This is a genomic window from Roseibium sp., from assembly GCF_965232425.1.
GTDB lineage: Bacteria > Pseudomonadota > Alphaproteobacteria > Rhizobiales > Stappiaceae > Roseibium.
On the sequence record NZ_OZ246971.1, the window covers coordinates 1894824 to 1951326 of the forward strand.

At 60.2% G+C, this 56503-nt stretch carries 55 protein-coding genes (1 of these 55 running past the window's edge); 28 read left to right on the top strand and 27 right to left on the bottom strand.

From position 1 onward, the window contains the following. Nucleotides 1–152: 152 nt before the first annotated feature. The 6 genes from ACO08A_RS08540 to ACO08A_RS08565 form a co-directional block, all read right to left on the bottom strand. Entirely contained in the window at nucleotides 153–1181 is a 1029-nt protein-coding gene (locus ACO08A_RS08540) for a phosphotransferase family protein (protein ID WP_422040698.1), read from the bottom strand. Nucleotides 1182–1401: 220 nt separating this feature from the next. Next, entirely contained in the window at nucleotides 1402–2637 is a 1236-nt protein-coding gene (locus ACO08A_RS08545; protein ID WP_422040699.1) for an acyl-CoA dehydrogenase family protein, read from the bottom strand. A gap of 9 nt (nucleotides 2638–2646) precedes the next feature. Beyond that, nucleotides 2647–3630, bottom strand: coding sequence for an NAD(P)H-dependent flavin oxidoreductase (locus ACO08A_RS08550; protein ID WP_422040700.1), 984 nt, complete (start codon nucleotides 3628–3630; stop codon nucleotides 2647–2649). Next, nucleotides 3624–4127: a MaoC family dehydratase gene (locus ACO08A_RS08555; protein WP_422040701.1), complete on the bottom strand. Its 504-nt coding sequence runs from the start codon at nucleotides 4125–4127 to the stop codon at nucleotides 3624–3626. Before ACO08A_RS08555 ends, ACO08A_RS08550 begins: the two co-directional genes overlap by 7 nt. Then, nucleotides 4124–4945 carry an SDR family NAD(P)-dependent oxidoreductase gene (locus tag ACO08A_RS08560; protein WP_422040702.1) on the bottom strand — a complete coding sequence of 274 codons (822 nt, stop codon included), beginning with the start codon at nucleotides 4943–4945 and terminating at the stop codon, nucleotides 4124–4126. The genes ACO08A_RS08555 and ACO08A_RS08560 overlap by 4 nt, the downstream gene beginning before the upstream one ends. Beyond that, nucleotides 4942–6564: a long-chain fatty acid--CoA ligase gene (locus ACO08A_RS08565; RefSeq protein ID WP_422040703.1), complete on the bottom strand. Its 1623-nt coding sequence runs from the start codon at nucleotides 6562–6564 to the stop codon at nucleotides 4942–4944. Before ACO08A_RS08565 ends, ACO08A_RS08560 begins: the two co-directional genes overlap by 4 nt. Before the next feature lie 188 nt (nucleotides 6565–6752). On the opposite strand from ACO08A_RS08565, the gene ACO08A_RS08570 reads away from it, so the two are divergent. The 4 genes from ACO08A_RS08570 (at nucleotide 6753) to ACO08A_RS08585 (ending at nucleotide 10402) form a co-directional block, all read left to right on the top strand. Further along, nucleotides 6753–7700: a glycosyltransferase family 2 protein gene (locus ACO08A_RS08570; RefSeq protein ID WP_422040704.1), complete on the top strand. Its 948-nt coding sequence runs from the start codon at nucleotides 6753–6755 to the stop codon at nucleotides 7698–7700. Beyond that, nucleotides 7690–8757 carry a glycosyltransferase gene (locus ACO08A_RS08575; RefSeq protein ID WP_422040705.1) on the top strand — a complete coding sequence of 356 codons (1068 nt, stop codon included), beginning with the start codon at nucleotides 7690–7692 and terminating at the stop codon, nucleotides 8755–8757. The genes ACO08A_RS08570 and ACO08A_RS08575 overlap by 11 nt, the downstream gene beginning before the upstream one ends. 3 nt (nucleotides 8758–8760) lie before the next feature. After that, entirely contained in the window at nucleotides 8761–9582 is an 822-nt protein-coding gene (locus ACO08A_RS08580; RefSeq protein WP_422040706.1) for an FkbM family methyltransferase, read from the top strand. A 118-nt stretch (nucleotides 9583–9700) separates the two neighbouring features. Continuing rightward, entirely contained in the window at nucleotides 9701–10402 is a 702-nt protein-coding gene (locus ACO08A_RS08585) for a class I SAM-dependent methyltransferase (protein WP_422040707.1), read from the top strand. A 63-nt stretch (nucleotides 10403–10465) separates the two neighbouring features. Here ACO08A_RS08585 and ACO08A_RS08590 read toward each other — a convergent pair whose 3' ends face one another. Both ACO08A_RS08590 and ACO08A_RS08595 read right to left on the bottom strand, forming a co-directional pair. Beyond that, nucleotides 10466–11326 (bottom strand): alpha-1,2-fucosyltransferase, encoded by an 861-nt coding sequence (locus ACO08A_RS08590; RefSeq protein WP_422040708.1) that lies wholly within the window; start codon nucleotides 11324–11326, stop codon nucleotides 10466–10468. Beyond that, nucleotides 11323–12051, bottom strand: coding sequence for a glycosyltransferase family 25 protein (locus tag ACO08A_RS08595; protein ID WP_422040709.1), 729 nt, complete (start codon nucleotides 12049–12051; stop codon nucleotides 11323–11325). Before ACO08A_RS08595 ends, ACO08A_RS08590 begins: the two co-directional genes overlap by 4 nt. Nucleotides 12052–12521: 470 nt before the next feature. Here ACO08A_RS08595 and ACO08A_RS08600 point away from each other — a divergent pair, with 470 nt between their 5' ends. The 6 genes from ACO08A_RS08600 to ACO08A_RS08625 all read left to right on the top strand — a co-directional run bounded on the left by ACO08A_RS08600 (nucleotide 12522) and on the right by ACO08A_RS08625 (nucleotide 18624). Beyond that, entirely contained in the window at nucleotides 12522–13400 is an 879-nt protein-coding gene (locus ACO08A_RS08600) for a putative nucleotide-diphospho-sugar transferase (RefSeq protein ID WP_422040710.1), read from the top strand. A 324-nt stretch (nucleotides 13401–13724) separates the two neighbouring features. Further along, the gene (locus ACO08A_RS08605; RefSeq protein WP_422040711.1) at nucleotides 13725–14486 is read left to right on the top strand and encodes a sulfotransferase domain-containing protein; all 762 of its coding nucleotides are present in this window, start codon (nucleotides 13725–13727) and stop codon (nucleotides 14484–14486) included. A 46-nt stretch (nucleotides 14487–14532) separates the two neighbouring features. Then, nucleotides 14533–15552 (top strand): hypothetical protein, encoded by a 1020-nt coding sequence (locus ACO08A_RS08610; protein ID WP_422040712.1) that lies wholly within the window; start codon nucleotides 14533–14535, stop codon nucleotides 15550–15552. A gap of 249 nt (nucleotides 15553–15801) precedes the next feature. Next, entirely contained in the window at nucleotides 15802–16581 is a 780-nt protein-coding gene (locus ACO08A_RS08615) for a TylF/MycF/NovP-related O-methyltransferase (protein ID WP_422040713.1), read from the top strand. A 2-nt stretch (nucleotides 16582–16583) separates the two neighbouring features. Next, complete coding sequence (locus ACO08A_RS08620; protein ID WP_422040714.1) at nucleotides 16584–17402, top strand: phytanoyl-CoA dioxygenase family protein; 819 nt, start codon at nucleotides 16584–16586, stop codon at nucleotides 17400–17402. A 313-nt stretch (nucleotides 17403–17715) separates the two neighbouring features. After that, entirely contained in the window at nucleotides 17716–18624 is a 909-nt protein-coding gene (locus ACO08A_RS08625) for a sulfotransferase family 2 domain-containing protein (RefSeq protein ID WP_422040715.1), read from the top strand. A gap of 27 nt (nucleotides 18625–18651) precedes the next feature. Here the strand turns inward: ACO08A_RS08625 and ACO08A_RS08630 are convergent, their stop codons facing one another. Further along, complete coding sequence (locus tag ACO08A_RS08630) at nucleotides 18652–19929, bottom strand: glycosyltransferase family 2 protein (protein WP_422040716.1); 1278 nt, start codon at nucleotides 19927–19929, stop codon at nucleotides 18652–18654. 211 nt (nucleotides 19930–20140) lie between these two features. Between ACO08A_RS08630 and rfbF the strand changes: the two genes are divergently transcribed. From rfbF to ACO08A_RS08655, 5 genes are read left to right on the top strand one after another with little or no spacing between them, the layout of a single operon-like run. Beyond that, the gene (gene rfbF / locus ACO08A_RS08635; RefSeq protein ID WP_422040717.1) at nucleotides 20141–20905 is read left to right on the top strand and encodes a glucose-1-phosphate cytidylyltransferase; all 765 of its coding nucleotides are present in this window, start codon (nucleotides 20141–20143) and stop codon (nucleotides 20903–20905) included. Nucleotides 20906–20910: 5 nt separating this feature from the next. After that, nucleotides 20911–21960 (top strand): CDP-glucose 4,6-dehydratase, encoded by a 1050-nt coding sequence (gene rfbG / locus ACO08A_RS08640; RefSeq protein ID WP_422040718.1) that lies wholly within the window; start codon nucleotides 20911–20913, stop codon nucleotides 21958–21960. After that, nucleotides 21957–22502 (top strand): dTDP-4-dehydrorhamnose 3,5-epimerase, encoded by a 546-nt coding sequence (rfbC, locus tag ACO08A_RS08645; protein ID WP_422040719.1) that lies wholly within the window; start codon nucleotides 21957–21959, stop codon nucleotides 22500–22502. The genes rfbG and rfbC overlap by 4 nt, the downstream gene beginning before the upstream one ends. Continuing rightward, nucleotides 22499–23728 carry a methyltransferase domain-containing protein gene (locus ACO08A_RS08650; protein WP_422040720.1) on the top strand — a complete coding sequence of 410 codons (1230 nt, stop codon included), beginning with the start codon at nucleotides 22499–22501 and terminating at the stop codon, nucleotides 23726–23728. Before rfbC ends, ACO08A_RS08650 begins: the two co-directional genes overlap by 4 nt. Then, complete coding sequence (locus tag ACO08A_RS08655) at nucleotides 23725–24831, top strand: DegT/DnrJ/EryC1/StrS family aminotransferase (RefSeq protein WP_422040721.1); 1107 nt, start codon at nucleotides 23725–23727, stop codon at nucleotides 24829–24831. Before ACO08A_RS08650 ends, ACO08A_RS08655 begins: the two co-directional genes overlap by 4 nt. Here the strand turns inward: ACO08A_RS08655 and ACO08A_RS08660 are convergent. Further along, nucleotides 24812–25126, bottom strand: a complete 315-nt coding sequence (locus ACO08A_RS08660) for a CmcI family methyltransferase (protein WP_422041730.1) — start codon at nucleotides 25124–25126, stop codon at nucleotides 24812–24814. The two genes, ACO08A_RS08655 and ACO08A_RS08660, sit on opposite strands and share 20 nt — an antisense overlap. Here ACO08A_RS08660 and ACO08A_RS08665 point away from each other — a divergent pair. After that, nucleotides 25037–25276: a hypothetical protein gene (locus ACO08A_RS08665; RefSeq protein ID WP_422040722.1), complete on the top strand. Its 240-nt coding sequence runs from the start codon at nucleotides 25037–25039 to the stop codon at nucleotides 25274–25276. The two genes, ACO08A_RS08660 and ACO08A_RS08665, sit on opposite strands and share 90 nt — an antisense overlap. Here the strand turns inward: ACO08A_RS08665 and ACO08A_RS08670 are convergent. From ACO08A_RS08670 to ACO08A_RS08685, 4 genes are read right to left on the bottom strand one after another with little or no spacing between them, the layout of a single operon-like run. Then, nucleotides 25266–26045 (bottom strand): TylF/MycF/NovP-related O-methyltransferase, encoded by a 780-nt coding sequence (locus tag ACO08A_RS08670; protein ID WP_422040723.1) that lies wholly within the window; start codon nucleotides 26043–26045, stop codon nucleotides 25266–25268. The genes ACO08A_RS08665 and ACO08A_RS08670 overlap by 11 nt on opposite strands. 18 nt (nucleotides 26046–26063) lie before the next feature. Continuing rightward, nucleotides 26064–27146, bottom strand: coding sequence for a biotin/lipoyl-containing protein (locus ACO08A_RS08675; RefSeq protein WP_422040724.1), 1083 nt, complete (start codon nucleotides 27144–27146; stop codon nucleotides 26064–26066). Beyond that, nucleotides 27143–28147 carry an alpha-ketoacid dehydrogenase subunit beta gene (locus tag ACO08A_RS08680; protein ID WP_422040725.1) on the bottom strand — a complete coding sequence of 335 codons (1005 nt, stop codon included), beginning with the start codon at nucleotides 28145–28147 and terminating at the stop codon, nucleotides 27143–27145. The genes ACO08A_RS08675 and ACO08A_RS08680 overlap by 4 nt, the downstream gene beginning before the upstream one ends. Beyond that, nucleotides 28144–28995, bottom strand: a complete 852-nt coding sequence (locus ACO08A_RS08685) for a thiamine pyrophosphate-dependent dehydrogenase E1 component subunit alpha (RefSeq protein ID WP_422040726.1) — start codon at nucleotides 28993–28995, stop codon at nucleotides 28144–28146. Before ACO08A_RS08685 ends, ACO08A_RS08680 begins: the two co-directional genes overlap by 4 nt. 201 nt (nucleotides 28996–29196) lie before the next feature. Here ACO08A_RS08685 and ACO08A_RS08690 point away from each other — a divergent pair, with 201 nt between their 5' ends. Next, nucleotides 29197–29556 carry an FkbM family methyltransferase gene (locus ACO08A_RS08690; protein WP_422040727.1) on the top strand — a complete coding sequence of 120 codons (360 nt, stop codon included), beginning with the start codon at nucleotides 29197–29199 and terminating at the stop codon, nucleotides 29554–29556. Nucleotides 29557–29628: 72 nt separating this feature from the next. Here the strand turns inward: ACO08A_RS08690 and ACO08A_RS08695 are convergent, their stop codons facing one another. The 3 genes from ACO08A_RS08695 to gmd form a co-directional block, all read right to left on the bottom strand. Then, entirely contained in the window at nucleotides 29629–30615 is a 987-nt protein-coding gene (locus ACO08A_RS08695; protein WP_422040728.1) for a glycosyltransferase family 10 domain-containing protein, read from the bottom strand. Nucleotides 30616–30708: 93 nt separating this feature from the next. After that, nucleotides 30709–31698 carry a GDP-L-fucose synthase gene (gene fcl / locus ACO08A_RS08700; protein ID WP_422040729.1) on the bottom strand — a complete coding sequence of 330 codons (990 nt, stop codon included), beginning with the start codon at nucleotides 31696–31698 and terminating at the stop codon, nucleotides 30709–30711. Between the two features lie 12 nt (nucleotides 31699–31710). After that, nucleotides 31711–32793: a GDP-mannose 4,6-dehydratase gene (gmd, locus tag ACO08A_RS08705; RefSeq protein WP_422040730.1), complete on the bottom strand. Its 1083-nt coding sequence runs from the start codon at nucleotides 32791–32793 to the stop codon at nucleotides 31711–31713. 333 nt (nucleotides 32794–33126) lie between these two features. Between gmd and ACO08A_RS08710 the strand changes: the two genes are divergently transcribed. Continuing rightward, a complete protein-coding gene (locus ACO08A_RS08710) occupies nucleotides 33127–33876 on the top strand; it encodes a hypothetical protein (RefSeq protein ID WP_422040731.1) in 750 nt (249 codons plus the stop codon). A 30-nt stretch (nucleotides 33877–33906) separates the two neighbouring features. On the opposite strand, the gene ACO08A_RS08715 is transcribed toward ACO08A_RS08710, so the two are convergent. Genes ACO08A_RS08715 through ACO08A_RS08725 form a run of 3 tightly spaced genes read right to left on the bottom strand, consistent with a single transcriptional unit; the run spans nucleotide 33907 to nucleotide 36565 of the window. Next, nucleotides 33907–34641 (bottom strand): hypothetical protein, encoded by a 735-nt coding sequence (locus ACO08A_RS08715; RefSeq protein WP_422040732.1) that lies wholly within the window; start codon nucleotides 34639–34641, stop codon nucleotides 33907–33909. Between the two features lie 45 nt (nucleotides 34642–34686). Then, nucleotides 34687–35604 carry a lipid kinase YegS gene (gene yegS, locus ACO08A_RS08720; protein WP_422040733.1) on the bottom strand — a complete coding sequence of 306 codons (918 nt, stop codon included), beginning with the start codon at nucleotides 35602–35604 and terminating at the stop codon, nucleotides 34687–34689. 37 nt (nucleotides 35605–35641) lie between these two features. Beyond that, on the bottom strand, nucleotides 35642–36565 hold the full coding sequence (locus tag ACO08A_RS08725) for a LysR substrate-binding domain-containing protein (RefSeq protein ID WP_319385249.1): 924 nt from the start codon (nucleotides 36563–36565) through the stop codon (nucleotides 35642–35644). A 174-nt stretch (nucleotides 36566–36739) separates the two neighbouring features. Between ACO08A_RS08725 and ACO08A_RS08730 the strand changes: the two genes are divergently transcribed. Continuing rightward, the gene (locus ACO08A_RS08730; RefSeq protein WP_319385248.1) at nucleotides 36740–37957 is read left to right on the top strand and encodes an acyl-CoA dehydrogenase; all 1218 of its coding nucleotides are present in this window, start codon (nucleotides 36740–36742) and stop codon (nucleotides 37955–37957) included. A gap of 156 nt (nucleotides 37958–38113) precedes the next feature. On the opposite strand, the gene ACO08A_RS08735 is transcribed toward ACO08A_RS08730, so the two are convergent. Then, nucleotides 38114–39172 (bottom strand): N-formylglutamate amidohydrolase, encoded by a 1059-nt coding sequence (locus ACO08A_RS08735; protein ID WP_422040734.1) that lies wholly within the window; start codon nucleotides 39170–39172, stop codon nucleotides 38114–38116. A 388-nt stretch (nucleotides 39173–39560) separates the two neighbouring features. Here ACO08A_RS08735 and ACO08A_RS08740 point away from each other — a divergent pair, with 388 nt between their 5' ends. After that, nucleotides 39561–40739, top strand: coding sequence for a pyridoxal-phosphate-dependent aminotransferase family protein (locus ACO08A_RS08740; RefSeq protein WP_422040735.1), 1179 nt, complete (start codon nucleotides 39561–39563; stop codon nucleotides 40737–40739). Between the two features lie 246 nt (nucleotides 40740–40985). Here the strand turns inward: ACO08A_RS08740 and pap are convergent, their stop codons facing one another. After that, entirely contained in the window at nucleotides 40986–42452 is a 1467-nt protein-coding gene (pap, locus tag ACO08A_RS08745) for a polyphosphate:AMP phosphotransferase (protein ID WP_422040736.1), read from the bottom strand. Nucleotides 42453–42687: 235 nt separating this feature from the next. Between pap and ACO08A_RS08750 the strand changes: the two genes are divergently transcribed. From ACO08A_RS08750 to ACO08A_RS08770, 5 genes are all read left to right on the top strand, one after another. After that, nucleotides 42688–44727, top strand: coding sequence for a VTT domain-containing protein (locus ACO08A_RS08750; RefSeq protein WP_422040737.1), 2040 nt, complete (start codon nucleotides 42688–42690; stop codon nucleotides 44725–44727). A gap of 166 nt (nucleotides 44728–44893) precedes the next feature. Next, the gene (locus ACO08A_RS08755) at nucleotides 44894–45322 is read left to right on the top strand and encodes a YeeE/YedE family protein (RefSeq protein WP_422040738.1); all 429 of its coding nucleotides are present in this window, start codon (nucleotides 44894–44896) and stop codon (nucleotides 45320–45322) included. Between the two features lies 1 nt (nucleotide 45323). Then, nucleotides 45324–45764 carry a DUF6691 family protein gene (locus ACO08A_RS08760; protein ID WP_422040739.1) on the top strand — a complete coding sequence of 147 codons (441 nt, stop codon included), beginning with the start codon at nucleotides 45324–45326 and terminating at the stop codon, nucleotides 45762–45764. Nucleotides 45765–45800: 36 nt separating this feature from the next. Next, nucleotides 45801–46694, top strand: a complete 894-nt coding sequence (locus ACO08A_RS08765; RefSeq protein ID WP_422040740.1) for an MBL fold metallo-hydrolase — start codon at nucleotides 45801–45803, stop codon at nucleotides 46692–46694. A 151-nt stretch (nucleotides 46695–46845) separates the two neighbouring features. Beyond that, on the top strand, nucleotides 46846–48612 hold the full coding sequence (locus tag ACO08A_RS08770; RefSeq protein ID WP_422040741.1) for a SulP family inorganic anion transporter: 1767 nt from the start codon (nucleotides 46846–46848) through the stop codon (nucleotides 48610–48612). Between the two features lie 28 nt (nucleotides 48613–48640). Here the strand turns inward: ACO08A_RS08770 and ACO08A_RS08775 are convergent, their stop codons facing one another. Continuing rightward, nucleotides 48641–49126, bottom strand: coding sequence for a hypothetical protein (locus tag ACO08A_RS08775; protein WP_422040742.1), 486 nt, complete (start codon nucleotides 49124–49126; stop codon nucleotides 48641–48643). A gap of 131 nt (nucleotides 49127–49257) precedes the next feature. Here ACO08A_RS08775 and ACO08A_RS08780 point away from each other — a divergent pair, with 131 nt between their 5' ends. The 3 genes from ACO08A_RS08780 to ACO08A_RS08790 all read left to right on the top strand — a co-directional run bounded on the left by ACO08A_RS08780 (nucleotide 49258) and on the right by ACO08A_RS08790 (nucleotide 51576). Next, complete coding sequence (locus tag ACO08A_RS08780) at nucleotides 49258–49767, top strand: MmcB family DNA repair protein (protein WP_421980845.1); 510 nt, start codon at nucleotides 49258–49260, stop codon at nucleotides 49765–49767. A gap of 136 nt (nucleotides 49768–49903) precedes the next feature. Continuing rightward, entirely contained in the window at nucleotides 49904–51418 is a 1515-nt protein-coding gene (locus ACO08A_RS08785) for an FAD-binding domain-containing protein (RefSeq protein WP_422040743.1), read from the top strand. A gap of 2 nt (nucleotides 51419–51420) precedes the next feature. Next, entirely contained in the window at nucleotides 51421–51576 is a 156-nt protein-coding gene (locus tag ACO08A_RS08790) for a DUF2256 domain-containing protein (RefSeq protein WP_422041731.1), read from the top strand. Between the two features lie 488 nt (nucleotides 51577–52064). On the opposite strand, the gene xylA is transcribed toward ACO08A_RS08790, so the two are convergent. The 4 genes from xylA to ACO08A_RS08810 form a co-directional block, all read right to left on the bottom strand. Further along, nucleotides 52065–53384, bottom strand: a complete 1320-nt coding sequence (gene xylA, locus ACO08A_RS08795) for a xylose isomerase (RefSeq protein WP_422040744.1) — start codon at nucleotides 53382–53384, stop codon at nucleotides 52065–52067. A gap of 10 nt (nucleotides 53385–53394) precedes the next feature. Continuing rightward, a complete protein-coding gene (xylB, locus tag ACO08A_RS08800) occupies nucleotides 53395–54846 on the bottom strand; it encodes a xylulokinase (RefSeq protein WP_422040745.1) in 1452 nt (483 codons plus the stop codon). A 115-nt stretch (nucleotides 54847–54961) separates the two neighbouring features. Beyond that, nucleotides 54962–55729: an ATP-binding cassette domain-containing protein gene (locus ACO08A_RS08805; RefSeq protein WP_421984408.1), complete on the bottom strand. Its 768-nt coding sequence runs from the start codon at nucleotides 55727–55729 to the stop codon at nucleotides 54962–54964. 24 nt (nucleotides 55730–55753) lie between these two features. Then, a protein-coding gene (locus ACO08A_RS08810; RefSeq protein WP_421980841.1) for a sugar ABC transporter permease crosses the window boundary here: on the bottom strand, nucleotides 55754–56503 show its 3' portion. It continues 546 nt past the right edge of the window; only the last 750 of its 1296 coding nucleotides appear in the window; its start codon lies beyond the right edge, outside the window — the gene reads right to left on this strand; it ends in the stop codon at nucleotides 55754–55756.

The following is a 56503-nucleotide window of genomic DNA, read 5'->3' on the forward strand; positions in this document are numbered from 1 at the left end:
ATGCCCTGGCTTGACCATGGCATCCATGGTGATTGCTTTTCGGCATCTGAGGGGCTCCAAGGTGAAACGGAACGGCATGGATTGCCAGATCAAGACTGGCAATGACCCAGATGGATTTGTTGTCAGTTGTCAGCTGCCAGCGTCCATGCGCTTCACACCGATTTCGCCGCCTTCAAACCGCCTGCCGCGTATTCCGGCACGCTCGCGCCAAGTCTCAAGCCCAGTTCCGGATTGGACGCATTGCCGTCAAGAGCGCGTTTCTTGACGCCCTGGAGGATGGCGCCCATGCGGAAAAAGGCGAAGGCGAGGTAGAAGCCGAAAGCCGGAATTCCGGGCAGTCCGGCGCGGCCGCAATAGGCATCGATGAATGCCTGGTCCGCGGGAATACCGAGCGGTTCCCGGTCGACGCCGGCAAGACCCCTGCCTTCCGCCCCCGGGGGGCGCTGCCATTGCATGACGAGCGCGGCGAGATCGGCGAAGGGATGGCCGATTGTCGAGAGCTCCCAGTCCAGTACCGCCACGCAGTCCGGACCGTCTTCGGCAAACAGCATGTTGTCGATACGGTAGTCGCCGTGAACCAGCGTACGGCGGCCGTCGTCTTCCGGCACGTTGCCGTCGAGCCAGTCGATCAGTTCGTCCATCGCCGTGATTTGTCCGGTTTCGCTGGCCCGGTACTGTTTGGTCCACCGGTCGATCTGGCGCTTGTAGTAGTTGCCCTGTGGCCCGAAATCCGACAGGCGGCGCGCGTCCAGATCAATTGCGTGGATCGCCGCGAGAACCCGGTTCATCCGGTCGTAGATCCCGGTGCGCAGGCCCTTGTCGAGACCCGGCAATCGCGGGTCGTCGAAACTCCGGCCGCGCACCAGTTCCATGACATAGAAGGCGGACCCGATGATGCTGTCGTCTTCACACAAGACGTGCATCTTCGCGATGGGCACGTCCGATCCGGCCAGCGCTTTCTGGACCCGGAATTCCCGGTCGACCGCATGTGCCGATTTCAACAGGACGCCTGGCGGCTTGCGGCGCAGGACGTAGTCTCCGGAGGCGGCGCGCAAACGGAAGGTCGGGTTGGACTGGCCACGATTGAACTTTTCCGCCCGGACCGGACCGGCGAACCCGGCGAGGTTCCCCTCCAGCCAGCGGCCCAGGCGCTCCAGATCGAGGTCAGCGGCACCGGTCATTGCGGCGCTGACCTCGTATTGGCAACGGCTGAGAGCCGAGCACCAAAGCCGAAAATTGCACCACCCTCATCCTGATGAGCGCTCCGAAGGAGCGTGTCTCGAAGGATGGGCCGCTTGCTCATGCGTGTGCCGCCCATCCTTCGAGACAGCGCTGTGCGCTTCCTCAGGATGAAGTTGGCGCTGAAAGAGCTCCTTTTTTTCGCGGCATTCACGGTCATCTTCAGACCTTGTCGTTGGTGTATTTCCTGAGCTCCGTCCGGGCGACCTGTCGCCGGTGGACGGCGTCCGGGCCATCGGCAAAGCGGAGCGTCCTCAGATGCGTCCACATGGCGGCAAGCGGGAAATCCTGGCTGATGCCTGCCGCGCCGTGTACCTGCATGGCCTCGTCGACCACCTTCAGCGCCGTCAGCGGTGCCACCACCTTGATCTTGCTGATCCAGGGCTGGGCCGCGCGCGTTCCCTGCGTGTCCATCATCCAGGCCGCCTTGAGACACAGCAGACGCGCCATCTCGATTTCCATGCGGGCATCCGCGATGATGTCATAGTTGGCGCCGAGATCCGTGAGCTTCTTTCCGAAGGCCTCGCGCTGCATCGCCCGCTTGCACAGGAATTCCAGGGCCATTTCCGCCTGGCCGATCGCCCGCATGCAGTGGTGAATCCGTCCCGGGCCAAGCCGCCCCTGCGCCACTTCGAAGCCGCGGCCCTCGCCGAGCACGAGATCTTCCGACGGCACCCGGACATTGGTGAAGCGGATATGCATGTGCCCGTGCGGAGCGTCATCGGCGCCAAAAACCTGCATCGGCCGCAGCACGTCAATGCCGTCGGCATCGCTCGGGATCAGAAACATGGAATGGCGGCTGTGTCTGTGCGCCGACGGATCGGAACAGGCCATGACGATGTAAAGCCGGCAGCGCGGATCGCCCGCGCCGGTCGCCCACCACTTTTCACCGTTGAGCACCCACGCATCGCCGTCCCTGACGGCGTTCAGCGAAATGTTGGTGGCATCGGACGAGGCGACATCCGGTTCGCTCATGAGATAGGCGGAGCGGATCGTTCCCTCGAGGAGCGGTTTCAGCCATCGCTCCTTGTGAGCCGGAGTGCCGTAACGCTCCAGCACTTCCATGTTCCCGGTATCGGGCGCATTGCAGTTGAACACCTCGGCCGCGATGCCGACCTTGCCCATTTCCTCGGCGAGATAGGCATATTCGACCGTGGTGAGGCCGAAGCCTCTTTCGCTGTCCGTCAGCCAGAAATTCCAGAGACCGCGTTCCTTCGCCTTCGCCTTCAGGCTTTCGAGAATTTCGAGCTGACGCGGCGTGTGCTGAAAGCGGTCACCGGAAGGATGCCTGCCGACTTCGTGATGAAACTCGGTGTCCAGCGGCGCGATCTCGGTTTCGACCATCTGCCGGACCTGCTCTATCAGCGGGCGCACCCGCTCCGTTATGCCCAGATCCATGACGTCTCCCTAAATGATGTGTTTCGCGTTTTCGCACGCGGCCAGAAATTCCCGCTCCAGGCGATCGACCACCGCCGACGCAGGCCCGACCGACTTGATCGCACCAATGCCCTGCCCCGCGCCCCAGAGTTCCCGCCAGGCTTTCGGCAGCGGGCTGTCGTCCGGCATGACGCTGACGTCCCATTCCTTCGGCAGGTTATCCGGATCGAGCCCGGCGCGCGCCAGGGAGCCTTTCAGGTAATTGGCCGGATGCCCGGTGAAGAGCGACGACGTCATGACGTCCTCCGCCGCACCGGCCACCATCATGTCCTTGTAGACCCGGTCCGCATTGGCTTCGTCCGTTGCCACGAAGGGAGAGCCGACATAGCCGAAATCGGCACCGAGCACACGGGCGGCGAGCAGCGCCTCTCCCGTCGACACGGCTCCGGCCAGCAGCAACGGACCGTCGAACCAGTCGCGAATCTCGCGAACGAGCGCAAAGGGCGATTGCGGGCCCCCGTGGCCGCCGGCTCCGGCCGCAACGGCGATCAGTCCGTCAGCGCCCTTTTCGACCGCCTTTTTCGCGTAGGTGTTGTTGATGACGTCGTGCAGCGCAATGCCGCCGCAGGAATGCGCCGCCTCGTTCACCTCGACCCGCGCGCCCATGGACGTGATCCAGACCGGAACTCTCCACCGCGCGCAGATCTCCACATCCCGCTCCAGCCGTTCGTTGGACCGGTGCACGATCTGATTGACGGCGAAGGGTGCGGCCGGTCTGTCGGGATTGGCCTGATTGTGCCGGTCGAGCGCTTCCGTGATCTGCTGCAACCAGAGTTCGAGCATCACCGGTCCGCCCGGTTCGTCGCGGGCATTGAGCGCGGGAAAACTGCCGATGACCCCGGCCTTGCATTGCGCGATCACCAGAGCGGGGCAGGACACGATGAACAGTGGAGCCGCAATTGCCGGTATCCGCAGGTTCTGAAGGACGGGGGGAAGCCGTCGCGCCGTCAGCATGCCGTCTGCCTTTCACCATCTTGAGCCAGATAAAACCGGTTGAGCCAGTCGGCCTTCAAAGCGGGACGTTTCTCACCGTCGATCTCGATGGTCGCCTGCCAGTGAAGGTCGACTTCACCGGGCCGCTCGTCGATTACCCGCGCCAGCGCGAACCGGCCCCGGACCTTCTGCCCGGCCTTGACCGGGTGCAGAAACCGGATCCGGTCGAAGCCGTAATTGATGCCCATTTGCGCGCCCGCGACACTGGGCTGCGCCTCCTGTCCCATGGCCGAGAGCAGCGACAAGGTCAGAAAGCCGTGCGCGATCGTCCCTCCGAACGGGGTCCGGGACGCCTGTTCAGCGTCGACATGAATGAACTGATGATCTTCCGTCACATCCGCAAACCTGTCGATCCGCGCCTGATCGACGCGGTACCAGGACGAAACGCCGACTTCCTGCCCGATCAACCGTTTCAGCTCGTCAATCGAAAGCACGCGCGCTGACACACCTGCGCTCACTCATAGGCCTCCTGAAACAGGTCCGGTCCGGTTTCCACGTTGATGCCGCCGCTGATCGGAAGAATGGCCCCGGTCAGATAGGCGCCGCCGCGGCCGCACAGGTATTGTAGCGCGGCCGCAATATCCTCCGGCCGCCCGACCCGTCCGAGGGGAACCTGCGCGCCCACTCTCTTTCTGACGTCCTCGTCAGCGGTCGCAAACGCCGTCATCTTGCTGACGAAGGGGCCCGGTGCAAGCGCATTGACCGTAATGCGCTTTTCCGCCAGTTCCTTGGCGAGGATCTTCGTCAGGTGGTGAACAGCGGCCTTGGAGGCTGCATAGCTGTAGGCGCGGTCGCCGTGCGGCAGCTCGCCCATTACCGAGCCGACATTGACGACACGCGCGGGGTCGTCATCGCTCGCTGCCCGCTCCAGGAGCGGAAACAGCTTCTGGGTCAGGTGGAACAACCCGGTGACGTTGAGCTGCAGCACGCGCTCCCAGGCGAAATAGGGGAATTCGCCGAGGGGCATGCCCCAACTGGTGCCGGCATTGTTCATCAGGATGTGGAGACCGTCGCAGCGGTTGCCGACCTCGGCGCTGAGTGCGTCGATGCCTTCCTCGCTTGCGACATCGCCGCCGAACCCTTCCGCCTTGCCGCTGTAACCGACCGCGTTCAGCTCTTCGGCAGCCGCGCGGCAGGCGTCCTGTTTGCGGCTGGCGATGAGCACGCGTGCCCCGGCGGCCATCAGTCCTTCGGCCGCCATCCGGCCGATCCCGGTCGCTCCTCCCGTCACGAGCGCCGTCTTGCCGGTGAGGCCGAAGAGAACTTCCGGGGTCATAAACCACCCTCGGCGCGCTGTTTCCTGAGGGTCAGTTTGGAGACCTTGCCGGTTGCCGTCAGCGGCAGCTGATCGACGAATACGATCTCGTCGGGCACCTGCCACTTTGCAAGCCGTTCCGCCAGCAGCGCCAGAAGTTCGTCTTCCTGCGGCTGGGCATCCTCGTGCGGGACCACGATCAGCAGGGGACGCTCGTCCCACTTGGGATCGGGCACGGCGATCACCGCACAATTGGCAACGTCCGGGTGGGACATGACGATGTTCTCAAGGTCGAGCGAGCTGATCCATTCGCCGCCGGACTTGATGAGGTCCTTGGAGCGGTCGGTGATCTGCAGGAAGCCCTGCGGATCGATCACCGCAATGTCGCCGGTGCAGAACCAGCCCTCCGCGTCGAAAACGGGTTTGGACGCTTCCGGGTCTTCGAAATATCCGGAGGTGATCGTGTTGCCGCGCACGTAGAGATGACCCTGGGACTTGCCGTCGTGGGGCAACCGGTTTCCGGCGTCATCAACGATTTTCATGTCGACGCCGAAGACACGGCGGCCCTGCGACTGCTTGCGATCGATGCGCTGCTCCTGCGGCAGGTCCGCCATGTCGGGCGGCAAATTGCACTGGGTTCCGAGCGGGCTCATCTCGGTCATGCCCCAGGCATGGCAGACATTCACGTCCCTGGTCTCGAATGCCTCGATCAGCGTCCGGGGGGCAGCGGAGCCTCCAATGACGACATCGCCGAACCCGTCCGGGAGACGGCCCCGCTGATTGATCTCGTTCATCAGGCCGAGCCAGACCGTCGGCACGCCCCACGCGGAAAAGACCTTTTCGCGGTCCAGAAGATCAAACAGGCTCTTTCCGTCCAGCGCGCCGCCCGGAAAGATCAGGCTCGCGCCCGACAACGGTGCGGCGTAAGGCAAGCCCCAGGCGTTGACGTGAAAGAGCGGGACGACCGGCAGGATGCGGGTTCCCTCCTGCAATACCTTCGGAATGGTGATGCACAGCGTGAGCGCGTGAAGCAGGGTCGAGCGGTGCGAGAACAAGGTGCCTTTCGGATTGCCCGTCGTCCCGGACGTGTAGCAGAGACCCGCGGCCTGATTCTCGTCGAAATCGGGCCAGTCGATCTCACGCGGCTGTCCTTCAAGCAGCTCTTCGTAACAAAGGGCTCCCTCGAGCGATGTCTGCGGCATGTGCGCCCTGTCGGTCATGATGACCACAAGAAGGTCTTCAGGCAGGTGCTGCCTGAGTTTCTCGATGATCGGAACGAAGGTGGTATCGCAGAAGAGGATCCTGTCCCTTGCGTGGTTGACGATGTAGATCATCTGCTCCGCGGACAGGCGGGGGTTGATGGTGTGGCAGACGGCACCGATGCCCGAAATCGCGTAATAGAGCTCGAAGTGCCGGTACCCGTTCCAGGCAAGTGTCGCGATCCTGTCGCCGGGATTGACGCCATGCTTTCGGAGCCCGTGGGCCAGTTGCGCCACGCGCTGCGCCGTCTCCCGATAGGTGGTTCGGTGGATATCGCCTTCCGTTCGCACGGAAACGAGTTCGCCGTTCGGATAGTTGGCCGCGGCAAAGGTGATGATGTCCGCAATCTTCAGCGGACGGTGCATCATCTGTCCCTTCATTCGTGTCCTCCCAAACACCGTTGCGTTTTCGCAATCGCTCAAAGGGTTAGGTTATGTACTTCAAACCGTAGCGCGCATGTCGCGTTCTGGAAAGCCGGGTTTGCGGAATTCCTTTGACAGCGAGCGTCTGTTGCGCCAAACCCCTGCTCGAGCCGCGAGACTGCCGACCCGAGGATTGAATTTACCCAATGGCCCAGAAACTGGTCATCGCCGTTTGCACGGCGCAGCGTCCGAATATGCTCAAGGCGTGCCTCGACAGCCTGGACAAGCTGGTCCGGCCGGACGCGGCGGATCTGTCGGTTGTTGTCGTCGAGAACGACGCTGTGCCCTTTTTCACCGGCGAGGCTGCGGACGCGGTGAGGCAAGCGCTCACCCTACCGGTCTTCTTCCATCACGAGCCGCGCAGAGGCATTCCCTTCGCGCGCAACACGGCGCTGGAGGCGGCGCTGGAACACGACCCGGACTGGATCGCCCTCATCGACGATGACGAGCGCGCCGAACCCGACTGGATCGAAAAGCTGCTGGCAGCCTGCGAAACCTTCGATGCAGAGGTCGCCAACGGCCCGGTGCGGCGGATCTACGAAAAGCCGGCGCCGCACTGGTGGAAGTCGCAGCTGCTGAAACCCCGCCCGACGGGAACCGAGATCACCGAGGCGCCGACCAACAACGTGCTGATCAGCGCCCGCATCGTGCGGCCCGACGGACTGGGTCTGAGATTTGACGAAAGACTGACCTTCGGCAGCGAGGACATCGACTTCTTCCGCCGCACCCACGCGGCGGGTACCAGGATGATCTGGGTCGACGACGCCTTTGTCGAAGAGGACATTCCGGCGTCGCGCGTGACCACGAAACGGCTCTTGAGCCGTATGCACATGGCGGCAACCTCCGGAGCGTTCAATATCGTTCTGCGGGAAGGCCGGGGCAAGGCCGCGCTGCATTTCATCCCGAAGAGCGCCCGGCGCATGTTCTTCGGTCTTCTTGCCACGATCGTTGGTTTTGTCCTGAAACCGTTTGCGCACAAACGCGGCGAGAAACTCTACTACTACGGCCTCATCCGCCTGATGAAGGGATCCGGCAACCTGCGCGGTCTCTTCGGAAGGGCACACAATTACTATGATGTCATCGATGGCAACTGACCCGGTGTCCGCTCAACGCAAACTCGCGCATATCCACCTCGGCGTCGATGGCGGCGCGGAAAAGTTTTTCGTGCGCCTGTCCCGTGCGCTCGCCAAACGCGGTGTCGAACAGATCGCCTTCATCCGGCATGACAGGTCCTGGCGGGACGAGCTTGCCGAGTATTGCGACGTGCGCGAACTGAAATTCAGCCGCTCGCATTTCAAGCGGCATTTCGTGCGCTGGGGCATCACCCGCGACATCAGGCACTTCGGAGCGGGGGCAACCCTCGGCTGGATGAGTCCGGCCAGCAAGTGGCTGCCGAAACCCGGTCCCGACATGCGCACATTCCTCCGTCTCGGTGACTTCCCCGACGGGTTCCATACCTACGGCAACGTGCAGGACCTGATCGGCAATACACCGGAAATCATCCGGCAGGCGGTTGAGGCCGGCTGGCCCCAAGAGTGCGCGCACGTGATCAGCAATTTCGTGGACCCGCTGCCGGACACGCTCGCACCCGCCAACCGCGCGCAGTTCGACACGCCGGACGAAGCAACCGTCCTGATCGCGCTTGGACGTTTCGTTGAACGCAAACGCTTCGACCTTCTGATCAAGGCCCTCGCCCGGCTGCCCGAAACCGTTCACGCCTGGCTGATCGGGGATGGAGACCTGCAGGAAGACATGCGCCGCCTTGCTCGGGAGCTGGGCGTTGAGAACCGCACGCATTTTCTCGGGTGGCAGAGGGATCCGTCCCCATTCCTGAAAGCTGCGGACATTCTCGTCTGCCCGACCGACGACGAACCTCTGGGAAATGTGGTTCTGGAGGGCTGGAACGCCGGCCTGCCGGTCGTTGCGACCGCATCGCCCGGACCAAGCTGGCTGATCGAGCATGGCAAAACTGGGCTTTTGTCCGAGTGCGGTGATCAGGACGGCCTGGCGCGACATCTCTTGCAATTGCTGGACAACCCGGCCGAAGCCGAACGGCTTGTGACAGCATCAGCGGCACGCCTGAACGAAGGGTATTCCGAGGAAGGCATTTGCGCGCAGTACGAGACGTTGATCTGGAACCGGGGAGGTTGAAGCGTGAAAAAGAAAAAAAGACTGCTGAACTTCATCTTCGGGCGCGAAAGCCTTGACAGTTTTTCACAGCTCTTCAACCTTTACGCCCGCGCCAGCCGCATCCTGAACAGCAAAAGCCCCTGGAAGGTCGAAACGGCCATCCGGAACGGCGCAATCGTTGTCACCGACGACGAAGACAACAGTATCTCGATCCTGCACCAGAGACGCGTGGGTTTTTACCGGTACGGCGTAAAAAGGCGTGTGACGGACCTCATGTCCGACTACTTCATCTTTCCGGACGAGATCGAGGACGGCGATGTCGTCATCGATTGCGGTGCCAATATCGGCGAAATCGGTCTGGGATTGAAACTTGCAGGCAAATCGGTCCGCTACATTGCCTTCGAGCCGGGCGAGGGCGAGATGTCCCGATGCCGGCTGAACAACCCGGACGGCACCTGCGAACAGCTCGCACTCTGGCACGAGAAAACCACCCTGAAGTTCTTTGAAAAATCGAACACGGCGGATTCCTCGCTGATCGAATTTTCCGGATATGAAAGCGTCACGACAATCGAAACGACGACACTGGATGCCTATTGCCTTGAGACCGGGATCGAAGAGATCAAGGTGCTCAAGATCGAAGGAGAAGGTGCGGAACCCGAGATCCTGCGCGGCGCCGAGGAAACGCTGAAACGCGTCAAATACATCTGTGTCGATTGCGGACCGGAGCGCGGCCTTGCGAAGGAACCGACACTGCCGGCGGTGTGCCAGTACCTGGTGTCACGCGGCTTCAGGTTCGACAAGGTCTCGCCCAACCGGCTGATTGCACGCTTCGTGGCTGCCGATTGAAGTGGACACGTGACTTTACTACTGTGGCGCTGAACGCGAGGGTTCGATTGCAAGCGTCAAATTGCCCGTGAATGCGACTTTGAAAACCCGTTTCACCCAGCAAGACCAGAATTCAAAGATGTACGAAGACAAACTGAACGAATACAAAGCGAATTTGAACTCTGGCAACGACAAGCATTTCAGAGCCAAGCACTATTTGAGCATGCACGCGCTGATCACGCAGCTTGAAAACCCCACGATGCTCGAACTGGGGGTGCAATCGGGAAACTCGACCAAACTGTTCCTGAACGCCCTGCAAGACAGCGACCGCGGAACGCTCGTGTCGGTGGACATCGCCGACTGCTCGACGGTTGCGAGTTCGCCCAAATGGACCTTTATCAGGTCTGACTCCGCGGACACCGACAACATCCTCAACCATGCCCCCTGGCTCAGGGACGGGATCGATGTTCTTTTCATCGATTCCCTGCATACGGTGGACCATGTCTACAAGGAAATTTACGGCTTCTTTCCGTACCTGAAAAAGGGCGGCGTCATTTTCATGGATGATGTCGACAGCGCTCCTTACGCGGAAGGAGAAGAGATGGACAGCTTCTACGTCGAAACAGAGAATCGACAGATACTGAATTTCATCAACTGCGTTTTCGAGGCCAACATGGACCGGCTCGACCTGTCGATCCACCGGGGCTGGACCGGGCTGGCAAGGCTGGACAAGCGCTCGGATTTCATGACACAGCTCAATGAGCCAAAGGGGCTGAAGGTGCGCCAAAGCAGACGCATGTGGAAGCTGAAACGGTCACTGAAAAAACGCAAGATCATCTGAAGCCGGTCGATTTACCAATTCGGCTCCGCCGATTTCCCTCGCCGGTTTACCGGGCAAATCCGGTTACAGCTTTTGCCAGCTTTTCGGGATCAGATCACGCGCATCGTGAGACGATGACCTGAACCACTGCGCCGGTGCGATCACGTGCTTGTCCTGCCGCGGGTTCAGCCACGCCCCCCACCAGCTGAACGAACTGTTCGCCACGACATGCGCCCGGCAGGAAGCCATCAGGTGCATGTCCTCAACATCCTTGCCGTCATCCTGGGGCTCGACAAAGGTCATCGAGGGATAGGAGGGCAGATTGTCCCTGGTCCAGGAGATATCGTCGGAAAAGACAAAAAGCTGCATGTCCTTGAACTTCGATGCCATCTCCGACAGCGCGGCGGCATACCAGTCAGGATCACAGGTCCCGTGTATCGCGTTCGTCTTCGCGTTGGAAACGTAGTCTCCGCGCCGCACATGGACCGAGACCGCAGTTTCGGCCGCCCTGATTTTCGAAAGGGTTTCCTGCCGCGCCGGTGTGTAGCCTGATTTCAGCTGAAAGTCGGACCGTATGACCTCCGCCACATCGGAAAAGTAATTCTCGGACTGCCAGTACCCAAACAGATAGGAGGGCGTACGGATCGACTTGATTTCAGGGGCGAACGGCAAACCGGTTTCCTTTACCTCGACACAGCGTGCCGATGGAAATAACATGCGTGCAAGCGGCTGATGCCGGTGCCTGGACCACACCCTTCTTTCCAACCGGGTAAGCGGCTCCGCGGTGATCGCCAACTGGTCGAGGACATAGTCGCGCAGTCTGTCCCTTGTCATGTCGGTCAAATCGAGCTTGTAATTCTGATGTGATGCGAGCGAGACCGCGCGGCCGCAGGCGTACTGAAACATCTGATTGCCCGCACCGCCCTCTATCCTGGAAATGATCAATTTGGTTTTCCGGCTTTCTGGAGGTCTTTTTCCAGGTTCAGTCCGTTTCTGATCTTGAAAATCTTCCGCTTCAAGTTGTCTTTCAGCCGGTAGTACCTGCGTTCGAGGGGAAATCGCCTGGAGCGGCTGGACCGGGGCCCGCGCCCGACACCGTCCCAGATTTCCGATTGCTCGTTTGTCTGGGCGATGTGCGTGACCGCGAAGGGATAAATTGCGCAGCAGCCGACGCCGTGATCCCAGTATCTGTCCAGAAGGCAATCAACCGGTTCGAACCAGACGTTGGCATGTTCCAGAAACCGCGCCGCAGCCCAGGGGGCAATCGCATAGCAGGACGTTCCGGACGGGTTCTGAACGAACTGGATGATCTTGTGACGGGACCCGACGTCCTCCCGGATGAAGAAATCACGCCGCTTGTGCGACGACAGCCGCAAGAGTCCGTAGTCCTCGATTTTCTCGCCGGCGATCCGGAAACTTTCATCAAAGTCATCGGCCAGCTCGATGTCATCTTCCATGATCAGCAGAGGGCGCTGTTCACGCACACAGATTTCCCACAGGAGATAGTGGCTGGCGAAACAGCCCAACTCGCCCGGAGCCAGCTGAAATCCATAGCGTATCTCGGCCAGCCGGCGATCATGTTTCGCGAAGAGAGGATGTTCGCCGGCCTTCCCGTCAATCGCTTCGAAGTACCGGAATTCAAGGCCCTTCCCGGTAAGGAGCTTGTCCATTCTCTCCTTACGGTCTGTTGACCGGGCCATATTGACTACGTGTATTTCCAGCAAAAAACGTCACTCACAGTTCGCCGCCATTTCCGGCCTTGCTAGATACATCAGGCTGCAACGGCATTCAACCGAGCCGCCGGTGCCGCTACCGCGAACCTACCTTGCCTTGCCTCCCGACTTTGACGCGAAAATCCGCAATCTATATCTTCGCGCGCGGCACGCTCTCCGGCAGGAGAGCCGCATCGGCTAGGCGCGCGAAACGTGGCACAAGATTTAACGGGGCAATATGCATGTTCAACAAGACCGCGCTGCGATCCGAACCTTGATTCATGACCCGAGAGCCGTGCTAGAACGACTCCTGACATCGGCGGCGCACGGCCGTTCAAACCTGTCGTCCCAACGTGATGCGGGGATGAAGCCGCAAAGACACGGCGGCAGCGCGTCCGGAACCAAAACAGTGATAAAGCCCTGACATCATGGACCATTCTACTTTCGACAGCAAAAAAACGGTCGTTTTCACTGTCGTGAACAATCAATATGTCCGCCTCGCCGCGGCCTGGGCGACGGGGGTTAGGGAGAGCACCGGTCTCGATCCGCTCCTGATCTGCACGGACCCGGCTTCCTATCGTCAGCTCACAAAGGCCGGTTTCCGATGTGATGACCAGTTCGTTTCAAGCGCCTATTCCGACCGGAAAAAAACGGTCTGGAAAAACAGCGGCTTCGACAGTGACAGCGCCACGCACGCGATTTCGCTGAAATTCCCCTCCGCACTATCGTATCTGGAACAGGGACAGAACGTCATCTTCAGCGACGCGGACGCGATCTGGCTGAAAAACCCGTTCCCGGAGTTGCCCTCCACCGCGTTCGATCTTGCCTTTCAGCCTGGGTCCTTTCCGAAAGGCAACAAGGAGGCCTGGGGCTTTGCAATCTGCACCGGCTTTTTTGCGCTACGGGCCAACGATGCCACGCGGCGGTTATGCGCGGAGCTGGTGGACGCCTTTGCCGGAGACGATCAGATCTGCATGAACCAGCATCTTTTGGATAACTACGATCTCGAATGGGAGAAAAGACCCGAGGGGTGGGAGCATTGCGATCTCGAAACCGGCTGGGTTACGCCCGTTTCCGGGCAGAGCCGGCTCAACGGCCTGAAACTGGCGGCATTGCCCCATGCGAAATTTCAGCGTCACGGCACCAACCGGGACTACGTCGAACATGCAATCATCTGCCATCCAAATTCTCCGAAATCTGAAAAAAAGAAATTCAAGGCTTTCAAGCAGCTCTCAATCCCGCTGAAAGTGCCCGCACGATTGAAGGTGTCGGGAAAGGTGCAGAATCTGTTGCAATCCTTCAGGTAGCGTGGATCCACCTCGGATGCCGTGCGGCGGCGCCGACTGTCGCGGAATGCGCCCCGACCTTGTGCACCCAGACGTCCGACACGGTGCCACATACGGTGAAAGATTGGCCCAATTGCATACATCCCGGGCGGGGCATCGGTATCCGGGATATCTGCTCGATCCGATTTTGCAGCGCGTTGCCTTGCTAAATCACGGAAACATGCCGTATTACCGGCCAAACAAATGGCCGTGCGGTGCCGGTGTGCCGCTGAGACGCCTTCGCAATTCAGCAATCAAAGCAGAACAGACGGCATCCCTGGAAAGGTGCATCATTGGAGATCGGCAATGAACGAAAACGGAGCGGCCGAAGGTGGAGCGCCCTTTCCGGAACGACTGAACTGGCACATTGTTTCCTATCCGCGAAGCGGAAACCACGCCGTGCGTGCCCTGGTCGAATACGTAACAAAACGTCCGACGGTCGCTTCGCTTGAGGCATCGGAATCGGACAAGGCGATCTACCTTCGCAGCGCGAACCAGGCGGCGGATGTCATCAAGATCGACGATGATGAACCGGTAGGTTACAAGGCTCACTCGCTTCATAGACTTGTCGAGAACGCGGCAAGGTCGCCCTCACCCTTCGGGTTGATCCTGATCACCCGCGACCCGGCGGATGCGATCGTGTCGCATCTCTATCCGAAATACGAGAGATGGAAGTCCAAGCTCGATAAAAAGCGACTTTTCTTTGCCAGACACAGAAGAAAAACCTGGGAAGAAATCGACTGGCGGGCGGAAATCAGGAACAACTACAACGGCTACCTGAGCTGCGTTTTTGCCTATCTCGCCTGGAAGGGACGGCCAAGAATTCACTTGAAATATGAAGATCTTACCAGCGATGGATATGCATTTGCACAGTCATTCTCGCAGAAACTGGGTTTCGATGGAACCCTGGATCCTTCCGAGACCAAGACAGTCCTGTCTCTTTCCAGGGACAGCCTGAATCGCAAGGCTGGACGCAAGCGGGATCCCGAACTCGTCGGCGAGTTGCAGGAGCTGATCGCAAAACACGAATCATATGATGAGATTCTGGACATCATAGACGGCTGGTGACCTAACGCGAGACATCGCATCCAAGCTTGTGGGGTTAAGCTTGAAAATGACGAACAAGAAAGTAACGGACACGCTGAAACGGATTGCCAATCCGCGGTTGCTGCTTCCAGGCGGACGGGCGGACATGCAGGCCTTTGACGCGCTGAGCCACAGACTGGGCAACCTTCTCAGGAATGACGAGGTCGCATTGGAGCTCGAAGAGCTGCCGAGCCAGACCTCACTCAACGAGCGGATGGGATTGTATCAGCTCTGCGCGACACACTATCGTGGTGACGGCGAGGTCTGGGATGTCGGAACCGCCGCTGGCGGGTCGACCTACTGCATGGCCCGCGGACTGAAAGACAATGTCTCCGTTGCGCATCGGGCGATCAAGGGATTCGATCTCTTCGGCGGGTATTCGCTGGAGGCTTTCGCGAAGCATCCCGTAGTCAAGGAATACGTCAAGAAATCCCGCGGCGCTGCCAGCGACCTGGACCTGTTTCGGCACCTGAACCGCGACTTTTCGGAGTTTGTTGATCCGGTGCAACTGGATTTGTCCGTGGGTTTCGCGCCCTACTCGAATACCGACAGTGTTGAAGTCGTTCACCTGGACTCGGCCAAATCATTGGACTTGTGGCAGGCGACATTTCCGGTCATCGCGGAAAGCTTGCTTCCTGAAGGATCGTGGCTGATCCTCCAGGATTTCGAGCGATGCCGGCTGCCGTGGCACTGGATGGTGACCGCGGATCTCCTGAGAAACGGGATCGCCGAAATTCACTCCGTTTACGATGGTGGCACGGTGCACTTGCACCTGCGAAAAAAGATTCCCGCCGACATCGTTGATCAGAACGTTGCGTTCGACTACACGGAAGACCAGATCGTGGAGAACGTGGCGCTGGTTTGTGACTGGTTCGTGGCCCGACCACATTTCCTTGCGCACTTCAACGGCGAGTTTACGGATGTTGTGTGGGGCGTCCTGGCATATGCGCTCAAGTTTCGCGGAGACGAAACGCTGAGCAAGCATTGCGCCAGGAACCTCACCAAGGACTTCCTGAGAAAGAACAAGATCTACGCGATGGAGCTCTGACTTCGCCCAATCATCGACAGGCAGACCTGATGGAAACCGGGGTGCGTCGCCAACGTGCGAAGCAAATACATTCCCCAAAGGAACATCGGGCACTGCGCTTGTTGGGGAGCGCCCCCAACACCCATTGACTCTGGCTGATTTTTGCCGCTTCCATCGCACGAATCGATAGAAGACTGTGAACTGACTGCCATCAGACAAGCGTCACGTGAACAAAACCTACTTGGAAACAATTCGAAACAGGAGAAAACAATGGCAGTTGATAAGCCCGAAGCGGAACTCTACGGCGGAAAAGCAGGCCAGGATAACTGGAAAACGCTCGAGGCAATCATTGCAAAGTACGACATTCCGCTCCGAGACGTTCTGGAATCCTTTGCGATTTACACGCGCCGGATCAATGTCACCCGTTTCCTTGCCCACTATGAACTTTACAAGCTGATCGCCGACAAACCGGGTTCCATCGTCGAATGCGGTGTCTACCAGGGCAACAGCTTCTTCGCCTTCCACAAGTTCCTGGAGATCTTCCATCCGGGCGACCGTATCCGGCACGTCATCGGCTTCGACGATTTCAAGGGCCTGCGCCTGACGGAAGAGGACGGGCCGGAATATCCGGGCCGCTCGAAAGTGGATGGGGGCTGGAAGTCGGAAGGCTTCAAGGGTGCCTTCGATGAACTCATGATGCTTCATCAGAACGATCAGTTCGTGCAGGCTTCGAAGAGGTGCTTCCTGATCGACGGGGACATTCTTGAAACGGTTCCCCAATACGTTGAAGAGAACCCCGGGCTGCGCATTTCCCTGCTTCATCTGGATGTCGATGTCTTCAAGCCGACCAAAAGCGCACTGGACCACCTCTACGACCGGGTGGTTCCGGGCGGACTGATCGTTCTGGACGAATACGCCATGATGGAATGGGGTGGAGAAAGTTCTGCGCTGGAAGTCTTTTTCGAAGAAAGAAAGCTGCCGCAGCCCGACATCAAGACGTTTTCCTGGACATCCACACCGTCAGCCTACTTCTTCAAACCCTGGAGCTGAAATTGACCCTTTCAAACAGCGACGTCGCGCATTTTCAAGAAAAGGGATGGGCCGTTCTCAAAGGCTTCCTGAGTGCTGAAGAGCTTTCGTCCTTTTACAGCGATTTCAATCGGCTCCTGCTCCTGAAGGCGGGCAAAACGCAGGGCGAACTCAAGCCACTTGAAAACCGGGTCGATCTCGAGCTGCTTGTCGATCTGTTCAAGACAGACCGTGCCGGCCTGGGTGCGGTGTACCGGTCCCTGAGGCATTTGCAGTCGCTGCAGAAAATGCAGCTTGGGGCAAAGTTCGAAGAGGTCTACCGGAAGCTCTTCCAGGACATCGGCATGATCAATGTCTGCCCGTATACCGGGACCAGGATCGATTTCCTCGGCGAAGAGAAGTTTCTCTTCGATTGGCACCAGGACTACCACTACATCCAGCTTTCGCAGGATTCCATCGTGTTCTGGATCCCCTTTACCGACCTGGACAAGGACGGTGCGGTCGAACTGCTGGACGGATCACATCTTGATGGGTTGAGACGGGCGAAGATGCTGGACCCGTTGAACGAAAACAAGAACGGTGCCAAAACCCTGTCGATCAACCACGACATTGATTTTTCGAAGTACGCCAGCTCCATACCAAGCCTCGACGTGGGGGACATGCTGGTCTTTTCCGGTCTGACCGTTCACAGAAGCGTGCCGCAAAAAACCGAACCGGTGCGGGTTACGACCCAGTTTCGGATGGGCAACTTCGACAATGAGGACGCGATCGAAAGAGGGTGGCCCGTGGGACAGCTCGAGGGACGCGCCTTTCACATGGACCACGCGGAATATGTCGATTGAGGCAGTGCGCGTTCCCTTGACCGCGCCTGCGCCAGACCCATCCTGTCTTTTTCAGGCGGCTTCCTGATCCGTGATCGGCGAACCTCCAAGACCAAGGTTTGCCGGCCGCAGATCCAATGCACTTCAAAACATTAACCTGGAAGGCAAGCGAGTTCATACACTTGCGAATTAATCCAGCGTCAGCTTGTTGCCCGCTTTCGCGAGAACTCCCGGAATGTTGCTGATTTCCCGCGTCTGCACAGAGTACTCCGGCATTGCAGAAATGCACAAAAAACACTGGACGCCCATGTCGGGATTGAACTAGAAGCGCAGCTTGGCACCACTTCAAGACGCGCGGCAACAGAACCTGATGTTGGGAATCGGCAAATACATCAAGAAGAACACGAACTTTCCGACGTTCGTCAAAAGACGCATTTTCTACAGCAGGAACCTCTACAATCTGCTGACGGCCGACGCAGCCACCCGTGACTATCACTACATCGACAGACATGTCTACGGGATGAACTATTTCTTCAACGTCGTTCCGGAATACAAGCTGATCTATGTTGAAGTCTCAAAGGCAGGATGCAGCACCGTCAAGTCGATCTTGTCGAGCGTGTGCTACGGCCGCGACTTCAAGGGTGAATTCTACCGTTGCCACCGCAGAGAGTATTCCGGCCTGAAGTCGCCGGAGATGATCGGCCCGGAAGGGTTCTGCGAGATGCTGCGTGATCCTGAAACGCTGATGTTCACGGTTGTGAGGAACCCGTATCTCAGGCTGCAATCCTGTTATTCAAACAAGTTCGCGGGCGTTCCCTGGGACGCTCCGGACGACCATTTCATGAAGCAATACCGGAAGAACAACCAGTTCACGCGGCCGGATACCTATGTTTCCAACAATGCGATCACTTTCGATCAGTTCATAAAATATGCCTGCGCAACAGCGACAAAGATGCTGAACAATCATTGGAACCTGATGTCGGCAAACGTGCCGAAATCGGTTCCTTCAATTCACGTCGCCAAGCTTGAGACGCTGCACGAGGACATCAAGCCAGTCGCGGACAGGCTCGGCATCGACGCGCAGACGTTCAGTCCAAGAAAAACGGCCGTCAATAAAACAGGCTCACATGCGTATGGGTCCCTATGGACCAGCGATCTCGTCAAACGGGTTCAAAGCGCCTACCGGGAAGACTTCACCCGATTCGACTACCCTTTGGAGTTTCCAGGCACAACAACAAACTAGCCGGAAGCGGGGCGCGGCGACCGGTCTTTATCGCCCGGCTCGCAAGGCCCGTGATCTTTTTTTCGCATCTTTCCAGGCCCTGGACCGGGGTTTGTTTCCCGCCAGAACGCTCTGGTAGTCCTTGGTCAGCACCTCATCAACCATGTTCGCGGCATTGAGAGCCGTCTCTGCTCCAAAAAACTTGAGCGTTTTGCTCTTTTCCTTCCATCTATTTATCTTTTTTTCAAACCAGCCACGGCTTGCATTTTCAGCAGATTCGGCCGTTTCTTCGGCTGCGTGGTTCGTGTCTTGATCGACCTCGCTGACGACACGTTCGAGTTCAGCCGACAATCCCTTGCGCTGCGCATGCTCCGCGAGATTGGCGGCGATCACTTTCCGGCTTACCTCGGGATGAGACGCGGACTCTTTCAAGACGAATTTATACCAGGCGACATTATCCACATTGCCGGCTTCCTTGGGGAAGGCGGCCAGAACCGCTTCGAGCACCTGAAAAACGCCGGCAGGAATGCCGCTTCCGATCACGACCGGGTCCTGAAACGGATCGCGGGCGGCTTCGCTTACGAACATCTCGGCAGGACTACCTTCTGAAAAATCGTTCTTCTGATCTCGCGTCGAGCAACCGGTGCTTGCCGGGCTCGATCCACTTAGCGTGAACGGGTGATCCGCATGGACATGGTCGACTTCCTCGACAAGCCCGAGATAAGAAAAATAGATGTCCGGTACATGAGACTGGAAAAACTCGGACTGCGGCAGCGTCAGCCTGTCGAGGCAGGCGCGCGACACGATGCCGTGATATAGCGCCGGGAAACTGTCATCCCAGGTCACCGACGCCGACAGCAGGGCCTCTTTCGGCTCCCTGGCCCCCACTTTGCGAACGGCACCGAACGTGTTCCCGTCGGTCATGAGCACCCGCCCGAACTTCTTTGTCGACGTATCCTCGGGCCACCTGTAGGTCAGGCGCGGCCAGCTCAGGCTGTCCGGCCTGTGAGTCTCGAGTATCGTGCGCAGCGCCGGAAACTGGCCCGGCAGGACCGCGTCGTCATCCCCGATGAAGAGGATGTAGTCGCCTGACGCCCGATCCAGCGCGAACTGAAAGTTCTGACGCATCGAAATGCGTTTTTCCGTTCTGATGTAAAGCAGACGCGGATCTTCAAACGCCTCCACGACGTCTTCCGTGTGGTCGCTGCTCGCATTGTTGCTGACAATCACCTCGATGTTGTCGTCCACGATCGCCAATGCGGACTGAATTGCCGCGCCGAGATAGGCCGCCCTCTCGCGCGTCGGAATGATTATGCTGATTTTCATGCTGGCATCGTGACCCGTCTTTACTGGTGGTGCGGGCCGTTCGAAGAACCCGCATCAATGACGTGTGAGATAGCGCAGGTCATGACCGCTATTCCAGCTAAAAATGACGCCGGATCACCGATTTCGGGCCGTATTTGCGCCCGTGAGCCGCGCTTTACTTTCAAAAGCAAACATGTACAAGTCGCCCCATCGAATTGGATGTGGGATGGCCATGAAAGTTGTGATTCTTGCGGGCGGACTGGGAACGCGGATCAGCGAAGAGTCCCATCTGCGGCCCAAACCGATGATCGAAATAGGCGGGCGTCCCATACTCTGGCACATCATGAAAATCTATGCGGCCAACGGGCTCACCGAGTTTGTCATCTGCTGCGGCTACAAGGGCTACGTCATCAAGGAATATTTCGCCAACTACTTCCTGCACATGTCCGATGTGACCTTTCACATGGGCGAAAACCGGATGGAGGTACACAGGCAGCAGGCGGAACCCTGGAAAGTGACGCTGGTTGATACGGGCGACGCGACCATGACCGGCGGACGGATCAAGCGCGTCGCGGACCATATCGACGACACCTTCTGCCTGACCTACGGCGACGGTGTCGCGGACGTGAACATTGCCAGGCTGGTCGAGCATCACAGGGCCTCGGGATTGGACGCGACCGTGACGTCCATACAGCCTCCCGGCAGGTACGGAGCGCTCGAGATATCGAACGGCCGCGTCACGAATTTCCTAGAGAAGCCCCTGGGCGACGGCCAATGGATCAATGGCGGGTATTTCGTCTGCGAGCCAAGTGTGCTCGACCGGATCGACGGGGACGATGTTCCGTGGGAAGCCGAACCGCTGGAGAGCCTTGCGCGGGACGGACAGCTCGGCGTCTACAGGCATGACGGTTTCTGGGCCGCGATGGACACACTTCGCGACAAGGCGCAGCTTGAAAAACTCTGGCAGTCCGGAACCGCTCCCTGGAAGGTCTGGTGACACCCATGGGATTTTGGCACAACAAGCGGGTTCTAGTTACGGGACACACCGGCTTCAAAGGGGCCTGGCTGTGCGAACTTCTTTTGGGGCGCGGCGCGCATGTCACCGGGCTGGCCCTCCCGCCCGAAGATGACGGCAGTCTCTTTTCCCGGTTGCAGCTCAAGTCGCGAATGCCGGGGGACTTCGTCGACGTGCGGGATGCGACCGCAGTCTCCGAGGCCGTCAAAGCGGCAAGGCCCGAGATCGTCCTGCACCTCGCCGCCCAATCCCTGGTCCGGCGGTCCTATCGCGATCCGGTCGGGACCTGGGCGACGAATGTCATGGGCACGGCGCATCTCCTGGAGGCGCTTCGCTCCCGGTCCGCGCCTGTCACCACCGTCATCGTAACGACCGACAAGGTCTACGAAAACCATGAATGGCCGCACGCCTACCGCGAGAACGACGCCTTGGGTGGCCATGACCCGTACTCGGCTTCCAAGGCCGCAACAGAGCTGGTATCGGCCAGCTGGCGCCGGTCCTTTGGTGACGATCATCTGAAAATCGCAACCGCGCGTGCCGGCAACGTCATCGGTGGCGGCGACTGGGCGGAAGACCGTCTGGTTCCCGATATCATCCGCGCACTCATATCCGGACGCCCGATCGCTATTCGCAATCCCGCTTCGATACGGCCGTGGCAGCACGTGCTTGATCCATTGCACGGATACCTGCTGCTGGCGGAAAGACTGCACGGCTCGAACACCGGAGCACCGTTCGAAACAGCGTATAATTTCGGGCCGGAGCTCTCCGACGTGAGCCCGGTCGAAACGCTGGTTGAAACCATCCTGTCGCATTGGCCGGGCAAATGGATCGATGCGGGCGATCCCTCGGCAGCCCATGAGGCGGGCCGGTTGTCACTCACGATCGAAAAGGCAAAGAGCGAACTCGGCTGGAAACCCGTGTGGCCGTTCGAGCGTGCGGTCGAAATGACGGTCGAATGGTACCGGCAGGTCGCCAACGGACGCGACGCAGCCGAGATCTGCCAGGCGCAAATTGCAGCTTTCGAGACCGGATCATGAAGTTCACGCCGCTTCCCCTTGAAGGCGCCTACAGGCTCGATCTCGAACGCAAGGGCGACAGCCGCGGTTTTTTTGCCCGCCTGTTCTGCGAAGAGGAGTTTGCCGATCACGGGCTTTCAACAGACTGGTCGCAATGCAATGTCTCGCACAGCGCCGCGAAAGGCACGGTGCGCGGCATGCACTTCCAGCGCCCCCCTGAGGCCGACGCCAAACTGGTCAAATGCATGCAAGGAGCCGTCTTCGACGTGATTGTCGATCTGCGACAAGGCTCGCCAACCTACGGGAGCTGGACCTCGGTGACGCTCAGTGCGGTGGGGGGCGAAATGATCTATGTTCCCGAAGGTTTCGCCCATGGGTTCCAGACCCTGACCGATGACGCGGAGCTGTTGTATTTTCATTCCAAGAGCTATAGCCCGCAACACGAGGGCGGCCTGCTGTTCAGCGATCGGGATGTCGGCATCGTCTGGCCCCTGGAGATCGGCACCCTGTCAGACCGCGACAAGTCCCTGCCGCCCCTTTCCCAAGTGGAACCCATTTCATGAATCAAACCTGCCGCCATTGCGGAACGAAGCTTCACCGCGAGTTTCTCGACCTCGGGTATGCCCCGCCGTCGAACGCCTATCTCGAAGCCTCCGATCTGTCCGCACCGGAGGTCACCTATCCGCTCCGGCTGATGGTCTGCGACGCATGTTTTCTGGTTCAGACGCAAGACTACACGGACGCCGAGAGCCTGTTCGCAAACGACTACGCCTATTTCTCGTCAACGTCCAAGGGCTGGCTGACCCACGCGGCGCAATACAGCGAGATGATCACGAAGCGCCTCGGCCTCGGACAGGGCAGTTTCGTTGTCGAGGTCGCGTCCAATGACGGGTATCTTCTGCGAAACTTCGTCGAGACCGGCATCCCCTCACTGGGCATCGAACCGACCCGATCCACGGCACAGGCGGCGGAAGCCCTCGGTATCGATGTCCTGCAGGAGTTCTTCGGAGAAGCCCTTGCCGCTCAACTCACCGATGAGGGCAGACAAGCCGATCTCATCATCGGGAACAACGTCTATGCCCATGTTCCCGACATCAACGACTTCACCAAGGGCCTGAAACAGCTTCTGAAACCGGAAGGCGTCATCACACTCGAGTTTCCGCACCTGATGAGGATGGTCGAATTCTGCCAGTTCGACACGGTTTACCACGAGCACTTTTCCTATCTCTCGCTGGGGACCGTCAGCCGGGCTTTTGCCGCGGCGGGTCTCAGGGTGTTCGATGTCGAGGAATTGCCGACCCACGGGGGCAGCCTGCGGATCTACGGATGTCATTCGAACAGTGGACATCGCGATAGCAATGCATTGCAGCGTCTTCTGGCGGAAGAGCAAAAACGGGGAATGACCACGCCGGACTTCTACGAGAACTTTCAGCAGCGCGCGGAGAGCATCAAGGACCAACTGCTGGAATTCCTGCTGGACGCCAAACGCAGCGGCAAGACGGTTGCAGCCTATGGAGCGGCAGCCAAGGGGAATACCCTGCTCAACTTCTCGGGCGTGCGGCCGGACCTGGTCTCGTTCGTTTGCGATGCGGCTCCTGCAAAACAGGGAAAGTTCCTGCCCGGCAGCCACATCCCGATCTTCCCGCCCGACATGCTCAGCGAGCGGCATGTCGACTACATCCTGATCCTGCCATGGAACATTGCCGCCGAAGTGCGTTCGCAACTTGCCGGGCAAGTGCCCGGCACGGTAAAGTTCGTTACGGCAGTTCCAGAACTCAGACTCTCATGACAAACCGTATCGCGTATACAAAGCCGTCCATCACGGACCGGGAAGTCGCGTATGCAACCGACGCCGCCGCAAACGGCTGGGGCGAGCGCTGCTATGACTATCTCAAGAAATTCGAGACGGCCTTCGCAGCGCACCTGGGAACAGGACACGCAATCGCGACATCCAGCTGTACCGGCGCACTGCATATGGGCCTGGCCGCCCTCGGCATCGGCCAGGGTGACGAGATCATCCTTGCCGACACGAACTGGATCGCCTCGGTTGCTCCCGTCCGGCATCTCGGCGCGACGCCGGTGTTCGTCGACATCGATCCCGTGAGTTGGTGCCTGGACCCGGACAAGGTCGAGGCGGCCATCACGGACCGCACGAAGGCAATTCTCGCAGTGCACCTATACGGGAATCTCTGCGATGTCGGGCGTTTGCAGCAGATCGCCGCAGAGCGCGATCTCTACCTGATCGAGGATGCAGCGGAGGCCATCGGAAGCCAGTACCAGGGCCGGCGCGCCGGATCGATCGGCACGTTCGGCACCTTTTCGTTCCACGGCACGAAAACGCTCACGACCGGTGAAGGCGGCATGTTTGTGACCTCGGACACCGGTCTTTTCGAAAAGGTGCTGACCCTGTCCAACCACGGCAGGTCCCGGAGCCAAACCAAACAGTTCTGGCCCGACGAACTCGGCTTCAAGTACAAGATGTCCAACATTCAGGCAGCCATCGGTCTTGCCCAGGTGGAGCGAATCGACGACCTGATTGCGCGCAAACGCGAAATCTTTTCTAAATACCGGGAAAGGCTGGAGACCTATCAGGGCCTTCAGCTGAACCCCGAACCTCCCGGAACCGTAAACGGCGCGTGGATGCCGACGGTCGTGTTCGACCGGGATCTGGGCGTCACGCGGGACATGCTTCTGGCAGAATTCAAGAAAACCAGCATCGATGCGCGGGTCTTCTTCTATCCGCTTTCCTCCCTGCCCATGTTCACGCCGGCGAAGCAAAACGCAGTCGCATGGGATGTTCCGGAAAGGGCCGTGAACCTGCCCAGCTATCACGACATGAGCGACGCGGACATAGACCGCGTGGCCGACGTCGTCAGGTCATTTCTCCGCTGAACTCAACCGACGATCCTTCCAGCATGTCGATCCGTGCCGACATCGGGTGCGCTTCAATGAAGGCCCTGTTGTGCGGCCGGATGTCGATATCGACCCCGCGCATGGTGCGCTTGGGTTTGCGGGGCTCAATGAGCTCGCCACTTTCCGTCGCCTCGCAGAGATCGATCATGGCCAGCAGGGACGCGGACAGGATCAGTGATCCGCCGTGCGCGATGCCCGTTTCAATGATCAGGTCGGGTTTGACCTGCCAGACCAGTTCCCGAAAGGCGACGATGTCCTGCGGATACTGGCTGATCGGCCTGCCGAGCCAGGAAAAGTTGTACGCGTACTTGTGAATGGCGGAGTGCAGCAGCCAGTCGCGGGTCTTTTGATGCAGCGCGCGGTCTTCGCCCAGGGCGGCGATGTTCCCGGAAACCTCGAATTCCTCTTAACGATCAATCGATGACTGCGTAGGACAGCGCCGGTGTGAACGGAAAGCGCCTGACCTGCAGATTGTTCAGGCCGACCGCTTCCATCACGGCAAGTGTTTCGCCGGGCCAGTAGGACTGGTTCAATTCGTCGAACGCAATCACGGCGCCTTTCGGCATGCGAGGCAAAAAAGCTTTCAGCGCGGCAATGGTAGGCTCGAACAGATCAAAATCGAGATAAAGCAGCGACACGACCGTGTGCGGGTTGTCGTCGACATATTCGGGAATCGTCTGCAGCGCGTCCCCCTTTACCAGTTCCATCTTGTTGACGTGGCCAACAAGGCGGTTCTGATCATAGAGTTTGACGCCCTCGCGCAGTTCCTCCTCACCATCGAAACGATAGCCCCCGGTCTTGCGATGAGACAACTCCCCGTCTCCGGACTCGTTCGCCCCGTCTTTTTCCGTGAGTTCGGGAAACCCGTCGAACGTGTCGAAGCCGATGATTTTCCTGTTGTGGTTCACCGGCTCGTAGATTGCGCTGAGCTGCGCCCAGGTAAACAGCCCGCCACCCATGAACACGCCGCACTCGACGATCGACCCATGTACGTTGACGATCTGCTCGAAGAGCGCGTTCTTCGCCAGAAACAGAGCAAGCGTTTGTCGCGGCACGAAGCGGGTGAAGTTTTCGAGCTTGTTCAACGTCGTCCCGCGCGACTGTTCGAAATACGGGCCGATGTCTTCCCGGTACTGATGCTCGTTCGAGTTCTGGTTCTTTGGATCGCGGAGGGAGAATTCTTCGTTCGACACCTTGTCGTTCCTTGCAGTTCAAGCCTTGGCTTGTGAGGTGAGCCTGGTATTCGCCTTGATGCCGGTCACAATCGTCCGGCCCGAACCGATCACGCTGTCGTCGCCTATGCTGAGACCCGGTTCGACAAAAATACCCGTTCCGAATCTTACCCTGTCGCCGATCGAAACATTTCCGGAGGTGAAGACACCCGGACCAAAGGCACAACTCGATCCCAGAACGTTGCCATGTTCAAGCGCAACATTCGCCGACACGAAATTGTTGTCCTTCAGGCGGCTGCCCGCACCGATATAGACATGTCCCAGGATGACGTTTCCAACGCCCAGTTCGACACCGGACCGGATGTCGGCACTCGGATCGATGACGTTGACGAAATGCACGCCCTGTTCGACCAGTGAATTGAAAACGCGATCGCGTTCTTCCAGATTGCTGTTGAAAGCGAGAACCGCCGCGTCGACCTTTCCGTCCGACAGGTCGCTCAGGAACATGTCCAGATTGCCGGCAACCGGCAGCCCGAGCACGGACTTGCCGTGAAACTGTTCGTCGCGGTCGTAGATCGCCGCCGCATGGAGTGCGGGGATGCGGGTGAGCGCGTCCGCGACGATCAGTGCACCGCCCCCGGAAACGCCGCCGATGATACCGACACGGGTCCCCGTATCGAACCCCAGGCGCGCCTTGTCTCCGACGTCCTTGGCCATGAAATCCAGGACGGCCTGTTCGGTGACCCGGTTGTCGCCCGCGAATTCCTGGACACTCCTGAGATCGAGACCGTTTCTGGCTATAAGCAGTTCCGCCTTCTTGGTCGGCACCGGGATCGACGATGATGCCTCGGCAAGAGCCGCCAGGTGGCCCTCAATATCAAAACGGGGATCTTCCGAGCAGAAACCGATGACCTGATCGACTTTCAAGGTGTCCCCCTCTTGCGCGAGCGGGAAGACGAAACCTTCGGCTTCCGCGGACACTTCAATCGTCGCCTTCGTCGTTTCCAGGATACAAAGGTCGTCTCCTTGGGAAACCCTGTCTCCGGGGTTTACCAACCAGTCTTGAAGCTGGGCTTCCGTGTCGTTGACCCCCAGAAAGGGCACACAAATGTCAGTGGTCATGACAGGACCTCGAAAATCGCATTTTTGATCGCCGCTTCATTCAGGATCACATCCGCTTCCAGATGCCGGGCGGCCGGAATGGCGACAGGCCTGGCCGCAAGGCGGACAACCTGCCTGGGCGGCGTTCCGATTTCCAGCATGCGCGCCATAACCTCGCCGGCCCAGCCAAATCCCAGCGTCCCCTGCTCGGCAATCAGGACCGGCACATTCCTTGGTATCTGCCCGATGGCCTTGTCAAGCGTCCCGATGTCGTTGATGCAGGCAGGCGCGATCAGGACGCCGTAGATTTCCTCGTCTGCCAGCTCATCGAGGACGGCAGCCGACAACGAGGCAGCGCCCCCGTAGCCGATGATTGCAACGTCGGGAACGGCGTTTTCCGGAAAGTTGGCCGCAACCACCGTCGGGAGCTTGCCCTTGCCCTCGATTTCCGTCACCGACAAGCCGGAAAAAGCGTCGGGATAAAGGTGCTGCGGATAGTCCCCCTTGTCTTCCACGAAAAGCGTCGGAACCTCGCTTTTCAGGATCACCTTCTCCAGCAGATCGCCTGGATTGTGAAGGCGGCTGGGGGCGACGACATCGAGACCCGGAACACCGAAAAAGAGCTTTTCAAGGCTCTGGCTGTGGGTTGGTCCGTATCCGCGCGCGCCGCCGACGGGTGTCCTGATCACGGTCGGCACCTTCACCTTTTCGCCGTACATCAGCGGAAACTTGGCTGCGCTGTTCACGATCTGGTCGACGCATAGCGTCATGAAGTCACCGAACATGATCTCGGCGACCGGCCGCAAGCCCCGCATTGCCATGCCGGTTGCCACTCCGACAATCGCGCTTTCGGAAATCGGGGTCGTGTGCAGGCGCCCCGGATACTTCGTCGACAGACCCTTCGTCGCCTTGAACGCGCCGCCGTAGGGATCAAGAATATCTTCGCCGATCACATGTACCGCGGGATCCGAAGCCAGGCAGCGGTCCAGCGCGTCTCTCACGCTGTCGATGTAGAGCGTCACGGGCGATCCTCCGAAAGCCTGCGGACGATGCTGTCGAGGCGTTCCTTGACCTCCGCTTCGATCTCGCCGACATGCGTCTCCAATCCGGCCTGCCTGGCGAGCAGGATGATCGGATCCCTTTGCCGATACCGTTCGATCTCGCTCCGGTCGCGGAAGTCGTCGCCCTTGGAGTGCGGCGCAAATCTGTAGGTTTCCATGAAGATCAGCTGCGGGCGCATGCTGGAGCGGGCCCTTGCCACCGCGCCGGATGCCACCTCTGCGACCGCATGCACGTCCATGCCGTCCAATCGATGCGTCTCGATGCCGAAGGCTTCGCCGCGGCCAGACAGATCACCGGCATGCTGCAGCTCAAACGGCGTCGTCTGGGCATACCGGTTGTGTTCGACGGAAAAAATCATCGGGACGTCCCACAGCGAAGCGATGTTCATTGCCTCGTACAGGGCGCCTTCGCCGAAGGTTCCGTCTCCCAGGTTCACGACGGCGACGCTGCCGGTTCCCTTCAGTTTTTCGGCCAGCGCCATGCCGACCACGATCGGGGCACCCGCACCCTGTATCCCATTGGTATAGAAATTCCGGAGCTGGACATGCTGGCTGCCACCGATGCCCCCGCAGACCCCGTCCGGATGGCCCATCACCTCTGCGATCAGGCCCTCGACGTCATCGCTGTATGCGATGTAATGACCGTGGCCGCGATGATTTGAAAAGACGATGTCGCGGTCAAGATCCAGAGCGGACGCGATGCCGACCGCGCAGGCCTCCTGCCCGATGCAGGTATGCACCGTGCCGGCAAGCCGTCCACTCGAGAACAGCTCCAGCAACCGCTCTTCGAGTTTTCTTATCGTGATCATCCGGCGGAGAAAAATCTCCGATGAATCGCTCGTTCTCAACATTCCAGTTCCGGCATGCGCAGCAATGTGTCGTTGACAGTGCGTTTCCGACCGCTGCACCCGCTTTTCATGCACCGTGTGAAAAAGGCTTCGCGCCGCCGAGGATGAAACCTGCACCGGCGGGGACAGATTAGCCTGTGCTTAGGCCTCTTCGCGCGCGACTTGTCAACTACTTTGCCCCGAATTGTCGGCAAATTGCCGCCGGAGAACGTTCGAGACCGGCGCGGCCAGCCGGAAGATGCGTCAACGTCGGTTTCCATCCGGAAATTCTCGGAGGTCGTGCGCGAACTTGAGGTCGACCGCATCGATCTCATCAAGATCAATATCGAGGGCGGCGAGTTTGATCTTCTGCCGCACATGATGTCGGATCCGATGACTACCGAAATCGACAACATCCAGGTGCAGTTCCACACGTTCATCAAGCGTGCAAAGAAGATGCGCCGCGCGATCTTGAAGAAGCTGAGCGAGACCCACAAATGCGACTGGTGCTACACGTTCGTGTGGGAAAACCAGAGCAGGTAGCCACCGGTTCAGGCGCTGGTGAGCGGGCCTTTCACGAACCGATCATTTCAGAGAGCGCATCGGGCCGGCGGATCAAAGCTTGTTTCTCGCCGCGCTGATCATCTTTTTCAGCTTGAAGCGCACCTTGTTTTTCACGTGCTCGCGTTCAGTGAAGAGACTGTGTCTTCGCCCGGTCGTATCACTCCATACCGTTGATGCTGCCTTGGCCAGAATCGCGAAGAGATTGTGTTCGCGGAGAACCTTCCGCTTCGCTTCGCGCATGTGCTCGCCGACGCGTTCCGCCTCGTCCGATTCGATCAGCCGCTTGATCGTTGCGATTGCGCCGTCTTCGTCGGCTAGATCGAAAGGTGAAACAGCGCGCAGATCGAAATACTGCGAGATGTTCGCACACCCGTAGTAGATAGGATATGTATTCGTGAGGAACGGATCCGACAATTTCTCCGTCCAGTAGTCGTCATAACTGCTGTTCTCGATCGCAATGTGATACCGGTACTCGGAGAGAACTTCCAGCTTGTCGCCAAAATTGTTTATGTTCCGGCCGAAGAGATCAATCTCGTCTCCGAAATAGGCCTTCAGCCTGCGCACGAATTCCAGGCGGGCACGGTGTCCTTCCGTGAATGCCTTGTTCGATGTGACAACGGAGACCGATTTCGTCTTGGTGGGCTGAAACACCTCGAAATCATCCAGGGTCATCGGCTCCGACAACATGGCACCTGTGTTGTCCCAGACACCGACATGCCATGGCAATCCCAATTGCCCGAAGATGACGTGTGGATGCCTCGTGCTTCGGTCCGTCGTCAGGACGCGGTCGAATTGCGCCAGGAAGTCATGATTGTAGGTTTTCACGCTTGCCGGTTCGGAAGCGATGAACATGCTGCGCGGTGCACTCAGACGGCCTGACAGGTCATCGGGTACCGCGTCGAAGACGAAGACGATGTCGCAGTTGTCGAAGCTGCCCGAAAAGACAAATTCGACACCGTCCCAGACCGGCCGGGATCCGGGAAACTGGCGTTCCCAATGCCATTGCGGCGACGATGAAACGAACCCTGCCCTGATCAAGCCTGCCTCCTGACATGCATATCGCAATTTCTGTTCACGGCTGCCCTGTCTCCCCGGCACGCGTTCTTGAAGAATACCGTCTCTGGTTTCGCTCTAAGCAGTCGCAGTGCGGACCTCTTCGGCCCGCAGAAACCACTCGTAGGTCGTTTTGATCCCGTCTTCCAGGGCGCGCTGCGGTTGCCACCCCAGGGACTTGAGCTTGTTGCCGTCCATGAGCTTGCGCGGCGTACCGTCCGGCTTGCTGAGGTCGTGCGTGATCTCACCTTCGAACCCGACAACGCGGCAGACCAGCTTCGTCAGGTCCAGGATGGAACAGTCCGTTCCGCTGCCGACATTGACGTGTTCATACCCGGAATAGTTCTCCATGAGGAAAACCAGGGCATCCGCACAGTCGTCCGCGTGCAGGAATTCCCGTCTGGGCGAACCGGTTCCCCACATGACAAGTTCCCTGTCTCCCCGCAGCTTCGCCTCATGCGCCTTGCGGATGAGAGCCGGGAGCACATGACTGGTTTCCAGGTCGAAATTGTCGCCCGGCCCGTAAAGATTGGTCGGCATTGCGGAGATGAAATCGCAGCCATGCTGCTTGCGATAGGCCTGTGCCAGCTTGATGCCGGCGATCTTCGCGATGGCATACCACTCGTTGGTCGGTTCCAGCGGACCGGTCAGGAGAGACCCTTCCACGATCGGCTGGTCGGCGAATTTCGGATAGATGCATGACGACCCCAGAAACAGGAGTTTCTCAACGCCGACGCGAAAGGAGGCCTCGATGAGGTTCGCTTCGATCATCAGATTGTCGTAGAGAAAGTCTGCCGGACGCGCGTCATTGGCCGCGATGCCGCCGACTTTCGCAGCTGCCAGAAAGACGAGGTCGGGCCGCGCCTGCTCCATCCAGTCGTCGACGGAGGCCTGCTGCTTGAGATCAAGCTCCTTGCGGCCTGCCGTCAGGATCTCGCAGTTTTCCTCCCGAAGGCGACGCACGATCGCGCTGCCGACCATGCCATTGTGGCCGGCGACAAAAATACGCTTGCCTGCAAGGCCGCACTTGTTCGGGACCTCATGTTGCTTCCGGTCATTCGCCTGCATCGAGCCTGCCCTTCATTGCCCGTCCTTGATCGCCGGCAATCCGCGGCCGCTCAGCTCCCGCGGCAGGGCTTCCATATCGGAGCGCACCATTTGCCGCACCATATCTTCAAAGGATGTCTGCGGTGCCCAGCCGAGCACGCGCCGGGCCTTGCTGGCGTCGCCGATCAACAGGTCGACCTCGGTCGGACGGAAGTAGCGGGGGTCAACGGAGACGAGCGGCTTGCCGGTGTCCGCGTCGAACCCCTTCTCGTCAACGCCGGTTCCTTCCCACCTGACCGTCACGTCCACTTCCGCAAACGCCATATCGACGAACTCGCGCACGGAGTGCTTTTCTCCGGTCGCCAGAACGTAGTCGTCGGATGTGTCCTGCTGCAGGATCCGCCACATGCCTTCGACATAGTCCCTGGCATGTCCCCAATCCCGCTCCGCATCCAGGTTCCCCAGGAACAGCTGGTCCTGCAGCCCGAGCTTGATGGCCGCGACCGCGCGGGTGATCTTGCGGGTCACGAAGGTTTCGCCGCGGATCGGGCTTTCGTGGTTGAACAGAATTCCGTTGCTGGCATGGATGCCATAGGCTTCGCGGTAGTTCACCACGATCCAGTAGCCGTAGAGCTTGGCCGCGGCGTAGGGACTGCGCGGATAAAAGGGCGTCGTTTCCGACTGCGGAATTTCCTGGACCTTGCCGTAAAGCTCCGATGTGGACGCCTGATAAAACCGGGTCTTCTGTGTCAGGTTGAGCAGCCGGATCGCCTCGAGGAGCCGCAGTGTTCCGAGCGCATCCGCATTTCCGGTATATTCCGGCGTCTCGAAGGACACCTGAACATGGCTCTGGGCGGCAAGGTTGTAGACCTCGTCGGGCTGGACTTCCTGCATGATGCGGATCAGATTTGTCGCGTCCGTCATGTCGCCGTAGTGCAAGTGCAGCCTGACATCGCTCTCATGAGGGTCCTGATACAGGTGGTCAATCCTGCCGGTGTTGAAGGACGAAGACCGGCGCTTGATCCCGTGGACGGTGTATCCCTTGCGCAGCAGAAGTTCCGCGAGATATGCACCGTCTTGGCCTGTTATTCCGGTCACGAGGGCGGTTTTGGTCATTTGCTCGTTGCTTTTCGTTGGGTCCGCTTCAGGTCGTCGATCCGTTGGAACACACGTTCGCGTTCGGCTCGGTCCGCCCAGTTAACGCAAGCGGCCTTCAGAAGCAACAAAACCCCGCATGAGCATGCCCTTCTGCATGCCTTCAATTGCCGTGAGCAAGCGCGGTGGACCGGACATCCGCCCGACAACGTCGGTTCCGAAACACCTTTGCCGGCTTCCGGCGACCCTCACAAGTTCCGCTGGATTTCTCTTCTTGCCCTTGGCATAACGTGGTCATCCTTGCGGCCGGCCATGAACGAACCGGCCCCAACCCGTTTTTCGCCAGATGGATATATGTCCCTGAAACCAGATCTGGATGTCACCCTTGTTTCCGGTGCGCGCCCCGCGCTGCTCGAGACAACGCTCAAGAGCTTTTCTGCGCTTCTGTTCAAGAATTTCGAACTGCAAACCTGCTTCGTCAACATCGACCCCTTTGAAGGCGGTCCCGACGAAGTGGCCACCTGCGAGGCAATCTGCCGGAGAGTTTTCAATAATGTCGTCGCGCGCACGCCCGAAAAGCCGCATTTCACCCGCGCCGTAAAATGGCTCTGGAGCCAGCCCCGGAGCGCGTGGTGCTTCCATCTGGAAGACGACTGGATGCTTGAACGGGAAGTGACAAGCGAGGAATTCAAGGCTGCACATGAGCGGCGTGTCGCCCAGATCACGCTCATGACCCGCGAAAAGAACTGGGGGTACCGGTCGAGGTTTCACTATGAGCCGAGCCGGCTCGTGGTTCTGGGCCGCGACTTCGGCAAAAGCGTCAACAAGAAACGCCCGATCTTCACGACCAGCCCGAGTTTCGTGCGCCGGGAATTTGCGCTGCGCTGCTCGGAGCTGATGGACGAGACGCTGGATCCCGAAAAGCAGCTGAACTACCTGAACCCGGCCCTGAACAGCTTCACGTCGAAATTCAGGAACAGGTTTATCGGCAAACGGCGTGAATATGTGGCGCGCGACATCGGCCGGCAGCATCGCGACGAACGTGGTATCACGAAGACGGTCGAAGACGGATCCAGTGTTTGGGTCAAGCCCGAGCAGAGCTGAGCGGACGGTGGGTGTTCTGCGCGGCGACCGCTAGGAGAACCGGGTCGCCCTTTGTGCCGGAGTGTCGAAATCGAAGCCGAACACATCGATTTCCGTGGCGTACCAGTCGGCGACGATCCGAATGCTGGTCTCGTCGTAGAAGTCCCTGAAATCGGAGGCGGCGTTCTTTGAAACGTTCTTGCGCTCCAGGGTATCCGGAATACCAAAATAATCCGCCACTTCCCGGCCGAGATGTTCCTGGCGCAGTATGTCGACGGCAACATTTCCTGCCTCATCGATAAGGTAGTCGTGTTGCGGGTACCAGCCCAGCGACGCCCGGTGCCAGAAATAGTCCTTTTGCCCCCACTCGTGCCGCGTCTCGAGAAATCGAGCAAAATCGCCCCTGGTCATCTGCAAGTCGAGTTCGTGGCTCTGCCGGGTCTGGATGTAGAACTTGAACCGCGAAAACGTCCGGGCCCACGGGTTGCGGATGACCGCGAAGGGTATCGTGCCCTTGCGAACGGATATGTCGATATCCCTCAAGCGCGCGTGCTCGTATCCGGGGTGCATGCCGTTTGACGCCATGTAGCCCTTGAGGTCATCGGCATAGGCCTTGCTGACGAGGCGTCTTCGATGGGCGATGACGATCCTGTCCTTCAGCGCCGGCGCCTCGCGGATTGCCATGCCGCCGTTCTTCGGGATGTGCACCAGAAGGTGTTTCCGGGGGACGATCCCGATACGCGGAAGAGCGAATTTCAGGAGGTTCTTGAGCTGGTACTCGTCCATGTTGGCGTCTGGATCTTCTTCGTCGGCCGGGCCGTTCCGGTGCGGTTAGCGCCGCATGTCTATCTGGTGCTGCCTTATCCCAATCTTCCAATCCTGTCCATTCATGGGCTCACCATCCAGGTTGAACTGAACCGTTTTCGCCGTCCGGATTTCGATGTTGCGCGCCTTGCGCTGGACGATGCCGTGTTTCATGCCGTCGACGCCGCTCTCCAGCAGCGTCGCCAGCAGGTCCGACACCTTTCCGGACTTCGGGAACGGAATGATCGTGAGGTCGAGCAGACCGTCATCCAGCTTGGCGCGCGGGCACAGCCGGATACCGCCACCCGCCCTGCGGCCATTGCCGATGGCAAGCGCGATGAAGGCCCCCTCCCAGGCAAAATCCTCAGCCTCGATCCGGCCCTCGCAGGCCGACAATTCCGAAAACCGGTGCAGGCCGGTGAACAGATAGGCGGCGCCGCCCAGAACCCGTTTCAGGTTCGGGTCGGTCTGTGACGTCACCTGCGTCCCGAAGCCGCCCGTCGCCATATTGATGAAACAGCATCCATTGACCTCCCCGACATCCGTCGGCTTGGCGCCCGCGCGCGCCGCGAAACGCAAACATGACGACACGTCCGCCGGATCCAGCCGGATGTGCCGGGCAAAGTCGTTGGCTGTTCCAAGCGGCAGAACGGCGAAGGAAAACGGGGGCCTTTCCCCGGTGCCGAGTTCATGCAGAACGCTGTCGACGACTTCGTGAATGGTGCCGTCGCCACCACCGCTCACCAGCGTGTCGATCCGCTCGGACTCATGGTCGGCAAGGGCCTCCCTTGCAAGACGCGCAGTGTCGCCGGCCTCGTAGGTCACCCGCACGGAAACGTCATGGCCCATGTCGCGCACCGCGCCAATGGCCGCGCGGATATCGTTCCGGCCCGCGGACTTTCCGTTCAGGATCACCCGGAGATGCTGTTTTTCCGTCTGTTTCATAACGCTCCAGTCACATCGCGCCTCCTCGAACCACCGCTCATTCGGGAAGCATTGTCTCCCGTCTTACCCGAGCGGTTTCGGCTTCTTCCGTCAACCACTTCCGGAAGGCGGACACGACGGGCCGCATGGTCCGGCCCTCGGGATAAACGAAGTAGTAGGCGGTCTGCTGATCAAGTGAAAGATCGAACAGGCGCACAAGGCGGCCGGATGCCAGTTCATCCTCGATGAACAGTTTCGGCATCAGGGCGGCCCCGGCATGATGTATCGCCGCTTCCGAGATCATGACGAATTGTTCGAAACGCGCGCCCTGAAAGGCGGTATCGGTTTCGACCCCGGCGAGGTCGAACCATTGCCGCCATGCCAGCGGCCGTGTTGCCAGCTGCAGTCGGGGGACACGGGCCAGGTCCTGCGGTGAACGGATGTCATGCCGTTCCTTGAAGGCGCGCGAGGACACCGGAATGACTTCCTCGGCAAAGAGCCTTTCCGCGATTGCGCCCGCCCAGACCGGATCACCGTGATGGATGGCCCCGTCGAACGGTTCCTCATCGAAATCGAACGGTTGTAGACGGACACTCAGATTGAGGCCCGCGTCGGGGTATTTTCGGCCGAATTCCGCCAGGCGCGGCGCCAGCCAGCGCGTTCCGAATGTCGGCAGAACCGCAAGGTTGAGGACATCCGCGCTGCCCGCATAGGACATCACCTGCCGCGTCGCGGATGTCATCTGCTCCAGGGCGCCGCGAATGTCGTGAAGATAGATGCGCCCGGCATCGGTCAGGACAATGCGCTGGCGCACCCGCCGGAAAAGCTCCACGCCCAGCCTGGTTTCCAGATGGCGCACCTGCTTTGAGATCGCGCCTTGCGTGAGGTGCAGTTCCTCGGCCGCGCGCGTGAAGCTCAAATGGCGCGCAGCACATTCAAAGGCAATCAGCGTGTCGGCAGACGGAATAAAGGCGCGTCTCATTCAAAATCCCTGTTCATTCCATTTTGTCATGAATGTTGAACCAGGTTTCGCTTTAACGCAAACGTAAAACAGGACACACTGGCAAAATCAGAATGATCTCGGGCCGTGTCGCGATATGCACGACCGCACACAGCCATCGTTACGACTGCCGGGATCCGGCACAGGAGAAGATCCATGAATGCACCCGTACAGATCAAATCCAGCCCATCCGGGGGCGGAGCCTTCGACTGGCAGGACCCCTTTCATCTGCGCGACCAGCTGCAGGAGGACGAGCAGCTCATCCAGGACACGGCGCGCGCCTACGCCCAGGAAAAGCTGCTGCCGCGCGTGATCGATGCCTATCGCGAAGAAACGACCGACCGGGCGATCTTCAACGAAATGGGTGAGCTCGGACTGCTCGGCGTCACCCTGCCGGAAGACTACGGCTGCGCCGGCGCATCCTATGTTTCCTACGGCGTGGTCGCCCGCGAGATCGAGCGGGTCGATTCCGGTTACCGCTCCATGATGAGCGTGCAGTCCTCCCTCGTCATGTATCCGATATACGCCTATGGCTCGGAAGAGCAGCGGCAGAAATACCTGCCGAAACTGGCAAGCGGCGAATTTGTCGGCTGTTTCGGCCTCACCGAACCCGATGCGGGCTCCGATCCGGCGGGCATGCGCACCCGCGCGATCAAGACCGATGGCGGCTACCGGCTCACCGGCAGCAAGATGTGGATCTCGAATGCGCCGATCGCGGACGTCTTCGTGGTCTGGGCCAAGTCCGAGGCCCATGACGGCGCCATCCGGGGCTTCGTGCTGGACAAGGGTATGAAAGGCCTGAGCGCGCCGAAGGTCGGCGGCAAGCTCTCCCTGCGTGCATCGATCACCGGCGAAATCGTCATGGACGACGTCGAAGTCGGCGAAGATGCGCTTCTGCCGAACGTGTCGGGCCTCAAGGGGCCGTTCGGCTGCCTCAATCGCGCCCGCTACGGCATTGCCTGGGGAACGATGGGCGCAGCGGAAGACTGCTGGATGCGATCACGCCAATACGGGCTGGAACGCGAACAGTTCGGACGGCCGCTGGCGCAGACGCAGCTGTTCCAGAAAAAACTGGCCGATATGCAGACGGAAATCGCACTGGGCCTGCAGGCGGCCCTGCGGGTCGGCCAGCTGTTCGATGCCGGGCAGGTGTCCCCGGAGATGATCTCGATCATCAAGCGCAACAACTGCGGCAAGGCGCTCGATATCGCTCGTCAGGCGCGCGACATGCATGGCGGCAACGGCATCCAGGAAGAATACCATGTCATGCGCCACAGCCAGAACCTTGAGACCGTCAACACCTACGAGGGCACGCACGACATCCATGCGCTGATCCTCGGACGTGCGCAGACCGGTCTCCAGGCCTTCTTCTGATCGAACTTCGAAGCACGGCGCGGGGTTACCCCGCGCTTTGCCTGCGCAACAGGACTTTTCAGATACACAGGCAGCGAACGAATGATGTCCGCAAGGCGGGACGCGGTCTTCCCCGTGTGTCAGGTTGCGGCTTTGGTCCCGCTGGAACCATGGTTCTCATTCGGCAACGAGCAGGGGAACCAGCGGATTGTTGTCGGACGCAGCTTCCTGCTTGACCACCGGCTCAGAGCCGGACACCTCATCGTCCCGGTCAGCTTCCGTCTCCGGCGCTTCGGCAGACACTTCGTCTTCTTCCTCCGCAACAGCATCATCGCCCGCTTGCGAAACGGTGTTGCCGTCTTCGCCGGGGTCATCCGGCGCCGGGGCGTCCTGGTGCGGCACATCGGCGGGCCGCACGTCCGCAGACATGCGCTTGCGTTCGCGCCCCGCGTCTTCCGCCCAGTCGATCAGGCTGGAGAAGCACTCCGACAACACCTGTTGCAGGCGCGCGATGTGCGCCTTGTCCGGCTCGAACGGCGGCGATTCATGACGCAGATAGGCGCGTTGGGCGATGAGCAGCGTCAGCCCATGCACACCGCGTTCCGGCCTGCCGAAGGAGTCGATGATGAAGCCACCCCTGGTCTGATCGTCAACACCGAGATCGAGACCTTTCAGCCCGCTCAGCGTTCCGACAAACAGGTTTCGCAGATCGTGATTGCACGAAGCACCGTCGGCGGTGCCGATGCTCAATTCGGGCAGGCCCTTGCCCGTGACCCCCTTGATGTGCGAGCGCATCGACTGGCAGTCGACAAGGACGACGGCCCCGTGCCTGCGCATCAGCCGGTCAATCTGCTGCCGAAGCATCTTGTGGAAAGGGGAATGAAACAGCAGAAGGCGCTGTTCGATTTCGGTCGGCCCCGGTTCTTCCCCATCGTGATAAATCCGCTTGCCGTCCAGGGTGGTGACCGGACACAGGGCGGCCAGGGGATCAGCGGCAGCCGACAAAGGCGTTGCCGGATCCCTGTCGACGTCGACGACATAGCGCGAAATCGACGACCGCAGCACCGTCAGACCCAGATCCGTGCCGAAGCCGAACAGCTGCTCCAGCCGCCACGACAGATCGGCCTGCAGGCGCCCGGTCGCATTGAACCTGGCGGACACAGGTTTCGGGACGTCCGTGCCGCTGTGAGGCAGACACAGGATCAGCGGGCTCTGTCCTTCTTCAACCAAAATCATGCTGCAACGCCTAACCGACGACACCAAGTTACCGCCAACTTGAAGAATTTACCTAGCGGAAACAAGACATTTTCTTTGCGACTTCATGACATCTGCCTTGCAGGAAAACGCAGATCCAGCGAGACAGCACGCAAGATCCTTACATCAACCGGCGTTAACATAACCCTATCTGATGTCGTTTTGATGGACACCTCAGGCGCTTGCTGCCCGCCACCACACCCAAGGAAACCGCGTTGCCGCGTGGCTTGCCGGATTTCGCCTTCACGATCTTGGCCGGCTCCCTTGACCTTTGCGGAGGAGCGGGCAATTTTCTGTCAGCTGCCTTCCATCGGGTTTCAACCTGGCGGCCTGTTCCGGCCCGAACCCGCATTTCGCAAAAGGAAACCGAATGCCACTTCGCCACGGCAAAGAATTTCTGATGATTCCCGGACCGACCAACGTTCCGGAAGAAGTGCTCAGGGCAATGCACCGGCCGGCCGTCGACATCTACGAAGGCCCGCTGCTGGAAACGACGGACTATTGCCTGCATAGCCTGAAACGGCTGTTCCGCACCGAGGGCAGAACCTACATCTATGCCGCAAACGGCCACGGTGCATGGGATGCCGCGCTCTGCAACACCTTGAGGCGTGGTGACAAAATTCTTGTCCTGGAATCGGGAAGATTTGCACTTGGCTGGGGCGAGGCCGCAGAGATCAGCGGTCTGAAAGCGGAAGTCCTGGAAGGGTCCTGGGACCGGAGCGTCGACCCCGCGAGACTGGAGGAACGGCTCCGGCGGGACACAACCCATGAAATTACAGCGATCCTGGTGGTCCAGGTCGACACGGCATCCGGTGTCTGGAACGACATCGCGGCCCTCAGGCAAGCCATCGATGCGGCGGGACATCCGGCCCTGTTCATGGTCGATACGATCGCATCCCTCGGCTGCATGCCTTTCGAGATGGATGCCTGGGGTGTCGACGTTGCCCTGACCGGCTCGCAGAAGGGTCTCATGTGCCCGCCCGGCCTCTCCTTCGTCGCCGCCGGCCCGAAGGCGGACAAGGCCCATGAAACGGCGGATCTCAGGACCAACTACACCGACTGGACCTTCCGGAAGGGACCGGAGCACTATCAGAAATATTGCGGCACACCGCCGGAACATCTGCTCTATGCCTTTCAGAAGGCGGCGGAGCTGATCTTCGAGGAGGGGCTTGAGAAAGCCTGGCACCGCCACGCCCTTCTGGGTGAAGCAACCCGCAGGGCTGTCGCGCGCTGGTCCGAGGCGGGCGCGGTGAATTTCAACATCAGCGAACCGCACGCCCGTTCCAACAGCGTCACCGTCGTCCGGCTGGAGAACGGGCACGCTGACGCGCTTCGCGACTTCACGAAAACCGTCTGCGGCGTCACGATCGGCGGAACGATCGGGGACCTTTCCGGAAAAGGCGTCCGCATCGCCCATATGGGTCATGTGAACGCGGTCATGCTTCTGGGGACATTGTCGGCCATCGAACTCGGCTTCGAGCGGCTTGGCATTCCCCACGGAAAGGGCGGTGTTCAGGCCGCAATCGACTATCTTGCCAGTGCGCTCTAGGGTACGGACCCATAAATGAGACTGAAATGGCATGTGAAATGGCGAAATCCCGTTAGGAAGAGTGTGCGGAGCGGGCTTCCTGCCCGGTCAAGCACGCTGACGACACGGGGTGAAGCCATTTCCATGTCCTTCGGATTTGACCGGATTGCGCCTCCCCTGCGTTGCGAAAGGCTTGAAAATGAACCACATTTCCTGCGCTTCCGCTCCTTGAGGAGAAGCAATCCGCCTCATTGATGGGTCCGCCCCCTAGAGCTTCTCTTCCAGGCGTTCGCAGATCGTTTTCAGTACCTCGATGCGCGCGTGCCGCTTGTTTTCCGAGGAGACCAGCGTCCAGGGCGCATAATGGGTCGAGGTCCGGTCGACCATGTCTCCGGCGGCAATCGCGTACTGGTCCCATTTCAGCCGGTTGCGCCAGTCCTCGTCGGTGATCTTGTGCTGCTTGTAGGCCGTGTCTTCCCTGGCCTTGAAGCGCCTGAGCTGCTCGTCTTCCGAGATCGCAAGCCAGAACTTGCAGATGATGTAGCCGAAATCGGTGAGTTCCTGCTCGAACTCGTTGATTTCGTTATAGGCGCGGAGCCAATCGTCGTGCCCGGCAAACCCCTCGACCCTTTCGACCAGGACCCGTTCGTACCAGGACCTGTCAAAGAAGGCGAAATGCCCCTTGCGCGGTACGCGCCGCCAGAACCGCCAGAGATAGGGCCGCGCCTTTTCCTCGTCCGACGGGGCGGAAATCGGGTGCACCTTGTAAATGCGCGGGTCAAGCGGCCGGATCACGCGGCGGATCGCGCCGCCCTTGCCCGCGGCATCATTGCCCTGGAACACCAGAACCACGCCGGTCTTCGACATGGACTTGCGATCGGAAAGCTCCGACAGCCGGCCCTGATACTCCCGGCGCTTTTCTTCGTATTCGGGTTTTTCAAGCGACGCCGTGAGATCGATGTTGTCGACGGCGGATTCCTTCCGGATTCCGCCGACAACCGGCGGGGCCGCGATGGACTCGGCCTCGCCGTCCTCCAGTTTCAGGCTCATGTTGCGGGCGACCGTCTGTGCCAGGGCGGCATCGCGATACTCGGCATCCTGGGACGGGATGACGAACCAGGGCGCATATCCTTTGCTGGTTTCCAGCACGATCTTTTCGCCGGCCTCACTTGCCTTCTTGTGATGCTTGAGCGCCGCCCAGTCCGCGAGCACGTGGCGCGCGCTGTTTTTCTTCTCGATGGTCTTGAGACGCTCCTTTTGAACGTCCTTGGGCAGGTAGAACCAGAATTTCAGGATGAGGATGTCCTCCTTGGACAGCATCTCCTCGAACCTGCGAATGCGCACGAGCGCCTTCTCAAAGGCGTCTTCATCGATTTTCTTGTAGATCCAGTCTCTGAGGACGGCCTGATACCAGCTTCCGAACACGATCGCCGTTTCACCCTTCGCGGGGAGGTCCCGCCAGTAGCGCCACAGCGGCGGACGCAGCCGGGCTTCGTCGGTGGGCTCCCCATAGGCATTGCAGACGAGGTGACGGGCATCCATCCAGCCATACAGCCGGGCCACCGCCTCGCCCTTGCCGGCGCCATCCAGACCGTCCACCAGGATCAGTGTCGAAAAGGGCTGCTTTTCGATCATCGGCAGTTGAGCTGCAAGAAGCTGTTCCCTGAGTTCGGGCTCCAGCTTCTTGAATTCCTTCTTGGACATCTTTTGCGGCAGGCGGGCAGATTCGAACATCGACGGCTCCTGAAAAAGCGTGCTGCGTGCATTTTGTCCCAGCCGGTACCAAAAGACCATGGTGCAGATCAAACTGCGCGAAACCCTGAAAAGACAATTTTTCCTGTTGGTTGTGAGTGGCGGCCCTTATATGAGGCTGCGTATGTATGTCGGCAGGTGATACCGTTGCGGAACCTTGTACGGAATGACATGCGAGCATTGAAATGTTGATTTTCAGTCAGACTGACAGGCGTCCGTGACAGATTTTATTGACCCCATTCTGACCTTCATTGCCGAAAACCCGGGGCTGGCGGGCCTGATCTGTTTTCTCGCCGCCATGGGCGAAGCGCTTTTCATCATCGGACTGTTCGTGCCGACGACGGTCGTGCTGGTCGGTGCCGGAACGCTGGTCGGGCTGGGAAAACTCGATCCGGTGCCCCTGTTCATCTGGACAACGCTCGGGGCAACGGCAGGCGATGCCATCTCCTACTGGATCGGCTACCGGTTCAAGGACCGGATCAAGAGCATGTGGCCGCTGAACAAGTACGAGCACATGATCGTCAGCGGCGAGAAGTTTTTCGAGCGCCACGGCGGCAAGAGCGTGTTCTTCGGCCGCTTCGTGCCCGGCGTGAAATCCGTGGTCCCCGGGATTGCCGGGATGGCAGGCATGAACTTCACTCGGTTTTCGGTTGTGAACGTCACATCCGCCTTCGCCTGGACGATCGCTCACATGGGCCCCGGCATCATCGCCGGGTCCGCGCTCAATGCGATCGGTCAGATCAGCGGGCGGCTCGCCTTTGTTCTCGGAGCGCTGCTGCTGATCATCTTCCTGATCGTGATGCTCGGGCGCTGGCTGATCCTGATCATACTGCCGCTGTTTCCCAATGCGCATGCGGTGATCGTGTCCTGGTTCGAGAAACGGCCGGACCGCCCTTCACAGTGGATTGCCCGCAATTTCGATCCCGCGCATCCCAGATCGGCAGGCATGCTCGCCTCCGCCCTGCTGCTGTTGATCACCATGCCGGCGTTTTTCTGGATTGTCGGCGAAGTGTCGCCGGGCGAACCCATGGTGCGTGCCGACCTGGCGATCCTGAATTTCTTCGACAGCCTGCGCACGCAGGCCGGCGACAAGATAATGGTCTTCTTCACCATGCTGGGGGACGGCGTCGTCGTCACGGCAGTAACCGTCGTCGTTGCCGCCTATCTGTTTGGCCGCAAGGCGTGGCGGCGTGGCATCGGCTTTATCATCGCCATGGCCGGAACGGCGATGTTCGTCCCCCTGTTCAAGCTCATCCTGCACCGCTCACGACCGATCGAGCTCTATGCAGGGGCAGATGCGTACAGCTTTCCGAGCGGTCACGCCACGCTGACCGCGGTTCTTTTCGGGATCAGCGCCGTCCTGATCGCGCATGATCTGAACCGCTGGCTCAAGGCAACGGTTTTCACTGTGTCCGCGGCCCTGGTCATCACCATCGGTTTTTCGCGGATTTATCTCGGCGCGCACTGGATGTCCGACGTGCTGGCCGGCCTCTTGTTCGGAACGGCGATGGTGTCGGCCTTCGCGTTCGTTTTCGGTCCGATCCACAACGAGAAAATCGGACGGACGACCCTCGCCGCCCTTGTCATCACGACCCTGACGGCGTTTGGCGGCTGGCATATCTGGTCGTCGTTCAACCAGGCCCTGGTGACCTATCAGCCGCAGGTTCACAAGGAGATGCTGACGGCGTCGGAGTGGCGCGAGGGAAAATGGCGGTCCCTTCCGGACCGGCGCGTCGAACTCAACGGCGACCGGGAGGAGCCGCTCGTGATCCAGTATGCAGGGCCGCTGGATGCCTTTGCGGCGATCGCTCAGAAAGACGGATGGCAGCGCCCGCCGAAATGGAACCTGACAACCGCGGGCGGTTTCGTCGAGGGTCAGACACCACCGGATTCGCTGCCGATCCTGCCCAGAACCCAGAACGGCAGACAGCCGGATCTTGTCCTCATCCACAAGGATCCGGACGAGGAGAAAGGCGGGCGCTGGGTACTTCGGCTCTGGCCGAGCCGGTACCAGGTTTTCGACGAAGGCAGCCTGCAGCCGCTTTTCCTCGGAAGTGTCGTTCATGAGAACATCCTCAGGCCGATGGGCGAGTTTTCGGGTCCCAGAACCGATCTCTACTCGCCGCCCGATTCCGAAAATCCGGCCTTGCTCGTCCCGGGCGCTGCTCAGAAAATCCGCACGGACGGCACCAAGGTTGTACTCGGCATGGTCGACACGAAAAGCGCCTCCACCAAGGCCGACGACCCGAAGAAGTAGGCCGCAGGTCGGCTTGCGTTGCGAAGCTTTGTCGCGACATGGCCATATCCCTTTCGGGTCAAATCTCCCCTCCACGACCCCTGATACCGGTGCCAGGCGCAAAAAGGGCTTGAAGTGGATTCAATATATTCATATATTCGAAAATATAAGATCAAAGGGATGAACCATGACTGAATTCACGCCTTTTCAAAGCCTGTCGGGTGGCATCCTGATCGGATTTGCCGCCGTTGCGCTGATGGCGACGCTCGGCCGTATCGCCGGCATCAGCGGTGTGGTCAACGGACTTCTGACACTCCGGCTGAACCAGGACTGGGCGTGGCGCGCCGCCTTCGTCGCCGGAATGGTGCTCAGTCCGTTGGTTTTTCTCGGGCTGACGGGACAGCTTCCTGAAATCAGCATTCCGTCGTCACCCGCGCTTCTCATCGCCGGCGGGTTCCTCATCGGAGCCGGCGTGACCTTCGGCTCCGGCTGCACCAGCGGACACGGCGTCTGCGGCATGTCGCGCCTCTCCATCCGCTCGATCACCGCCACGCTCACATTCATGGCAACGGCCGGCGGCACCGTTTTCCTGATCCGTCACGTGTTTGGAGGTTGATATGCTCAAAGTCCTTTCCGCATTTGCCATCGGCCTGGTGTTCGGTACCGGAATTCTGATCTCGGGCATGGGCAATCCCGCCAAGGTCCTGAACTTCTTCGACGTTGCCGGAACCTGGGACCCGAGCCTCGCGTTCGTCATGGGCGGAGCACTCCTGGTCACCGCTGTCGGCTACCGGCTGGTTTTCCGGATGAACGACCCGCTTTTCGCAACAGGTTTCTCCCTGCCGACCCGGCAGGATCTGGACATGAAGCTCATCGGCGGCTCGGCTGTTTTCGGCATCGGCTGGGGCATGAGCGGCTTCTGCCCGGGCGGTCTTGTGCCGGTGCTTGGACTGGGAATGGCCGAGCCGCTCGTGACGGCTGCCGCCATTGCCGCCGGGATGCTCGCCGCCAGGTGGACAACGCGGATCGTTGCCGGAGAACAACCGGCAGGCGCCTGACACCCCGTGCGCTCAACTGTTTCCAGGGAGACCGATATGCCCCGTTCCAACTACCCTGTCGACATGGACACAAAGCCTGACGTGAAGGCCTTTTTCGATGCCGCGACAAACACGATCAGCTACGTCGTCAAGGATCCGACGTCAAACGCCTGCGCAATCGTCGACAGCGTCATGGATATCGACTATGCAGCCGGGCGGATCACCTACGATCACGCAGACGAAATGATCGCCTATGTCGAGGCCAACAGGCTCGTCCTGGAATGGCTCATCGAAACCCATGTCCATGCCGACCATCTGTCCGGCGCGCCCTATATCCAGCAACGTCTCGGGGGCAAACTGGGCATTGGCGGCAAGATCACGGTCGTTCAGGAAACCTTCGGCAAGGTCTTCAACGAGGGCACGGAGTTCCAGCGCGACGGCAGTCAGTTCGACCGGCTGTTCCAGGACGGCGACACCTACCGGATCGGAAACATGACGGCATTCGCCATGTCAACGCCCGGCCATACGCCCGCCTGCATGGTGCATGTGATGGGCAACGCTGCATTCGCCGGCGACACGCTCTTCATGCCCGACGGCGGCTCGGCCCGCGCCGACTTTCCAGGCGGGGATGCGGCCGAGCTTTACGATTCCATCCAGAAGGTGCTCGCGCTGCCGGACGATCTGCGCCTGTTCATGTGCCACGACTACGGCCCCAACGGGCGCGATATCCAGTGGGAGACCACGGTCGGCGACGAAAAGGCCCACAACATTCACGTCGGCGGCGGCAAGACCCGGGAAGAATTCGTGAAGTTCCGCACCGAGCGCGACGCTCAGCTCGACATGCCGAAGCTGATCATCCCCTCGCTGCAGGTCAACATGCGTGCCGGCAGACTGCCACCGGCAGACGAAACCGGCAAAACGTTTCTGAAAGTGCCGGTCAACACGCTCTAGGGACTACTGTTTCCAGGTTGCCCGTAACGGCAGGAGACACCCGACCGGCATCCGGCGACCGTCCGAACTGAACAAACACCGCCCCAACCGGCCGTGACGGGACACCACTGTGTCCTGCCCGTCACCCGCTTGTCTCCATCAAGGCCCGTCAATGATCCGGCTCACGCGCTATCTGCCCATTTTCGATTGGGGCAAGTCCTACACGAGGGAAACCGCGACACGTGATCTGGTGGCAGCGTTGATCGTCACGATCATGCTGATCCCGCAATCGCTTGCCTATGCGTTGCTGGCGGGTCTGCCGCCGGAGGTCGGTCTCTATGCCTCGATCCTGCCACTGGTTGCCTACGCGCTGTTCGGCTCCAGCCGGGTCCTTGCCGTCGGCCCTGTCGCCGTGGTGTCGCTCATGACCGCTTCCGCCGTCGGCGAGTTCGCGCAGCAGGGCACACCCGAATATCTCGGCGCTGCGATCGTACTGGCGTTCCTCTCCGGCCTCATGCTGATCGCCATGGGCCTTCTGCGCCTCGGTTTCCTGGCCAACCTTCTGAGCCACCCGGTGATTTCCGGTTTCATTACCGCCTCGGGTCTTCTGATCGCCGCAAGCCAGCTGAAACATGTGCTCGGCGTTCCGTCACACGGCCACACACTCACCGAAATCCTGCTGTCGCTCGCCCAGCACCTCGACGCCGTCAACTGGATCACGGTTTTCATCGGCGCAACCGTGACAGCCTTCCTCTTCTGGGTGCGCAAAGGGTTGAAAGCCACGCTGCTCGGCCTCGGACTGGCCCCGTTCCTGTCCGACATCCTGACCAAAGCCGGGCCCGTGGCCGCGGTTGTTGCCACAACGGTTCTTTCGAACACCCTGCAGCTGAGCGACCGCGGTGTGCGCGTCGTCGGCGATATTCCCTCCGGATTGCCGGTGCCGCAGCTGCCCGGTTTCGACAGCGAGCTCTGGCTGGCGCTCGCCGGCCCGGCTCTGCTGATTTCCGTCATCGGTTTCGTGGAATCGGTTTCCGTGGCGCAGACGCTTGCCGCAAAGAAACGTCAGAGGATCGAACCCGACCAGGAACTGATCGGGCTGGGCTCGGCGAACATCGCCTCGGCCCTGTCCGGAGGCTATCCGGTGACCGGCGGTTTCGCGCGCTCCGTCGTCAATTTCGATGCCGGGGCGGCGACACCGGCCGCAGGCGCCTTCACAGCGGCCGGAATTGCGTTTGCCACCCTCCTGCTGACGCCGCTGCTGGCCCATTTGCCACAGGCGACGCTTGCGGCAACCATTATCGTCGCGGTTCTCGCCCTGGTCGACTTCGGCGCCGTCAGACGAACGTTCCGCTATTCGAAGAGCGACTTTTCAGCCATGGCGGCCACGATAGCCGTCACGCTGCTCTTCGGCGTGGAATCCGGCGTGATTTCCGGTGTGGTCCTGTCCATCGCCCTCCATCTCTACCGGAGCAGCCGTCCGCACATGGCCATCGTCGGCATCGTCCCCGGATCCGAGCACTTCCGCAATGTCGACCGGCACAACGTCGTGACCGGCGAGACGGTGCTGACGGTCAGGGTCGACGAGAGCCTCTTTTTCGCCAATTCACGCTTTCTCGAAGACCGGATCTACGCCCTCGTTGCAGAACGCCCTGAGGTCGATCACGTCATCCTGATGTGCTCGGCCATCAACGCGATCGATGCAAGCGCGCTTGAAAGCCTTGAGGAAATCAATCAGCGGCTCTTTGATGCTGGCGTCACATTCCACCTATCCGAAGTCAAGGGACCCGTGATGGACCGTTTGAACCGGTCGGATTTCCCGGATCAGCTGACCGGGCGCGTTTTTCTGAGCCAGTATGACGCCCTGTGCACGCTCGATCCGCCGGCTGTGCAAATGGCTGGCGCGCGCACACCGGCAAGGCGCGCCGGCGCACCCGGTTGACCCGGTCCGGTGAACGAGGGCCGGCGGCTTAGTCGTCCGTCGCCTTCAGGACCGGTGTGATCTTCTCGCAAAAACGGAAATGCACCGGAGGGCGCTCGCCTTCCTGTACCATGAGACCGCCGGTTCCCCTCGGCTGAACCGTGACCAGCTCGATCGACTCCGCGCCGTTGTTCAAGAGACAGTTGATTGCCGCGCGTTGCGTGTCCCTGCCCCCGAGTTCGGCCCCATAGACCTGACAGATGCGGTCCGGCATTTCCCAGAGGCCGCGATAAATCGCAAGCGCGCTGCCGGGCGCGCTCCGGTCTATGCTCGGCGGCGGGCAATCACCCGGATCCCGGACCCAGATGCCTTGCGCGAAATCAGCGAACCGAAGTTCGAGGGTTCGCCCCTGGAGCAGGGGTGCGGATCTCGGCACCTGAACCTTAAGGTCTCCCTTGGCGGCAAAACCGGCCGTCGATGGCAAAACAAGCAGTGCAGCGAGCAGAACTCCCTGCCAAATCAGATTAAAGCGCATTCCCCCTCCTGGCCTGGCAACAGCAGCATAACGACACGGCCTGAATCCTGAAACAGTCAAATTGGGACCGTTGCGGAAGTTTCCGAATGACGGCTCTTGCAATATGTGAACAAAGATGGAACAAATTTCCTATGACACAGGAAACGCATCCCGCTGCCGGACGCTTGAGACTGGACAACCCCCTGGTCGATGGGCGCCAGTCGGAAACGGCACTCAAGGTCTGGCGCGGCACCGCGCGGCTGATGCGCCAGCTTGATTTTTCCTGCCTGGCGGAAGTCACGCTTGCGTCCGCACGGCGCGCCGACCTGCTGGCGATCGGCCCGAAACACGAGCTCTGGATCGTCGAGGTCAAATCCTCGATTGCCGACTTTCGCGCCGACACCAAGTGGCCCGACTACCGGCAGCATTGCGACCGCCTGTTTTTCGCGACCCATCCCGATGTGCCCCTCGAAATCTTTCCCGAGGATACCGGCCTGATTGTTTCCGACGGGTTCGGAGCGGAAATCCTGCGGGACGCGCCGGAACACAAGCTCGCCGCGGCGACGCGCAAATCGGTGACCCATCGCTTTGCCCGCCATGCGGCCAACCGGCTGCACGATCTCTCCGATCCGGACGGAAAGCGCTTTTTCGAGGGTCTGTGATCCCACCCCAGGCTGGGCCGGAGATGCCGCGATCCGTTGCAGAACTCGTGCGTAGAAAGAGCATCGCAACCCACTTTCAAGCGGATTAGCCTTGGGTACAGCTGTACAGGTCGTCTGGTTCAAAAAGGATCTTCGCGTGCACGATCACGCTGCGCTCAAGCGCGCCAGCTTGCGCGGCGATCCCGTTGTTCCGCTCTATGTCTTCGAACCGGACTTCTGGCAGCTGCCGGATGCATCAGCCCGGCATTTCTCTTTCCTTCTCGAATGCCTTCAAGACCTCAGGCGGGAACTGGCCCAGCTCGGCCAGACGCTGATCATTCGAACCGGAGACGTCACCGGCGTTCTCGAGGAGCTCTCCAGGGCGCATCCGATCGCAGGTCTGTGGTCTCATGAGGAAACGGGGAATGCCTGGACCTTCGCGCGCGACAAGCGTGTTGCCGGCTGGTGCCGGTCGAAGGGGATCGCCTGGACCGAATGCCGGCAGACCGGTGTCCTGCGCGGCCTGAAAAGCCGCGACGGCTGGGCCCGAAAGTGGGACGGGTTCATGGCCGAGGCGACGATCGAACCGCCCCATCTGGAGCCGCTTCCGGGGATCGATCCCGGTCATCCGCCCGGCCTTCAGGAGCTTGGACTTGCCGACGTTCCTTGCCCGGGACGCCAGCAAGGCGGCCGGTCCCGTGCGCTCTCCACGCTGGAGAGCTTCCTGTTTTCACGCGGCAAGACCTACCGCGCCGCCATGGCAACGCCCGTGCGCGCGTTCGATGCATGTTCAAGACTGTCCCCGCACCTGACCTTCGGCACGGTCTCGATGCGCGAAACCGCGCAGGCGGCCTGGGCGCGGCAGCGCGAGCTGAAGCAAAGCACTTTTGCCGGCCGCACGACCTGGCAGGGCGCCATGCGATCCTTCTCCGGCCGCCTGCACTGGCATTGCCATTTCATGCAGAAGCTTGAAGACGAGACGCGGCTGGAGAACCAGAACCTGCACGGCGCCTATGATGGCCTGCGTCCGTCCACGCCGGACGAAACGAGGCTCAACGCCTGGCAGGCGGGCGAAACCGGCCTGCCGTTCGTCGACGCGTGCATGCGCTGCCTCGCAGCGACCGGCTGGATGAACTTCCGCATGCGGGCGATGCTGATCGCGGTTTCAAGCTATCACCTCTGGCTGGACTGGCGGGCGCCCGGGGAACATCTGGCGCGGCTGTTCACGGATTACGAGCCCGGCATTCACTGGCCCCAGGTGCAAATGCAATCCGGCACCACCGGCATCAACACGATCCGCATCTACAATCCGGTCAAACAAGGACTGGACCAGGACCCGGACGGCACGTTCGTGCGCCGCTGGGTGCCGGAACTTGCGGGCCTGGACGGCCAGCTTGTTCATCAACCCTGGAAGGCGGACGGGGCTGGAAAGGTTCTCGGCAAAACCTACCCGTTTCCGATCGTCGATCACCTGCGTGCAGCGAAAGAAGCACGCGAGAAGGTCTGGGCCATCAGGAAAGGGCAGTCGTTTCGCGGCAAGGCGGCGGACATTCAGCAAAAGCACGGTAGCCGGAAAAGCGGCATACCCATGCGCGGCCAGGAGCGCACCCGCCGTCGCACGCGTGCGAAGAGTTCACCGGATCAGACTGATCTGTTCGAAAGCTCCTCATGAAGATGCGCAGGAAATCCGACCTGCCCAGGAAGACCTGCCCCGCCTGCGGGCGGCCGTTCACATGGCGGAAGAAGTGGGAACGGTCCTGGGACGAGGTACGCTACTGCTCGGACAGGTGCCGGCGTCAGAAAGCGAAGCAGAAGCCACCTGCGGCGTGAAGGGTATGCACGCGCGGACCTTGACCCCGAATACATCCTGATCCTGAGGAGGGCCGAAGGCCCGTCTCGAAGGATGGGCGGCAAAATCGGAGGGCGTGGCCCATCCTTCGAGACAGCGCTGCCGCGCTTCCTCAGGATGAGGTGTTTCACACTCAACGGTCATGCCGATCCAGTGGCACTCGATAAGCTTCCGAATCCGAGCGCAAACGGCATGGATTGCAGGGTCAAGCCCTGCAATGACCACCGGAAAGAGGTGTCCGATGCTGAAACACCACGACCAGTCATGCCATGGCTCGACCATGGCATCCATGCCGATCCGGTGCCACTCGATGGGTTTCCCGCACCGGGAGCTAACGGAGTGGATTGCAGGGTCAAGCCCTGCAATGACGGAGTGGCTTGAAAGAATGGGAGAAAAAACTGACCTCGTCGGTCGCACTTATTGTCGTCCCGGTTCGCTGCATGCGCAGCAAACCGGACGATACCCGAACTCAGACGAACAGGTTGACGAGGCTTTCCAGATATTCCTGGCGGCCGGATTTGGGTTGCGGTTCCAGATCGGCGCTGTGGACGCGGTCCGCGAGAGCTTCGAGCGACGAGCCACCGTTCAGGATTTCGACGTTTTCCGGCTTTTTCCAGCCCTGGTAGCGATCATCCACGAAGCCTTTCAGCCGGCCGTCCTCGATCATGGCAGCCGCCGCCTTCAGGCCGCGTGCAATGGCATCGGCCGAGCCGACATGGGCCTGGATGAGGTCAACCGGGTCGAGGGACTGACGGCGCAGCTTGGCGTCGAAATTGGTTCCGCCGGTGGTAAAGCCGCCATCCATCAGGATCTCGTAATAGGCAAGTGCCAGTTCGGGCACATTCATGCCGAAATGATCCGTGTCCCAGCCGCACTGGTAGTCGTTCCGGTTCATGTCGACGGACCCCAGGATGCCGAGGGAGCGTGCCATGTGCAGTTCATGCTCGAAGGAATGGCCGGCCAAAATTGCATGCCCCTGCTCGATGTTCATCTTGACTTCGTTTTCGAGGCCGTAGGCCTTGAGGAAGCCGAACACGGTCGCAACGTCGTAGTCATACTGGTGCTTGCTGGGTTCCTGCGGCTTGGGCTCGATCAGGATGGTGCCGGTGAAGCCGATCTTGTGCTTGTATTCAACGACCATGTTGAGGAACCGGCCAAGCTGGTCGAGTTCCTGCTTCACATTCGTGTTGAGCAGTGTTTCGTAACCCTCGCGGCCACCCCAGAGCACGTAGTTCTGCCCCTTCAGGCGGTAGGTGACATCCATGGCGTTCTTCACCTGGGCAGCCGCATAGGCAAAGACATCCGGGTCAGGGTTGGTCGCGGCGCCGCCCATGAAGCGGCGGTTGGAGAACATGTTCGCCGTTCCCCACAAAAGCCCGATGCCGGTGTCGGCCATCTTGGTTTCGAAGATATCGGCAATGGCATTCACATTGGCGTTGCTTTCTGCCAGCGTCGCGCCTTCCGGCGCGATATCGCGGTCGTGAAAGGTGAAGAACGGCATTCCGAGGATCTGGAACATCTCGAACGCGACATCCGCCTTGAAGCGGGCCTGCTCCATCGGGTCACCGCCCGGCGCCATCCACGGACGCATGAAGGTTTCCCCGCCGAACGGGTCACCGCCCGGCCAGCAGAAATTATGCCAGTAGCAGACGGCCAGGCGCAGATGATCTTCCATCCGCTTGCCAAGAACGACTTCGTCTTTGTTGTAGTGCCGGTAAGTCAGCGGATCGCGGCTGTCTGGTCCGGAATATTGAATTGGCTGCAGATCGCCAAAGAACCCAGTGTTCATGTCTTGCTCCTCAGAAGCCGGCTTGCTTGAATGCCGGATAAAGTTTGCGCCAGTGGCCGTAGGCCTCGGCGTAGTGTTCAGTAAGGGACGGAACCGGATCGATGCTTGTCTGAAGCGCCGGTTTGCCGAAGATCCCGTCCGTTGATCCAAGCGCGGCAGCCTGGCCGAGACGCGCGGCCCCCAGCGAAGCACCGAAATCGCCGTCCACCGGCACATCAACGGTCACGTTCAAGAGGCTGGCGATGATCTCCAGCCAGGTGTGCGAGCGCGAGCCGCCACCCACTGCAAGAACCCGGTCAATCCGGGTGCCCGCGACGCTCAGCGCTTCCAGGCAGTCCTTCAGCGCGAAGGCGACACCGTCGAGGACGGCATGGGTCAAAACGGCATCATCGGTTTCGTGCGAGATGCCGGCGAAACCGGCGCGGATATCGACGTCGTTGTGCGGCGTGCGCTCGCCGCCGAGATAGGGAAGGAACGACACCGTCGAGGGACCGGCGACGCGCCCGAGTGCCTGCGTCAGGTCTCCAGGCGACTTCTTCAGGATCCCCGCCAGCCAGTTGAGACTGTCAGTTGCCGACAGGATGACGCCCATCTGGTGCCAGGTCTGCGGCACGGCGTGGCAGAAGGCATGCACCGCACCCCCGACATTCGGAGAGAACCGGTCATTGGTCACGAACAGGACACCCGAGGTTCCGAGCGAAACGAAGGCGGATCCGGGATCGACCGCGCCGACACCGCAGGCTGACGCAGCGTTGTCGCCGCCACCGCCGGCAACGACCGGCGGCGTGTCAAATCCCCAGCGCGCACAGAGATCCGCTTTCAGCGTTCCGGAGCTTTCGGAGCCCTCCACGAGCCGGGGCATCTTGCTGCGGTCGAGGCCGGTCGCGGCAAGCAGGTCGTCGCTCCAGTCGCGCCGCGCCACGTCCAGCCACAAGGTTCCTGCGCTATCGGACATGTCACCTGCATACCCGCCGGTCAGCTTGAAGCGCACATAGTCCTTGGGCAGCAGGACCATGTCCGTCTTGGCGAAAATTTCAGGCTCGTTTTCGCGCACCCATTGCAGCTTGGGGGCGGTGAAGCCGGGCATCACCAGATTTCCGCCCAACGTCTGAAACTTCGGTTCGCGCGCGGTCAGCTCCTCGCACTGTTTGCCGGACCGGCCATCGTTCCACAGGATGCATGGCCGCAACGGGCGGCCGTCGCCGCCGAGCAGCGTTGCGCCGTGCATGTGACCGGAGAGGCCGATGCCCCTGACGGCGGCGAGCGCTTTCGGGGCTTCGGCCTTCAGGGCGTCGAGCACGATTTCACAGGCGCGCCACCAGCTGTCGGGATCCTGTTCGGACCAACCGGGATGCGGCCGCTCCACCGTGAGATCAGCGGTCGCCGAGGCGATCAGGGATTGATCCTCACCGAGCAGGATGGCTTTGACGGAACTTGTGCCGATATCGAGACCGATAAACATGAGGTGCGTTCCTCAGAATTCGCCCAAAGGAAAGCCGGTCCCCGACATGAGGTCACGGCTCCAAAATGCATGAATGCAACCGGTCTGCGCATGTTCCAGCGCAGACCGGTCCGGTTTAGCTTGCTGCCTCTTCTTCCACAAGAGCGCCCGGACCCGGTGTTGCACCGGGAGGACACTTGCCGAGGATGATCATGCCAAGAACGTCATCGTCGGTCACGTCCGTGGTTTTCGCGCTGCCGACCAGCTGACCGTTCTTCATGACGGCCAGGCGATCGCAGAGCGCGAAAACGTCATGGATGTCGTGGCTGATCAGAAAGATGCCGAGCCCCTGCTTCTTCAGTTCCTCGATCAGTTCGGCCACCATTTGCGTCTCGTGCACGCCGAGCGCAGCGGTTGGTTCGTCCATGATCAGGATCTTGGCGTTGAAGTAGACCGCGCGTGCGATGGCAACCGACTGGCGCTGACCGCCGGAGAGAGCCTTCACCGGAGCGTGGAACTTCTTGAAGTTGGGGTTGAGCTTGCCCATGATCTTGCGGGTTTCCGCTTCCATGGCATCGTCATCCACGAACCCGAGCGGTGTCGTCAGCTCGCGGCCGAGGAAAAGGTTCGACGCGGCATCGAGATTGTCCGCCAGAGCAAGCGTCTGGTAGATCGTCTCGATGTTGTAGGAGCGTGCATCCCTCGGCGAGTGAATATGCGCTTCCTCGCCATTGATCAGGATCTGGCCGCTGTCGGCCTTGTAGGCCCCGGAGAGGATCTTGATCAGGGTCGACTTGCCGGCGCCGTTGTGGCCCAGAAGTCCGACGACTTCACCGGGGAACAGATCCACCGTGACATGATCGACGGCGTGCACCCCGCCAAAGGAAATGCACATGTCCTTCATTTCTACGAGAGGTGTTGCCATGTCTTACTCTCCCGTCCGCTTGCGGTAGATGATATCGACCAGGACGGCCACGACCAGGACCACGCCGACCACAATGTTCTGCAGCGGGGCGTCGACGCCGACCATCGCCATGCCGGATTGCAGGGACTGCATGATCAATGCGCCGAGGATTGCGCCGTAGATCGTGCCGACGCCGCCGGCGAGCGCTGTCCCGCCAATCACGGCTGCCGCGATGACGCGCAGTTCGTCCAGTGTGCCGATGTCATTTGTCGAGAACCCGAGACGGGCCGAGGCAACGGCCCCGGCAAGCGCACAAAGCCCACCCATGATCGCGAAGATCTTGACCGTCAGGAACCGCGTGTTGATGCCGGACAGCTCCGCCGCGTCCGGATTGCCGCCCGTTGCGAATATGTAGCGCCCGAGACGCGTGCGGCGCGCAACCACCGTCATGGCAACCGCCACGAGGATCAGCAACACCACCGAGTAGGGAATGCCGTAGCCGACCTCAAGCCCCTCCGGCATCGTCTCGCCGACCGCCTCGAACATCCGTTTCAGGCGTGCAGCCGGAATGTGATAGGCGTTCAGGATCGCCACAAAGCCGAGAATGGCGACTGTCGTGATTGCTCCCAGAGCGAGCTCGGCCCAGACCGGCTTGACCGGAAAGCCGTGAGAAGCGCGGCGGCGGCGCGAGGCGACCTGAAGCCACAGAACGATGCCAACCGCAAGAAGACCGAAGATCCAGGACGCGGTTTCGCCCATCGTGCCGCCGATGCC

Bases quoted from the DNA above. Each gene is read 5' to 3' on its own strand.
- ACO08A_RS08540 (WP_422040698.1), bottom strand. From the start codon at position 1,181: ATGACCGGTGCCGCTGACCTCGATCTGGAGCGCCTGGGCCGCTGGCTG.
- ACO08A_RS08545 (WP_422040699.1), bottom strand. From the start codon at position 2,637: ATGGATCTGGGCATAACGGAGCGGGTGCGCCCGCTGATAGAGCAGGTC.
- ACO08A_RS08550 (WP_422040700.1), bottom strand. From the start codon at position 3,630: ATGCTGACGGCGCGACGGCTTCCCCCCGTCCTTCAGAACCTGCGGATA.
- ACO08A_RS08560 (WP_422040702.1), bottom strand. From the start codon at position 4,945: ATGACCCCGGAAGTTCTCTTCGGCCTCACCGGCAAGACGGCGCTCGTG.
- ACO08A_RS08565 (WP_422040703.1), bottom strand. From the start codon at position 6,564: ATGAAGGGACAGATGATGCACCGTCCGCTGAAGATTGCGGACATCATC.
- ACO08A_RS08570 (WP_422040704.1), top strand. From the start codon at position 6,753: ATGGCCCAGAAACTGGTCATCGCCGTTTGCACGGCGCAGCGTCCGAAT.
- ACO08A_RS08575 (WP_422040705.1), top strand. From the start codon at position 7,690: ATGGCAACTGACCCGGTGTCCGCTCAACGCAAACTCGCGCATATCCAC.
- ACO08A_RS08585 (WP_422040707.1), top strand. From the start codon at position 9,701: ATGTACGAAGACAAACTGAACGAATACAAAGCGAATTTGAACTCTGGC.
- ACO08A_RS08595 (WP_422040709.1), bottom strand. From the start codon at position 12,051: ATGGACAAGCTCCTTACCGGGAAGGGCCTTGAATTCCGGTACTTCGAA.
- ACO08A_RS08600 (WP_422040710.1), top strand. From the start codon at position 12,522: ATGGACCATTCTACTTTCGACAGCAAAAAAACGGTCGTTTTCACTGTC.
- ACO08A_RS08605 (WP_422040711.1), top strand. From the start codon at position 13,725: ATGAACGAAAACGGAGCGGCCGAAGGTGGAGCGCCCTTTCCGGAACGA.
- ACO08A_RS08610 (WP_422040712.1), top strand. From the start codon at position 14,533: ATGACGAACAAGAAAGTAACGGACACGCTGAAACGGATTGCCAATCCG.
- ACO08A_RS08615 (WP_422040713.1), top strand. From the start codon at position 15,802: ATGGCAGTTGATAAGCCCGAAGCGGAACTCTACGGCGGAAAAGCAGGC.
- ACO08A_RS08630 (WP_422040716.1), bottom strand. From the start codon at position 19,929: ATGAAAATCAGCATAATCATTCCGACGCGCGAGAGGGCGGCCTATCTC.
- rfbF (WP_422040717.1), top strand. From the start codon at position 20,141: ATGAAAGTTGTGATTCTTGCGGGCGGACTGGGAACGCGGATCAGCGAA.
- rfbG (WP_422040718.1), top strand. From the start codon at position 20,911: ATGGGATTTTGGCACAACAAGCGGGTTCTAGTTACGGGACACACCGGC.
- rfbC (WP_422040719.1), top strand. From the start codon at position 21,957: ATGAAGTTCACGCCGCTTCCCCTTGAAGGCGCCTACAGGCTCGATCTC.
- ACO08A_RS08650 (WP_422040720.1), top strand. From the start codon at position 22,499: ATGAATCAAACCTGCCGCCATTGCGGAACGAAGCTTCACCGCGAGTTT.
- ACO08A_RS08655 (WP_422040721.1), top strand. From the start codon at position 23,725: ATGACAAACCGTATCGCGTATACAAAGCCGTCCATCACGGACCGGGAA.
- ACO08A_RS08675 (WP_422040724.1), bottom strand. From the start codon at position 27,146: ATGACCACTGACATTTGTGTGCCCTTTCTGGGGGTCAACGACACGGAA.
- ACO08A_RS08685 (WP_422040726.1), bottom strand. From the start codon at position 28,995: ATGATCACGATAAGAAAACTCGAAGAGCGGTTGCTGGAGCTGTTCTCG.
- fcl (WP_422040729.1), bottom strand. From the start codon at position 31,698: ATGCAGGCGAATGACCGGAAGCAACATGAGGTCCCGAACAAGTGCGGC.
- gmd (WP_422040730.1), bottom strand. From the start codon at position 32,793: ATGACCAAAACCGCCCTCGTGACCGGAATAACAGGCCAAGACGGTGCA.
- ACO08A_RS08710 (WP_422040731.1), top strand. From the start codon at position 33,127: ATGTCCCTGAAACCAGATCTGGATGTCACCCTTGTTTCCGGTGCGCGC.
- ACO08A_RS08715 (WP_422040732.1), bottom strand. From the start codon at position 34,641: ATGGACGAGTACCAGCTCAAGAACCTCCTGAAATTCGCTCTTCCGCGT.
- yegS (WP_422040733.1), bottom strand. From the start codon at position 35,604: ATGAAACAGACGGAAAAACAGCATCTCCGGGTGATCCTGAACGGAAAG.
- ACO08A_RS08725 (WP_319385249.1), bottom strand. From the start codon at position 36,565: ATGAGACGCGCCTTTATTCCGTCTGCCGACACGCTGATTGCCTTTGAA.
- ACO08A_RS08730 (WP_319385248.1), top strand. From the start codon at position 36,740: ATGAATGCACCCGTACAGATCAAATCCAGCCCATCCGGGGGCGGAGCC.
- ACO08A_RS08735 (WP_422040734.1), bottom strand. From the start codon at position 39,172: ATGATTTTGGTTGAAGAAGGACAGAGCCCGCTGATCCTGTGTCTGCCT.
- ACO08A_RS08740 (WP_422040735.1), top strand. From the start codon at position 39,561: ATGCCACTTCGCCACGGCAAAGAATTTCTGATGATTCCCGGACCGACC.
- pap (WP_422040736.1), bottom strand. From the start codon at position 42,452: ATGTTCGAATCTGCCCGCCTGCCGCAAAAGATGTCCAAGAAGGAATTC.
- ACO08A_RS08755 (WP_422040738.1), top strand. From the start codon at position 44,894: ATGACTGAATTCACGCCTTTTCAAAGCCTGTCGGGTGGCATCCTGATC.
- ACO08A_RS08760 (WP_422040739.1), top strand. From the start codon at position 45,324: ATGCTCAAAGTCCTTTCCGCATTTGCCATCGGCCTGGTGTTCGGTACC.
- ACO08A_RS08765 (WP_422040740.1), top strand. From the start codon at position 45,801: ATGCCCCGTTCCAACTACCCTGTCGACATGGACACAAAGCCTGACGTG.
- ACO08A_RS08770 (WP_422040741.1), top strand. From the start codon at position 46,846: ATGATCCGGCTCACGCGCTATCTGCCCATTTTCGATTGGGGCAAGTCC.
- ACO08A_RS08775 (WP_422040742.1), bottom strand. From the start codon at position 49,126: ATGCGCTTTAATCTGATTTGGCAGGGAGTTCTGCTCGCTGCACTGCTT.
- ACO08A_RS08780 (WP_421980845.1), top strand. From the start codon at position 49,258: ATGACACAGGAAACGCATCCCGCTGCCGGACGCTTGAGACTGGACAAC.
- ACO08A_RS08790 (WP_422041731.1), top strand. From the start codon at position 51,421: ATGCGCAGGAAATCCGACCTGCCCAGGAAGACCTGCCCCGCCTGCGGG.
- xylA (WP_422040744.1), bottom strand. From the start codon at position 53,384: ATGAACACTGGGTTCTTTGGCGATCTGCAGCCAATTCAATATTCCGGA.
- xylB (WP_422040745.1), bottom strand. From the start codon at position 54,846: ATGTTTATCGGTCTCGATATCGGCACAAGTTCCGTCAAAGCCATCCTG.
- ACO08A_RS08805 (WP_421984408.1), bottom strand. From the start codon at position 55,729: ATGAAGGACATGTGCATTTCCTTTGGCGGGGTGCACGCCGTCGATCAT.